Annotated in this window: 46 protein-coding genes and 1 pseudogene (2 of these 47 running past the window's edge); 6 read left to right on the plus strand and 41 right to left on the minus strand. The window is 29.1% G+C overall.

The genetic code is table 11. The features are described 5' to 3' along the window. From ARA56_RS02845 to ARA56_RS02935, 19 genes and pseudogenes are all read right to left on the minus strand, one after another. Nucleotides 1–40: the beginning of a S8 family peptidase gene (locus tag ARA56_RS02845; RefSeq protein ID WP_055263745.1), read on the minus strand. 1,736 nt of this gene lie to the left of the window's left edge; the window shows 40 of its 1,776 coding nt (coding positions 1–40); the start codon lies at nt 38–40; its stop codon lies beyond the left edge, outside the window. A 21-nt stretch (nt 41–61) separates the two neighbouring features. Then, nucleotides 62–1,849 carry a S8 family peptidase gene (locus tag ARA56_RS02850; RefSeq protein WP_172675733.1) on the minus strand — a complete coding sequence of 596 codons (1,788 nt, stop codon included), beginning with the start codon at nt 1,847–1,849 and terminating at the stop codon, nt 62–64. A 251-nt stretch (nt 1,850–2,100) separates the two neighbouring features. Continuing rightward, nucleotides 2,101–3,333 carry a cation:proton antiporter gene (locus tag ARA56_RS02855; protein WP_055263749.1) on the minus strand — a complete coding sequence of 411 codons (1,233 nt, stop codon included), beginning with the start codon at nt 3,331–3,333 and terminating at the stop codon, nt 2,101–2,103. Nucleotides 3,334–3,347: 14 nt separating this feature from the next. Further along, nucleotides 3,348–3,956 carry a TetR/AcrR family transcriptional regulator gene (locus tag ARA56_RS02860; RefSeq protein WP_055263751.1) on the minus strand — a complete coding sequence of 203 codons (609 nt, stop codon included), beginning with the start codon at nt 3,954–3,956 and terminating at the stop codon, nt 3,348–3,350. Between the two features lie 218 nt (nt 3,957–4,174). Next, on the minus strand, nt 4,175–4,834 hold the full coding sequence (locus tag ARA56_RS02865) for a flavodoxin family protein (protein WP_055263753.1): 660 nt from the start codon (nt 4,832–4,834) through the stop codon (nt 4,175–4,177). A gap of 1 nt (nt 4,835) precedes the next feature. Continuing rightward, the gene (locus ARA56_RS02870) at nt 4,836–5,405 is read right to left on the minus strand and encodes a flavodoxin family protein (RefSeq protein ID WP_055263755.1); all 570 of its coding nucleotides are present in this window, start codon (nt 5,403–5,405) and stop codon (nt 4,836–4,838) included. A 279-nt stretch (nt 5,406–5,684) separates the two neighbouring features. Next, entirely contained in the window at nt 5,685–7,112 is a 1,428-nt protein-coding gene (locus tag ARA56_RS02875; RefSeq protein ID WP_055263757.1) for a 6-phospho-beta-glucosidase, read from the minus strand. A 227-nt stretch (nt 7,113–7,339) separates the two neighbouring features. Then, nucleotides 7,340–8,065: a hypothetical protein gene (locus tag ARA56_RS02880; protein ID WP_055263759.1), complete on the minus strand. Its 726-nt coding sequence runs from the start codon at nt 8,063–8,065 to the stop codon at nt 7,340–7,342. A gap of 3 nt (nt 8,066–8,068) precedes the next feature. Continuing rightward, the gene (locus tag ARA56_RS02885; protein ID WP_055263761.1) at nt 8,069–8,836 is read right to left on the minus strand and encodes a hypothetical protein; all 768 of its coding nucleotides are present in this window, start codon (nt 8,834–8,836) and stop codon (nt 8,069–8,071) included. Then, nucleotides 8,826–9,707: an ATP-binding cassette domain-containing protein gene (locus ARA56_RS02890; RefSeq protein ID WP_055263763.1), complete on the minus strand. Its 882-nt coding sequence runs from the start codon at nt 9,705–9,707 to the stop codon at nt 8,826–8,828. The genes ARA56_RS02885 and ARA56_RS02890 overlap by 11 nt, the downstream gene beginning before the upstream one ends. Before the next feature lie 3 nt (nt 9,708–9,710). Then, nucleotides 9,711–10,073 (minus strand): GntR family transcriptional regulator, encoded by a 363-nt coding sequence (locus ARA56_RS02895; protein ID WP_055263765.1) that lies wholly within the window; start codon nt 10,071–10,073, stop codon nt 9,711–9,713. 431 nt (nt 10,074–10,504) lie between these two features. Beyond that, complete coding sequence (locus ARA56_RS02900; protein WP_055263767.1) at nt 10,505–13,846, minus strand: DEAD/DEAH box helicase family protein; 3,342 nt, start codon at nt 13,844–13,846, stop codon at nt 10,505–10,507. Between the two features lie 169 nt (nt 13,847–14,015). Further along, nucleotides 14,016–14,867 (minus strand): Rpn family recombination-promoting nuclease/putative transposase, encoded by an 852-nt coding sequence (locus ARA56_RS02905; RefSeq protein ID WP_242855850.1) that lies wholly within the window; start codon nt 14,865–14,867, stop codon nt 14,016–14,018. A gap of 74 nt (nt 14,868–14,941) precedes the next feature. Beyond that, nucleotides 14,942–15,487, minus strand: coding sequence for a super-infection exclusion protein B (locus ARA56_RS02910; RefSeq protein WP_055263769.1), 546 nt, complete (start codon nt 15,485–15,487; stop codon nt 14,942–14,944). Between the two features lie 41 nt (nt 15,488–15,528). Beyond that, the gene (locus ARA56_RS02915; RefSeq protein WP_055263771.1) at nt 15,529–16,656 is read right to left on the minus strand and encodes a restriction endonuclease subunit S; all 1,128 of its coding nucleotides are present in this window, start codon (nt 16,654–16,656) and stop codon (nt 15,529–15,531) included. 4 nt (nt 16,657–16,660) lie between these two features. Continuing rightward, nucleotides 16,661–18,121: a type I restriction-modification system subunit M gene (locus ARA56_RS02920; RefSeq protein ID WP_055263773.1), complete on the minus strand. Its 1,461-nt coding sequence runs from the start codon at nt 18,119–18,121 to the stop codon at nt 16,661–16,663. A 553-nt stretch (nt 18,122–18,674) separates the two neighbouring features. Then, nucleotides 18,675–20,585, minus strand: coding sequence for a DUF927 domain-containing protein (locus ARA56_RS02925; RefSeq protein ID WP_055263775.1), 1,911 nt, complete (start codon nt 20,583–20,585; stop codon nt 18,675–18,677). 345 nt (nt 20,586–20,930) lie between these two features. Then, a pseudogene (locus ARA56_RS17105) lies at nt 20,931–21,144 on the minus strand (CHC2 zinc finger domain-containing protein); the annotation flags it as partial. A 240-nt stretch (nt 21,145–21,384) separates the two neighbouring features. Beyond that, complete coding sequence (locus ARA56_RS02935; RefSeq protein WP_055263779.1) at nt 21,385–21,783, minus strand: MerR family transcriptional regulator; 399 nt, start codon at nt 21,781–21,783, stop codon at nt 21,385–21,387. Between the two features lie 119 nt (nt 21,784–21,902). Between ARA56_RS02935 and ARA56_RS02940 the strand changes: the two genes are divergently transcribed. The 3 genes from ARA56_RS02940 (at nt 21,903) to ARA56_RS02950 (ending at nt 24,088) form a co-directional block, all read left to right on the plus strand. After that, entirely contained in the window at nt 21,903–22,748 is an 846-nt protein-coding gene (locus ARA56_RS02940; RefSeq protein ID WP_055263781.1) for an aldo/keto reductase, read from the plus strand. Between the two features lie 12 nt (nt 22,749–22,760). Further along, the gene (locus ARA56_RS02945; protein ID WP_055263783.1) at nt 22,761–23,381 is read left to right on the plus strand and encodes a flavodoxin family protein; all 621 of its coding nucleotides are present in this window, start codon (nt 22,761–22,763) and stop codon (nt 23,379–23,381) included. 125 nt (nt 23,382–23,506) lie between these two features. Beyond that, nucleotides 23,507–24,088 (plus strand): histidine phosphatase family protein, encoded by a 582-nt coding sequence (locus ARA56_RS02950; RefSeq protein ID WP_055263785.1) that lies wholly within the window; start codon nt 23,507–23,509, stop codon nt 24,086–24,088. A gap of 110 nt (nt 24,089–24,198) precedes the next feature. Here ARA56_RS02950 and ARA56_RS02955 read toward each other — a convergent pair whose 3' ends face one another. The 3 genes from ARA56_RS02955 to ARA56_RS02965 all read right to left on the minus strand — a co-directional run bounded on the left by ARA56_RS02955 (nt 24,199) and on the right by ARA56_RS02965 (nt 27,763). Beyond that, nucleotides 24,199–24,606 (minus strand): arsenate reductase/protein-tyrosine-phosphatase family protein, encoded by a 408-nt coding sequence (locus ARA56_RS02955; protein WP_055263787.1) that lies wholly within the window; start codon nt 24,604–24,606, stop codon nt 24,199–24,201. A gap of 166 nt (nt 24,607–24,772) precedes the next feature. After that, on the minus strand, nt 24,773–26,185 hold the full coding sequence (locus ARA56_RS02960; RefSeq protein ID WP_055263789.1) for an MDR family MFS transporter: 1,413 nt from the start codon (nt 26,183–26,185) through the stop codon (nt 24,773–24,775). 159 nt (nt 26,186–26,344) lie between these two features. Next, on the minus strand, nt 26,345–27,763 hold the full coding sequence (locus tag ARA56_RS02965; protein ID WP_055263791.1) for a potassium/proton antiporter: 1,419 nt from the start codon (nt 27,761–27,763) through the stop codon (nt 26,345–26,347). A 378-nt stretch (nt 27,764–28,141) separates the two neighbouring features. Here ARA56_RS02965 and ARA56_RS02970 point away from each other — a divergent pair, with 378 nt between their 5' ends. Together ARA56_RS02970 and ARA56_RS02975 are read left to right on the plus strand one after the other, a co-directional pair. Beyond that, nucleotides 28,142–28,726 carry a YeeE/YedE thiosulfate transporter family protein gene (locus ARA56_RS02970; RefSeq protein WP_055263793.1) on the plus strand — a complete coding sequence of 195 codons (585 nt, stop codon included), beginning with the start codon at nt 28,142–28,144 and terminating at the stop codon, nt 28,724–28,726. A gap of 14 nt (nt 28,727–28,740) precedes the next feature. Beyond that, complete coding sequence (locus tag ARA56_RS02975; RefSeq protein WP_055263795.1) at nt 28,741–29,298, plus strand: hypothetical protein; 558 nt, start codon at nt 28,741–28,743, stop codon at nt 29,296–29,298. Between the two features lie 80 nt (nt 29,299–29,378). On the opposite strand, the gene ARA56_RS02980 is transcribed toward ARA56_RS02975, so the two are convergent. The 10 genes from ARA56_RS02980 to ARA56_RS03025 all read right to left on the minus strand — a co-directional run bounded on the left by ARA56_RS02980 (nt 29,379) and on the right by ARA56_RS03025 (nt 43,893). After that, nucleotides 29,379–30,779 (minus strand): flavin monoamine oxidase family protein, encoded by a 1,401-nt coding sequence (locus ARA56_RS02980; protein WP_055263797.1) that lies wholly within the window; start codon nt 30,777–30,779, stop codon nt 29,379–29,381. Nucleotides 30,780–30,905: 126 nt separating this feature from the next. Then, nucleotides 30,906–32,066, minus strand: coding sequence for an iron-containing alcohol dehydrogenase (locus ARA56_RS02985; RefSeq protein ID WP_055263799.1), 1,161 nt, complete (start codon nt 32,064–32,066; stop codon nt 30,906–30,908). Between the two features lie 261 nt (nt 32,067–32,327). Next, nucleotides 32,328–33,665, minus strand: coding sequence for an MATE family efflux transporter (locus tag ARA56_RS02990; RefSeq protein ID WP_055263801.1), 1,338 nt, complete (start codon nt 33,663–33,665; stop codon nt 32,328–32,330). 105 nt (nt 33,666–33,770) lie between these two features. Continuing rightward, nucleotides 33,771–34,595 (minus strand): MerR family transcriptional regulator, encoded by an 825-nt coding sequence (locus ARA56_RS02995; RefSeq protein ID WP_055263802.1) that lies wholly within the window; start codon nt 34,593–34,595, stop codon nt 33,771–33,773. Nucleotides 34,596–34,799: 204 nt separating this feature from the next. Beyond that, nucleotides 34,800–35,861, minus strand: coding sequence for a hypothetical protein (locus ARA56_RS03000; protein ID WP_055263804.1), 1,062 nt, complete (start codon nt 35,859–35,861; stop codon nt 34,800–34,802). A gap of 352 nt (nt 35,862–36,213) precedes the next feature. Continuing rightward, nucleotides 36,214–37,134, minus strand: coding sequence for an exonuclease domain-containing protein (locus ARA56_RS03005; RefSeq protein WP_055263806.1), 921 nt, complete (start codon nt 37,132–37,134; stop codon nt 36,214–36,216). A gap of 137 nt (nt 37,135–37,271) precedes the next feature. Further along, nucleotides 37,272–38,681 carry a glycoside hydrolase family 1 protein gene (locus tag ARA56_RS03010; RefSeq protein ID WP_055263808.1) on the minus strand — a complete coding sequence of 470 codons (1,410 nt, stop codon included), beginning with the start codon at nt 38,679–38,681 and terminating at the stop codon, nt 37,272–37,274. Nucleotides 38,682–38,786: 105 nt separating this feature from the next. Continuing rightward, on the minus strand, nt 38,787–40,649 hold the full coding sequence (locus ARA56_RS03015) for a beta-glucoside-specific PTS transporter subunit IIABC (protein WP_055263810.1): 1,863 nt from the start codon (nt 40,647–40,649) through the stop codon (nt 38,787–38,789). A gap of 545 nt (nt 40,650–41,194) precedes the next feature. Further along, a complete protein-coding gene (gene licT, locus ARA56_RS03020) occupies nt 41,195–42,025 on the minus strand; it encodes a BglG family transcription antiterminator LicT (protein ID WP_055263812.1) in 831 nt (276 codons plus the stop codon). Between the two features lie 431 nt (nt 42,026–42,456). Next, the gene (locus tag ARA56_RS03025) at nt 42,457–43,893 is read right to left on the minus strand and encodes a 6-phospho-beta-glucosidase (RefSeq protein WP_055263814.1); all 1,437 of its coding nucleotides are present in this window, start codon (nt 43,891–43,893) and stop codon (nt 42,457–42,459) included. A 380-nt stretch (nt 43,894–44,273) separates the two neighbouring features. On the opposite strand from ARA56_RS03025, the gene ARA56_RS03030 reads away from it, so the two are divergent. Then, entirely contained in the window at nt 44,274–45,164 is an 891-nt protein-coding gene (locus ARA56_RS03030) for a MurR/RpiR family transcriptional regulator (RefSeq protein WP_055263816.1), read from the plus strand. Between the two features lie 139 nt (nt 45,165–45,303). On the opposite strand, the gene ARA56_RS03035 is transcribed toward ARA56_RS03030, so the two are convergent. The 9 genes from ARA56_RS03035 to ARA56_RS03075 all read right to left on the minus strand — a co-directional run. Beyond that, complete coding sequence (locus ARA56_RS03035) at nt 45,304–46,719, minus strand: 6-phospho-beta-glucosidase (protein ID WP_055263818.1); 1,416 nt, start codon at nt 46,717–46,719, stop codon at nt 45,304–45,306. A 268-nt stretch (nt 46,720–46,987) separates the two neighbouring features. Continuing rightward, a complete protein-coding gene (locus tag ARA56_RS03040) occupies nt 46,988–48,382 on the minus strand; it encodes an MATE family efflux transporter (protein WP_055263820.1) in 1,395 nt (464 codons plus the stop codon). Nucleotides 48,383–48,597: 215 nt separating this feature from the next. Beyond that, nucleotides 48,598–51,186 carry a methyl-accepting chemotaxis protein gene (locus ARA56_RS03045; protein ID WP_055263822.1) on the minus strand — a complete coding sequence of 863 codons (2,589 nt, stop codon included), beginning with the start codon at nt 51,184–51,186 and terminating at the stop codon, nt 48,598–48,600. Further along, nucleotides 51,186–53,267, minus strand: a complete 2,082-nt coding sequence (locus tag ARA56_RS03050; RefSeq protein WP_055263824.1) for an efflux RND transporter permease subunit — start codon at nt 53,265–53,267, stop codon at nt 51,186–51,188. The genes ARA56_RS03045 and ARA56_RS03050 overlap by 1 nt, the downstream gene beginning before the upstream one ends. Nucleotides 53,268–53,576: 309 nt before the next feature. Then, entirely contained in the window at nt 53,577–54,410 is an 834-nt protein-coding gene (gene nudC / locus ARA56_RS03055) for an NAD(+) diphosphatase (RefSeq protein WP_055263826.1), read from the minus strand. 88 nt (nt 54,411–54,498) lie between these two features. Beyond that, a complete protein-coding gene (locus ARA56_RS03060) occupies nt 54,499–55,329 on the minus strand; it encodes a Cof-type HAD-IIB family hydrolase (RefSeq protein ID WP_055263828.1) in 831 nt (276 codons plus the stop codon). Nucleotides 55,330–55,520: 191 nt separating this feature from the next. Continuing rightward, nucleotides 55,521–55,844, minus strand: a complete 324-nt coding sequence (locus ARA56_RS03065; RefSeq protein WP_055263830.1) for a hypothetical protein — start codon at nt 55,842–55,844, stop codon at nt 55,521–55,523. Between the two features lie 195 nt (nt 55,845–56,039). Next, nucleotides 56,040–56,663 carry a DUF47 domain-containing protein gene (locus tag ARA56_RS03070; protein ID WP_055263832.1) on the minus strand — a complete coding sequence of 208 codons (624 nt, stop codon included), beginning with the start codon at nt 56,661–56,663 and terminating at the stop codon, nt 56,040–56,042. A 47-nt stretch (nt 56,664–56,710) separates the two neighbouring features. Further along, nucleotides 56,711–57,671: the 3' portion of an inorganic phosphate transporter gene (locus ARA56_RS03075; RefSeq protein WP_055263834.1), read on the minus strand. Its footprint extends 92 nt past the window's final position; only the last 961 of its 1,053 coding nucleotides appear in the window; its start codon lies beyond the right edge, outside the window; the stop codon is at nt 56,711–56,713.

Here is a 57,671-nt window from a genome sequence, read left to right on the forward strand (position 1 = left end):
TATATTTAGGATTATAATTATTAATTTTTAAATATTCCACTTAAGGTCCTCCAATTCAATACTATTGTTTTGGAATTCTTACAAATAAATTATTAATATGATACTCGTCGTATTCATTATCACTAATTCTATAATTTCCAGCTATTATATTAAATACCTCATCTAAATCCATATCACCATATCCATTTTCCTCATTTGGGTAAATAAAATTACCTTTTCTTTTTGCTGCATATATTAATAAACTCCTAATTTTAGTAGAATTAATAGCTAAATCATTTTTATCAGTTACTGCCCATTGAAGTAAAAGCGCACATACTCCAGCTACGATTGCTGTTGCAGCAGAACTTCCAGTTGTTGAAATGACATTGTTCCCATCTAAATCTATTGTTAATATATTTGTCCCAACCGTTGCTATATCTGGATTGATAAGATAATTTGCATTAAATCCTTTTCCTGATTCTGCTTGAATTCCACCGGTTATATTACTGTAATACGCTACTGTTACCACTCTCATAGCAGTAGATGGTATTGTTAATGTATTATATGGACTAGGTTCTAAAAATTTAGTTCCCTCCGGCATCAACATTTTATCATTTAACCATATATCATATCTTCCATTGATTATATACTCTCCTTTTAATTTCAGCTTCCATATACCAGCTTTTATACTTTTAAATTTTAGATGATAAACCTGATGTCCTGTATAGTTTTCTGGATCATATTCTTCAACCTGAATATTTGTATCTGTTAAATAAAACTTTCTATCATACTTTGCTTGTACTTTTTGTATAAAAAAGCCTATCTCCTCCCCTGCTGGAGAAATTATGCTTAAAGACATTCTATTTGGCTTCTGAACCCATATATAGAAATTGAAGACTTCGATAGTTCTAGGTATATTTATTTCAACGGTATCAATATCTCCTACATTTTTAATATACCTTGTAACATGGCCTTCACTATTCCCCAAATTTCCAGTACCTGCAACAAATATAATTCCACTTTTATCAGCTATTGAAGTAATAAATCTTGCTGTAATATTATATCCATCATGACTTCCCTGTGTACTACCAACTCCTAAGTATATAACTATCGGCCTCTCTAGTTCTTGTGCTCGTTTTTCTAGATAGGCAATAGCTGCTAATACTTCTGAATTATTATAAACAGGAACTATATGAAGATTGTTCCTCTTTAAAATTGTCTTATAATTAGGTGATTCAAAAAGTTTTACAACTAAAAAATCACAATCATTGGCTATTCCAACCATTTTTCCGTTATATCCTCTAGCACCAATTATCCCTGCCATTTTTGTGCCATGCCCTACTTCATCTTTACTATTTACAAGTGCATATGGATCTTGTCCATTTTTTTGTGCTTTAATTGCATTATTAATTTCTGCATTGGTAAATTCTCTTCCTATATATACATTCTCTTTTCTATCTGATTGTATACTTTGGTCCCATAAACTAATTATCCTCGAAGTATCATCTTCTCTAATAAACTCCTTATTCAAGTAATTAATCCCTGTATCTATTATTCCAACCAAAACTCCTCTTCCATTTAAACCTATATAAGGATTACTTTTAACTTGATATATATTATCAACATCACTTGGTGATATATCTTGAAGTGTATATACGCTTCTAGCCTCAATAAATATTATTGCCGGTACATCTTTTCTTAATCTATCAAGATTTTCTTCACTTACAGCTACTACTGCTAATGTATCTGTAATAGTATCACCACATGCATAATCTACCTTATCAATTTGTTCCTTAAAATTCCCTCTATATTCCACTACATATCCTGGAGCATTTTCATCTAAATAATAGTTACATGTACTATTACTCATCATTTCTCTCCCTACTATTACTTACACTATAAGTTTATGATTTAATAAAAAATAATACCCCAACAATTATAAAATCACCTCTATAACTTATAGCTTACTAATAATATGCATATTTTTAGATGCTCCGCTTAAAGAGCATACTATAATATTAATAAAAAATTATGGAGTTTCATTTACATAAAAAAATAAAAAGTGGATTCTAATTGAATCCACTTTTTTTTACTTCTTATTTACTTAACTTATCTAATTTATTAACTTACTACTTTTGAGTCAGGAATTTGTTTTTCTGATTTAATTTCTCCAGCCATCTTAAATGCTTGCTTTGCTAAAAATACTGCAATAATTTCATTTATTACTGCCGCTGCTGCAATTGTTCCTTGAATCATAGTTGCATACTCAGGTGCTATTGGTAATAAAGTTGTTACTGCTATTCCTGTAAATAAAAGTGATACTCCTGAATGAGGAAGTAATGAAAGCCCTAAATACTTACATACATTCTTGTCAGCCTTTGATATTTTACCACCAAGGTATGCACCTAATATTTTACCTATAGCACGAGCTATTATATATACAGCAGTAAGTGCTCCAGCTCCTAATATTAGATGATAATCTAGTGGTGCTCCTAATGCTACTATCATAAGCATTAATGCCACAGCAATAATAGGATTCATAGCTCCCATTATTTCTTTTAATCTCTCTTCTGAAACCATATTTGCAATAACAGCTGAAAATGCTATACCTACTAATAATAAATTAATTTCTAATATATTTTGGCTTACAAATCTACCAATCATAGCTGTAACAATTATAAGCAGCATATTCTTTATAATAGTTTCTTTCTTATCACAGCTCTTACGTAGAATTTTACCACTTATATATCCAGTTATTCCACCTACTACCATTGGTAAAATTACCATCATTAATATAGGAAGTATTTGGATTCTTCCACCAGTATACATACTTGAAACTCCACCAATAACTAAAAAGAATACTATTACTGCTAATATGTCATCTAACGCTGCAAGTGGTATTAAAGTTTTTGCAACTGGTCCATTTGCCTTGTACTCTCTAACTATCGATAAAGATGGTGCCGGAGCTGTTGCTAATGCAATTCCTCCAAATATTAATGCAATTGACATTGGAATATCTTCAACAAAGAAAAATGCAATTGCTACTATTATAAATGTAATCAACCCTTCAAATATAGTAATAGTTACTATCTGTTTTCCTGACTTTTTAATTTCTCTCAATATTAATTCCGTACCAATTAACATACCTGCAGTTACTTCTCCAACGTTACTTAAAATATGAAACCAATTTGAGTCTAGCAATCCTTGTGTCATCCAATTTAATGCGTGAGGTCCTATAATCATACCTGTTAATAACCATCCAAGAATAGATGGTAGTTTAACTTTAGTAACTAGCTTCCCTACAAAAAATGCTATTACAACAAATACTGTTAATAAAATAATTCCTTTTATCATTTTTACTCCTCCATTTATTTATCTATACCTTCAAAGACCATTTCTATCATTATTTTATGGTCTTTTCTAAACTCTTCTATTACTGTATCTTTATCTTTATCCCCAATATTTCTCATATGCTTTTCTTCTAACTTTTCACCTATAATCATTATTAACTCAAAGGCTTTTTCTCTATCAAATTTAGGATTTATATCTATATTTTTAATGATTTTGTATATAAGATTATTATTATACTCTTGAAATTCTTCACTTAATTTAATAGCTTCCTCAATGTTATAATAAAGTACAGAATTTACTATAAGCATTGAATAAAGGGGGTTCTCCCTAAAGAATTTGAATTTAATATCAAAATATCTGCTTATATAATCTATCCCACACTTATCTTTATCATCTATTTCAATATTTACATTTTCTTTAAATCTATCTATAGCAAACTTAAGTGCATGTAAGTAAATTTCTTCTTTTGATTTAAAATAATAATAAATTAACCCTTTTGATACTTTAGCCTTTTTACAAATACTATTTGTAGATGCTGCCTTATATCCATTTTCAGCAAATTCTTCTATAGCTGCTTTTATTATTTTATCTTTAACCTCTGCATTTTGAAGTTCTTTATCACTCATATCTAAACCCCTTTATATTATTACTTTCATCATTTTAAATAGTACCACCAACTGACCACTTGGTCAATAATCATCTTGTACCATATTACACTTTATAATTTCAATATGTCCCACATTTAATAGAATTTTCTCAAAAAAATAAAAGATGTATCAAAATAATACATCTTTAAAATATTACTACTATAATATTTAACAGTTTTTTTAATATTATAATCCAATTATTTAATTTTATATGGCTTCTTGTTAAAACTTGTTATATATACCTTGTTTTTAAATCCTGAACTTATCCATCCAAAGTTTCCTGCTTGCATATAAAGTACCTTATTCATATTCGCTTCTGCGTACAAATCCTTACCCATAGATTCTCCACTATTTATAACATCAATAAGCTTGTCTAAAACTTCCTTTATCGATGATTTAATCTTAGCCTGCCATGGAATACTAGAACTATTTCCAATAAACGGACCTGTTCCAATGCCTATTCCCCCACCATATCTTAATTTTTCTATGTGATTTGTAAAGTTTCTAAGTATCTTAAGTGCTTGCCTATTCTGTTTACCTTCATAAAAGCCGCAATTAACAATACCGTATATCCTAGAATCACATTTTATATTATTTTCTTTTGTGTATTTTTCAAATCCCTCTAAAAATTTAATTACTGTAGATGGAAGACAATCTACATAAAGAGGAAAAGCAATTACTATATTATCGCAATTAGTTAATACATGAAATTTATCTACATCTTTTATTCTTTTATCTGCTATAGAAATTTCATAAACATTATTTTCTTTATCAAAGTAACTTTTAACTACTTCCAGTAAGTATTTACTACAAGATTTTTCTCCTTTAGGACTTCCATTAATCAATACGATATTCATCTTAATTCACCCCACACAAATTATCTAATCTAGTAGTAATTTTATTTTGTATGTTATTACTATCTTCAAGGATTAAAAATTCATTTTCTTTACAATGAAAATTAATCATATTTCTATTAAACAATTCTTTAAAAGTACTAGCTTCTCCAGTATATAATTTAGTAGAATATCCTATTACAAACATCTTAAAATCCTTTTTATATCTTTTTTTATGATGCATCTCTCCATTAGCTAATTGAAAAAACGGTGAAATATTAGGTATCATTCTATCAAGAATAACTTTAAATGATGGAGAATACATTCCATACAATATTCTTGAAACTAAAACTATGTAATCACATTCTATAAACAATCTATTCTTAAGCTCATTATCATCATTTATAATACATTTACCAGGAGTTTTTACCCAACAATTAAAACATCCTACACATGGATTTAAATTCATATCGTCTAAATATAAAAAATACTTTTCAACCTTACCCTCTACATGATTATCAATTTTTTTTACTATTTCATCTCTCAATTCTTTATCTCTATCATCAGTATCTACTATTATTAAAATACTTCTCATAAACATCCTCCAAAACCTATTCTATGTTATTTTTTAACATAACTATAAGTAATTTAGGCTTTACCCCTCCTTTTAACCAAATTATTTAATACCCCATCATTTAAATAAGTATAAATTTTGCGCATTATAATAATTATATTTAATATCTACCCTATATAATTCCTATTTTAATAATATTTTTAAATACTTATTATGATTAAATTAATATTAGATTAACACTTATATAATAAAAAAGCCAGCAAAGCTGACTTTTTATTATAATAAATTTTTAATTCTTAATTATTCTAAATCTTCACCATTTGATGCTATAACCTTCTTATACCAATCAAAGCTCTTCTTTTTACTACGTTTTAATGTTCCGTTACCTTCATTATCTCTATCTACATATATAAATCCGTAACGTTTTTTCATTTCACCTGTTCCAGCACTTACTAAGTCAATTGGTCCCCATGTTGTATATCCTAGTAAATCAACACCATCTTCTACAACTGCATCTCTCATTGCTTTTATGTGTGCTCTTAAGTAATCTATTCTATAATCATCTTCTACATATCCATTTTCATCTGGAGTATCTACTGCGCCTAATCCATTTTCAACTATGAATAATGGCTTTTGGTAACGATCATATAATGTATTCATTGTTATTCTTAATCCTAGTGGATCTATTTGCCATCCCCATTCACTTGCATCTAAGTATGGGTTCTTTAATGAAGCGAAAATATTTCCTTCAGTTGTTTTATTAACTTCTGGGTCTGCACTTGCACATCTGCTTGAATAGTATGAGAATGAAATAAAGTCTACAGTATGGTTCTTAAGTAACTCTAAATCTCCTTCTTCCATTACTGGCATTGTACCCTTTCTTTCCATTTCCTTTAATGCATATGCAGGATATTGTCCTCTTGATTGAACATCTATAAAGAAATAATTTTCTCTATCTGCATTCATTCCCTTCCAAACATCATTTGGATTACAAGAATATGGATAAGTTTGTCCAGCTGCAAGCATACAACCAACCTTGTTGTTAGGGTCTACTTCATGAGCAATCTTAGTTGCAATAGCACTTGCTACTAATTCATGGTGAGCTGCTTGATACTTAATCTTTTCTTCGTCTTCTCCTTCTTCAAAGTAAAGACCAGCACCCATAAATGGAGCATGTAAAATCATATTAATTTCATTAAATGTTAACCAGTATTTTACTAGTCCTTTATATCTTCTAAAGATTACATTACATAAGTTTTCGTAGAAGCCTACTAACTTTCTGTTTCTCCATGCACCGTATTCTGTAATTAAGTGCATTGGACAATCAAAGTGAGTTATAGTAACTAATGGTTCTATTCCATACTTATGACACTCTTTAAATAATTCTTCATAGAATTTTAAACCTTCTTCATTTGGCTCAGTTTCATCTCCATTTGGGAATATTCTTGACCAAGCTATTGAACAACGATATGTTTTAAATCCCATTTCTCCAAATAATTTTATATCTTCTCTAAAACGGTGATACATGTCTATTGCTTCTTTTGCAGGATAGAAATGTTCATCATCAAAATCAAACATCTTCATTTTACCTGCTATTACCGCAAATCTATCTTTTCCTACTGGAGAAACGTCTACATTTGCAAGTCCTCTTCCACCTTCATTATATCCACCTTCACATTGGTTTGCAGCTGTTGCTCCACCCCATAAAAAATCTTTTCTAAAACCCATTTTTTCTCCTCCTAAAAGCTCCACATTCTAATATAATAAACATTTCATACCTTTACTTACTTTTTATTATATTTCTATAACAGAAAAAATAATTTCAAATTTTGAAAATATTTAAACTATTTTGCTATTATTTGTTCACTTTACGAAAACTATAGTTCATAAAAAGAAAATAAAAAATTCACTACCTAACAAGTATAAACTTACTAGGTAGTGTTCCATAAGCTTATTTATTTTACTGTAGCCTTTCTAATCATCTTAAACGAACCAAAAATACATACACCAAATACTAATATATAAATCAACAACACCAAAAATACCCTATTATCTGTAGATGGTCTAATCTTATCCAAAATAAGAAACCTATCATCTATATTAAACCATACTATCCACAATCCTACTGAAAGTACTGACCATATAAGCTGAGTCCTTTCACTAGTTTTTAAATTAATAACACCTATTATTAACCCTATAACAGAAGCTAAACTATAAATCATAAATGAAAACAACACTGATCCTATAATTGCATTCAAGCCACCATCCTGCATCCAAATAATTCTTCCTTCTACATCTGTAAACTTTTCAAAGGTTGTAAAGTAAAGATCATAAAATGTAGGTGCTTTGATAAATAAATTCATTGTTCTATTTATAGCAAAATCTATTACTGCCATAAGCGCTGATATAGGAAATATAGAAATTATAGTTCCTTTTATAAAAGTACTTCTTGATATATTATTAGCTTGTGCAAACTTAAATTTATTTTTTAATGTATCTGATGCACAAGAAAGTAAAAATATAAAAGTTAATACGTCCATTATTACCGGTAAAAGAATCTCTCCATATTGCCCTATATTTATAAAAAACATTAGTACTATTGATATTATAAGATAAAAATATATAATTCTTTTTCTCATGTCTATTATATTAAACTTTGCTACCCTTAAACTTTTATCCATAGACTATTTCCCCTTAACTTCAGCTTTTTTAATTAATAAAAATGATATTCCTGTTAATACCATTACAATTAATATTAAACTTAAAAAAGCTAGATAAACATTATTTGTTGCTATTCCAAAAACTTTTCTTATACCTTCATATACTGAAGGGAAAAAATATCTATTATTTAACTCTATAACTCCAGCTATATTTAACAATGCTATTGGAATTATTGATACTACAACCTTCATAATTGTGTTACATCTAAAATATATCATATTTATCACTACACCTAATACATAAGCAAAGCAGTATAACGCTAGCAATAAAAGAAATGTATTTATTATTGTTAAAAAACTATTACCTTGAATCCATTCATTATATATCCCTACTCTATCAGCTCCAGTTGAAGTATATAATATATCATAAATAGTAGGCATTTGAACAAAGATATTGGTAATCCTATTTATCATCACATCAATTACAGCCATCACCACAGCTATTGGAAATATTGATTCTATAACACCAATAATAAATGATTTTCTTGATATATTATTACTTTGTGCAAAATAAAAATTTTCTTTAAAAGAATTTAATCCACATACAAAAAGAAATATTACAGTTGCTAGCTCCAATCCTGAATTTACTATATGAAAGTTATCATTAAAATTAGTAATATTTTGTATTGTTGTAAAAGTTACTACAGCTATTATAATTAAATAAAATATTATTATAGGCTTTACCATATCATTTATATTCATTTTAGCTATTTTAAAGCTCTTATTCACCATGACTCTCCCCCTTATTAGTCAAGTATATGAATAACTTTTGAAGCTCTACCTTTGAAAATTCTAAACCTAGATTTTCTGCTAACTCCTTATCTTTGTTATTAATCTCACCTAAAACTGTAACTGATTTATAATTGCTTAATGATTCAATATTTACAATCTCCTTAGCTTCAATATATTTATCAACATTTTGACCTAACCCTGATACTGTATAAACCTTGTTTAATAATTCTTCTGATTCTTCTGTATTAACTATCTTTCTATCATTTAATATAACTACATTTTCTAAAAGGCTAGAAACCTCCTCAATAATGTGAGTTGATAATATTATAGTCTTCGGATTTTCAATATAATCCTTCATTAGCTCCTTATAAAATAATTCTCTATGATTTGCATCTAACCCAAGGACCGGCTCATCGTAAATTACAATCTCTGCATTTGATGCCATAGCAGTTATAATCTTAGCTATCGAACTATAACCTGTTGAAAGATTCTTTATTTTTTTACTTATATCAAGGTCAAACTTTTTAGAAAGCTCTAAGGCATATGACATATTAAAGTTTGGATAAAACTCTTTTGTATATTTAAATATATCCTTTACCTTATAGCCTTCTGGAAAAAGGTTTCTCTCTGTCATAAAGTATATTTTTTCTAAAGCTTTATCATTTTCACGAATATTTTCACCATCAACTTCTACAGTTCCATCATCTTGAAAAACTCTATTTGTAATTATATTTAAAAGAGTAGTTTTCCCAGCTCCATTTCTGCCTAACACCCCATAAATTTTATTTTCTTCAAAAGTAAGCGAAATATCATCTAGCACTAAATTATCATCATATTTTTTTCTTAAATTTTTTATTTCTATCTTTGCCATATCTTATTCCTCTCTCTCAATCATCTTTATAATATCTTCTTTAGAGATATTAAGTTTTTTTGCCTCTTCAATTAAAGCTACAATGTAATCCTTAAAAAATCTCTCTTTTCTTTTATTCATAAGTAAGTCTTTGCTACCCTCTGCTACAAACATACCTATACCTCTCTTTTTATAAATAATTCCTTCATCAACAAGAATATTAAATCCTTTTCCAACAGTTGCTGGATTAATTTTATACTTTACAGATATCTCTGTAGTTGATGGAATCATCTCATTTTCTTTAAAAATATCTTTTAATATATTATCTTCAATAGCCTGTGCAATCTGGATATATATAGGTACATCATTAGTAAACTCTAAATTCATACGTCGCCTCCTATACCTTTATAATTTAATATATTCAACTATAGTTAATTAGTTCATTGCTTATATAATTAACTATAGTACTAACTTACTTTATTGTAAATATTTTACTTATATTTCTTTTAATAAATCATATTTCATTTTTAGACATTCTTCTTAGTTCACTTTATAAAATTTAGATATTTAGTGAAGCTCTTTACACCTTGTAATAAATTCAATTATTTCTTTATTAATAACGTAGAATAAATATATAAAGTTTTTAAACAAAAAAAGACCTAGAGCTTTTTTTAGGGGATTAAGCTCTAGGTTATTTTCAATATTAAAATTTTACAAAAGGTTATTTATTTAGGGGACATAATAATTTATTAATTACTACAAGATTTATAATACTCTTTATTTATGTCAATTATGTGACGTAAATTTAAATTATTTTTTTATATAACTTCTGCATTTAATTTTATTTCATTTATAATCTTCATAATTCTTCTTGCATCATCCATGTTATCCTTAAATAACGTAGTTATACTTCCTACTGTTCTAAATGGGTCTTCCTGAAGGATTCTATTATCTTCTATAAATCCGTTAGCAACTACATAATCAACTATAAGCTTAACAAAGTGGATTTGCTTAGTATTAAGATTCTCATTATTTAAAAACTCTGAAAATGCTTCATTAGCTGCTTGCCTGTCTAATCCTAATACTTTTCTCACAAGCTTACTTACAGGCATATTACCAAATTCTTTTTCATAATCAGCATTTGAGCCTAACTCATTCCACATAATAGCTTCTAAACTTTCTAAATCTTGCTTAGTAAGCTTTTTATTATTTCTAAGATTAAATATAGCTAAATCATCTTTATGCTGATTTAAATAATGCTCAACTTTTTTTCTATAATTTTTAAGGTCATTAGCATTATACATTGCATCATTTGATTCTTCATGAACTATAAAGTCTTCAAACTTAGTATAATAAATGGTTTGACCTGTTCTTTGAATATACTTTAGTAATTCCCTTAAAGCATCTCTAACTTCTTCAATCTCGAATATGTCTGTACTTTCCCAGAATTCCTCTGTCTTTACTTTCTCGATAATATACTTCTTTTCCTGAACCTGAGGAATAGTTCCAAGCTTAGAAAGGTCTTCTGCTGTATTTATAACCATTCTAATAGGCTTAGTTGCATTACCTCCCTGTAAATAAGCAAGTTCTATTAGATACATTACTAAGTCAAATCTTTTTGCTAACTCATCATCTTTTAATGATGTTATTAAAGGAGAGATATTCTGCTTTATCTCATTTATATCCATACTTCCAAGAGCATTCCATCTTTCTCTATTCTTATATTTATGGACTGAACTTAAATTCATTCTTACCCTGAAGTTATCTTCATTTAAGCTTTCTACTGATTTTAAAACAGCATCTAATAATTCTTTTCTATAACTTTGATATTCTTCATCAGAATATCTTATATCTTGTAACTCTTTTATTATTTCAACTTTTTTATTAAAAATCTTTTCCGTTAGAGATTCGCCTAAAGCTCCATCAAAGCCTTTTGGATTAGCTCTAAAGAATTCAAAGTTATTACAGAAATCAAAGATTAAGAATTCCTCTTTATCTAGACCTACACCTAATAAATCTTCACAAAGCCTTGTACCTCTACCTATCATCTGCCAGAACTTTGATTTACTTCTTACTTTTTTAAAAAATACAAGATTTAATATTTCAGGTATATCGATTCCTGTATCAAGCATATCAACAGATACAGCTACCTGTGGTTCCTTATTCTTATCTGAAAAATCATCAATAATAGTATCAACATATTTAATGCTATAATCCACAACCTTCATAAAGTTTGCACCATACTCAGGATATATTTTATTAAATCTATCAACTATAGCCTGTGCATGTCTATGGCTCTTTGCAAAGATAATAGTCTTCCCTAACTTATCTCCACCTTCAACTCTTAAACCATTATCAATAAGCTTATTTAATACTATATCAATAGTTTTTTCATTGAATAACCAGTTATTTATAGCTGAATTTGATATCTCTTTATCTACATTATCATCATCATCAAAAGTATCTTCAAACTGTGCTTTATCTTCTTCAGATAACTCATCATATTTAATACCATCTTCCATAACCTTAGACTTAACTTCTAAAGTTTTATAATCAACAAGATATTTATCTTGAACTGCTTTCTCTAATTCATAAGCAAAGGTAGGCACACCACTTTCAAGGTCAAAAATTGAATAAGTATTTTTATCTATTTCATCCTTAGGGGTAGCCGTTAACCCTAAAAGCATAGAATCAAAGTAATCGAATATAGCTCTATACTTTTTATAAATACTTCTATGTGATTCGTCTACTATTATTAAATCAAAATGACCAGGAGTGAATAACTTCTTACCGTCCTTAGTCTTTGTATCATCTATAGCATTCATCATTGTAGGATAAGTTGAAAATATCATTCTTGATTCTTCTGGATTATCCTTATTATCTAAAAGATTACATAATGAAAGGTCTGGCAATAACTTTGAAAAGTTGTTCTTAGCCTGTTTAACTAATGCAGTTCTATCAGCTAAGAATAAAACATTCTTAATCCAGTTATGCTTTGCAAGTACATCTACTATAGAGATAGCAGTTCTTGTCTTTCCTGAACCTGTAGCCATAACTAAAAGCATTTTTCTTTGATTTGTGCTTAAAGATTCGCATACAGAAATTATTGCTTCCTTCTGATAATATCTGTTTGAAATATTGTCATTTATCTTAACATCATTAAAAGGCTTTCTAGAAACTCTTCTATCCACCATAAGCTGAAGCTCATCTTTAGTAAAGAATCCGTAAACTCTTCTTTCAGAATACTTGTTATAATCATCCCATATATAAGTTTCAAATCCATTTGTAAAGAATATTACAGGTCTTTGCCCATACTGTTTTTCTAAACAGTCAGCATAAAGTTTTGCCTGTTGTTGTCCATCTTTAGGGTCTTTACTACTTCTCTTAGCTTCAACAACAGCTATAGGCTTGCCATTAGCTCCATAAAGTACATAATCAACAAATCCCACACCAGTTTCATTTGGCATTCCATGAACTTCTAACTCTTCTTCAATATCCTTATTAAACTCCCAGCCTGCAAGCTTAAGCTCAATATCAATATATCTCTTTCTAGTTTCAAATTCACTTATTTCATCTATATTAAAATCATAATTCTTAGCTTTAGCTTCTCTCTTCTTTGAAAGCTCTTTTCTTAAATCTTCATTCTGCTTTACAATCTCTTCTAATTTTTTATCCTTAGCACTTAGCTTTTCATAAAGATCCTTAAGCTCTTCAGGTCTAGTTCTCTTCTCTTCACCTTCTAATAAAATATCCTCGTCAAATGGTTCTGCCTTATAATCTCCATAACAATAATCTATCCAAGAAACAAATTGATGAAGATTATGAAGTGCTAAAACAGCCTCTCCTCTTTTAATATTAGAATTAGTATGAACTGCAACATTTCCAAGCTTAACTATGTACTTAATAAGCGGTAGAAGTTTTGAATCTATAGTCTCAATAAAATTATTATCATAAATAAGACTTGATAAATTATCTTGATATGGAACATTTAAACTCTCATCAAAGCTATATACCCATTTAACAGCTAACTCCAAAGCTCTTCTAGTAAGAATTGCACAAGTAGCTGGACTTACTAAAATACTCTTTTCAGCTTCTACACATGCAGTATAAAAGCTCTTAAATATATCATTATCCTTTAAAAACTTAAAATTTCCGCCCATGATTATCCCCTTAATTTTTTTAACATTATCCTAAGATAAGTATTTAATTAAATTATATCATAGATTGTACTTTTTAATCGTCAAAAAAACAAAAAGGCACATTATACTGGCGCCTAATCATCAATTGGGATTTCTTTTATTTTACTTGGTGATATCCTCTCACCAAATCTTATTTACAGTTATCTTCTCTTAATTTTTTTACTTCATCAATATCTAACCCTATCTTTTCTGATATAGTTTCATCATCAAGTATATCTAATAAAGAAATAGCATTTTTTATTTTCTCTTTCATGCTACCTCTTGCTTCTGCAGTATTAATCATATTGGCTCTTTCATGAAGCGACCTCTCTCTTTCCCAATAAATACTCATAGTATCCTCATCACTACTTAAGTACTCAATTCTCTTTTCAGCCTTTTCTATAGCAGGTTCCAAATTCATCAACTCCCTCAAAGTTGTTTCTGGTATATCCTTCTCTAAAAATGCTAACCATCTTTCAATAGCATTATCTTTATAGTTCTTATTTTGCTTACGCCTAAACTTAGGTAACTCTAAAAAATGTATTTCAACCATATCAGTTAGCATATAATCTTTTTCAATATCCTCCCAAAGGTGAAATGATGATTGATAACCTTCCGTATTTAAGTAATCAAAATCTAATATGTTTATTGTAATTACTTTTTCAAGCTTAGTATAGTCATCACCTTGTTTAATATTCTCAAGATACATCTTTCCCCAATAGAATAAAGTTCTTTTATCCATATTCCCTTGGTCAGTCAACTGCACCTCTATATCAATATTTTCACCTTTAGCAGTTCGTGCTCTTACATCTATTATACCAGTTTTATCATTTATGACTTCTTTAGTTAATTGCTTATTATCTATAATTTCAATTTCTATTATCGGTTCTTTATTAGTTCTTTTTAATACTGCATTAATGAATGATATTAAGATATCTTCATTACCTTTTTCACCAAACACTTTTTTAAAAATGAAGTCATTTAGTGGTTTAATTTTTCTCATTATATTCACCTCATAGGTTTTATCTTTAGTTTAAATTGTTGACTTATCTTAAAGTTTATAAACATCACTTTTTTCTATGATAAATTATATTCTAATAAGTCATTATTTATCTTTATATTTCCATATTTTAAATTTTTATTTAGAAATTCTCTAGCATATGGTTGTAAATTATACGCAAAACTTGAACCACTCCTACTAATAGTTGATGCTAAATATATTATTTTCTTATTCTCTAAAGCAGCCTTTCTTCCATCCGAATAACTTATATATCCTGATGATTTAAATATCTTATTTGTATCATCATAAAATGTTTTAATAATTAGTTGCATCTCATCGGGGCTAATTTGATTTTTCATATATTTAATAGCTATTTTCTTTGAATTTATTAATTTACTAACCATCATCTCACTTATAAATACTATTATACTTAATATATAATATGCAGATGCTATAATAAGTCCTAAACTAATATATACTTGATACTTTTCTTTAAACTCTCCTAGATACATCAATTCTATTATATTTTTAGGTAATATAGTTATTAATAATGTTGTAAAAAATACTACTCCAACAAGCTCTTTAATTTTAAACTTATCTACTATCGTTTTTATTAATTCCATTTATCCCCCTATATATTTTTATTAAGTTAATATCTTATCAATTAAAATAACTCTCCTTTGAATGCTTTTTGCATTAATGAATTAAAGTTATCTTCTAATTCATTTAAACTCTTTTCCATTTCAAGTTTTAATTTATCGACTTGTTCAACGAAATCAGCAAATTGATTTTGAAGCTCTATTGGTGGTACAATAACTTTTTGTTCACTCAATATTTTAAGGTTTATATTCTTTTGTGCTGACTCTGGTGCTGAATCTTCCAATATTTTTTGCAAGAATGACATCCAAAATTGAATAAACATATTATTAGTTTTTTCATTTGGAATGAAAGCAACTACACTATCTGGGAAACAAGCGTCAAAAGTTAATATACTTGTTTTTGCAATGTTAGCAGCAATAGTAATACATAACGTTCCTTTATCCCACATTTTACTCTGCTTAAGTCCAAATTCTGAATAAGTCTGTGTATATTCTTTCAAATATATACCTGCATTTGCAATATCTCCTGTTTGAACTAAAGGATATGGACCACCTAATAATTCTGGAGCATTTCTTGGTCTATGTTTAGATTTCCCTCTTGCTAACTCACCTAACTCATTTAGCTTCTCTTTTTCCCATCCCTTTGAATTAGTAACTGGATCACCAAACATCTCGATAAATTGTGATTTAACTAATTCGTCTAAAGCTTCTATTTGTTCTTTTCTTTTATCTATTAATTCTTGTGCTTTATTTATAATATTTTTAATTTTTTTTTGAATTTCTAACGGTAACTTAGGTATCTCTAATTCTTCTAAAGACTCTCTCTGTATATGTGGTATAGTAGCACCTGTGCATTTCTCTCTTAAATACGCTGATTTACTTCTAAGAAATAACCCGCAAAATTCTGTATCCATTTCATTATTATCTTTAGTTAACTTAGCTAGTGTACTTCCTATAGCTCCTTCTAAACCAAATCCTATAGTCCCAGCATTAGCTCCATCCCAAGCTATAATAATATCCTCTTTATTCACTATTACATACTTTTTATCATTTTCACAATATTTTAAGTTAATATCATTTCTTAAATCATCTATTTGAATAAATCTTATGGAAGAATCCGTTCTTTCTTCTACTTGTTCTACCTTCTTTCCTTTTGTTATTTTAAAAAGGTCCTTTATTTTAATATACTCCATACCTCTACTCCCCAATCATCTCTGCTAACTCTTCAATTCCAGCAGTGATTTCCATTTCTAGTTCTCTTATTCTTAGCATTATTTCTTGTGGTGAGTCGTAGTGAACTTCTTCGTATTCTATTTCTTTGTATTTATTTATTGATAAATCATATCCGTTATCTCTTATTTCTTCTACTGGTACAAAGAAGCTTTGCTCTGTTCTTTTTCTATCTACTTCTTTATCTAGGTTGCTGAATCTTTCTACTATATCATTAATGTCATTATCTTCTATTGGATTTCTCTTATCATCTAATGAATATCCGTCAGCTTTCATATCATAGAACCATACTTTATCTGTTCCGCCTGTACCTGTCTTTGTGAATATCATAATTGCTGTAGATACTCCTGCATATGGTTTAAATACTCCTGATGGCATTGAGATAATAGCTTCTAGCTTATGGTTTTCTACTATTTCTTTTCTTATAGATTTATGTCCTCCTGTTGAACCAAATAAAACTCCATCTGGAACTATTGAAGCACATCTTCCACCTGTCTTTAAAATTCTTAAGAATAACGCTAAGAATAAAAGCTCAGTTTTCTTTGTTTTAGTTGTCTTAAGTAAATCTGCTGATACTGCTTCATAGTCTAAACTTCCCTTAAATGGAGGATTTGCAAGAACTAAAGTAAACTTATCTTTATCTGTATTTACTTCTGATAATGAATCCTTATATTCAATATTAGGATTATCAACACCATGAAGCATCATATTCATAGCACCGATTCTAAGCATAGTTCTATCCATATCAAAACCATAGAACATTCCATTATTAAAATGCTCCTTTAAACCTTGAACTAAGAAAAGTTCAGGATGATTTTCTCTTAAGTAAGCCTGAGAAGATACTAAGAACCCTGCTGAACCTGCTGCTGGATCAACTATTATATCTTCAGGAGTTGGCTTCATAAGCTTAACTATCATATCGATAATATGTCTTGGAGTTCTAAACTGCCCATTAGTACCTGCTGTGGCAACCTTTGAAAGTAAATATTCATAAAGGTCACCTTTAGTATCTTTATCATCCTCCATATCTATATTATCAATACCATCAACTATCTTACTTAGCATAAGTGGAGTTGGAATCTTAAATATTGCATCTCCCATATACTTTGCATAAGCTGAATCTGCATTATTGTGAAGATTTTTTATAAAAGGAAATACCTCTTCAGATACTACCTTATACATTTCTCCTGCTTCAAAATTCTTAAACTTGCTCCATCTTAATTGTTGTTTATCTTCTGGAAAAGTCCTATCAAAATCTATACCTAAAAGTACAGCATCATTTTCCTTAACAATTTCCTTATCATCAAGACCTTTAATAAATAAAAGATATGTAAATTGTTCTATTACCTCTAATGGGTTAGTTATACCTCCAGTCCAAAATGTTTCCCATATTTTATCAACTTTACTTCTTAATTCGCCTGTAATCATATTTTCCTCCAAATTTCTACTTTAATATTTAAATTATATCATAGGTTAAGTGAATCTAATTTATTTTATTAAAATATAGACCATCTTATATCTTTTTGAAAAATTATCTTTTCAAAGACATCATTAAGTCTTTCTCCATCACCTCTATTTGTTGTTTACTGTAAAACCAATATAAAATTGAGTAACTAATTACTCCCTATTAGCAAGTATTAATATTCGTCCCTTTATTTTAATATTTGTAAAGATAACTCTTTTATAAAATTCTCATAGCTATAACCTAGTTTTTATATCTTGACTTACATTTTTCTTACCTTTGACTTACGTAAGAAGCTGGTCTTAGCCCTTGAAATCACTAGTGACTTACATGACTTACGTAAATCCTATATACATTATCTATATATTTTTCAATAAATAAAAAAATTTTCCATAAAAATATATATCTCTAATTAGGTAAGTCATGTAAGTCATTAATAACTTTTTCTTTGTAAACCTAGTGATGATAAGTGTTTAGCTATGACTTACATACCTAAGAAGTCATGTAAGTCAACGTAAGTCAATGTAAGTCAAAAGCTATTAATGCAGATTTATTAGAAACTTCTCTCTCTTTAAAATCTCTTTTTATTTCCTCTTCATCCTCTATTGCTATATTTAATTTGATACAGTTTGTCATAGCTCCAAATATTCTTGTTTGATGTACATATCTTCCCTGTGAATTCTTGGTTATAAGCCCTACCTTGTACAACTTATCTTTAACTGCATTAAAATTAATCCTATGTGAATTTAGCATTTTCATTAATACTGTTTTATTTATAAAACATTCTTTCTTTATATTGTCTAATTTACCCCATATTTCACCACTTTCATTTTCTTTAAATTTATTAATATTCTGCCCAATCCAATCTAGTATTAGGTCATATATGTTTTTAGTAACATCTTTCTCGCTATTTTTAGGAATAAATTCTGTTATGTCACTAATTTCTAGTTTTTCATCTCCAAATATAAAGTTGCTAAGCTCATCCCCTAAAAGAATTGCTGCTGTGCTTAATACTTGTTTATCTGTAATATCTGAACTTTCTTGCACCATCTTAATAAATTCAGAGTATATTATGTTAACCTCTTTATTAGTAATTAAGTTATCTATAAAGTCTTTTCCAGCAAAACCGTAATTTTCTCTTACAAAGTTTGCCGTATAATTCCCATCTTCTATTACACTTTCTTTTGCTTCTATTTCGATAACTCTATTTTTAACACCTCCACCAGAGTTTTCTTGAACTATTGGCTCTTCACCAGAAAACATAAATATATTTTGCCAAGTCCCCTGAACATCAACGCCACCATAAGACTTACCTCTACTTCTATCTATACCTTCAGTAAGTTGCATTATTAAAGAATCAAAGCTTTCATATTTATCTTTTATAATCTGAAGCTCATCAAAGGCTATTGGTAAGCTATTCATAAAAGAAGCGTATCTTCCCATAGCTACTGCTGTGGAATTTAATGTCTTAACAAGCTTGCCTAACGAGGGGTCACCCCATATACTCATAGCTACCATTAATCCAACAGTTTTCCCTGCTCCAGTACCTCCCCAAAGATGTATAATAAAAGGTAACGTTCCTGTTATTTTAAGTAAACAGCTAGCAAAAGAAGCCGCCATAAGTATTTTTACGATTTTACTTTCACTTCGTAGCTTTATACAAAAGCTTTTCCAAGCTTCATAATCTCCTTTTTCTTTTATACTATCGTAAACTTCTTTAAAAGCAATATCTCCATCATATTTTAAATTTTCTGCATATGGTGAAAACTCTTTATCTATCCATCCTACTTTGCTTATACTTCTTGATACAGGTATCTTATCCACATTTGTATCTAATACATCTGTTATATATGTGACTAAATTGCCTGCATTGTTTGAATTTACGCCTATTCCTCTATCAGCAATGTTTATTATAATAGATTTATTTGCAATTACACTTCTTTCGATAACAACCTCCTTCCAAATATTATCCTTATAAAAAGCAATCTTAACCTTCTCCATACCAGTTTCTATATTTACAAGCCTCTCTACTGGTAATATAGGGTGGGGACAAGCTACTTCTTTTACTTGTTGAATATTCTTCAATTCTGTTTTCCATACACCACTATCATCTGCAATCCACTCTCCACATTGTAAGTCCTCTAATGGTGGATTAGAAAAATCTATAAAATTATTACTTTCCTTAGGCTTAATATCTTTCATCTGTTGCTTCTTATAAGCCTTTTCCACAGCCTTAAACTGTTTAGTAATATTTAAATCAGAAGCTCTATTAAAAAGCTTAGCTAAAATAATCTCTCGCTCAACTTCATCATCTATTGAATAAATATACTCAAAATTCTTTTTATCAATAATCTCATTTTTACCCATATTCAAGATTAAACTTTCCATAAAACCTAAATTAATTAATTCATCAGCAAAATTATTATTCAATATAATTTCCTCCCATTCTAAGCTTGTTTATTATTTTCTTATTATTTATTAAAAATTGTAGCTTGTCTCTTTCATCTCCTTCTATAAAAATATCTAGGTAATAATCTATTTGTTCTAACATCATTGCTGTCTCATCATCATTCTTTTCTGCTAGGTATCTTCTATAATCGCTTAGCAAAATAAATATTTCATTTTCTACTCTTTTGAATTCTTCTAATATAAGCATTTTTTGCTTGTACTTATTTGGGAATTTAAATTCAGATTTGCATTTATTCTTACTTAAATTAAGACCTAATGCTAAAGAATCATTTATATATTGTGCTGCTTTATATGGCTTTATATTAAGTATCTTAGATACAAGAGTTATTGAATCTCCCGTTTCTCCACATCCAAAGCATTTAAATATTTGTTTCTTTTCAGATATGCTGAAAGATGGTGTGTTTTCAGAATGAAATGGACATAAACATTTATTAGCTCTATTAAGATTTATACCTACTAATTTTGCAACATCAATTATGTTGCTTCTTGTTTTAATTTCCTTTATAAGCTCATTGACCATATTGCTCCTATGAAATTTCTAGAAATTTAAATATAAATTATTAAAGTACTCATTTAGTAAATATGATTGAATTTTTTAATTTTGCTTATATAAAATAAAAAATTTAATATTTTATAAAATTAATCTTTAAAGCATTACAGCTCTAAACATAGTATTTTACACTGTTTAGAGCTGTTTTTATCTATTATTTTTGTATATAACAAATAATTTGTATAATAAAATTTTCAAATAATCTTCTTACTAATCTTCTACATCAATTAAATTACTTTCATATTCTATTTTTCCAGTAAGTACACCGTCATAGAAAGCTTGTTTATTATCAATAAAATTAATACACTCATTAATTTCTTTAATTTGATTTAATAACGCTTCTTTTGATTTATTAAGCATCTCTTTTCTTTCTGGAATTGTAGACGGTCCTTGTAAGCAATAATTCATATATAATTTCATATCTTTAATACTCATACCACATTTCTTTAAACATTGTAGTCCCTTTAACCATGCAACATTTTTTTCATCAAAAATACGATAATTATTTTTATCTCTTTTTACATTAGGCACTAAGCCTTCTTTACAATAATACTTTAATGTTTCATATGATATCCCAACTTGCTTACTAACCTCTTTCATTGTGTACATAAAATTTTCCTCCAAAACTATAAAATATTTACAAAAAACTATTGCACGGTAGTTGCTACCGGGTGCTACACTATTAAATTGTAAGGCAAATATTGTTAAAATTCAAGGAGTGATAAATAATGAACTATGTAACTTTAAATAATGAAATTAAAATGCCATCAGTTGGTTTTGGGGTTTTTCAAATTCCTGAAAAAGAAGAATGTGTAAGAGTGGTAAAAGATGCTATTGATGTGGGCTATCGTTTAATTGATACTGCTCAAGCTTATGGTAATGAGGAAGCAGTAGGAGAAGCTATTATGGAATCATCTATACCTAGAGAAGATTTGTTTATAACAACTAAAGTATGGATTAGTAATGCTGGATATGAAAAAGCAAAGAAATCTATTGAAGAATCTTTAAATAAAATGAAATTAGACTATTTAGATTTAGTACTTATTCATCAACCCTTAAATGACTATTATGGAACATATAGAGCTATGCAAGATCTATACAAAGAAGGAAAAATAAAAGCTATAGGAGTATCGAACTTTTATCCTGACCGTTTAGTTGACTTATCCTTATTTAACGAAATAGTACCAGCCGTTAATCAAATTGAGGTCAACCCATTTCATCAACAAATAGAAGCACAAAAAGTTAATGAAAAGTATGGAGTTCAGTTGCAGGCATGGGCACCATTTGCTGAAGGAAGAAATGGAATGTTTACTAATCCAGAATTGAAAGCTATTGGAGATAAATACAATAAATCTGTAGCTCAAGTTATTCTAAGATGGTTACTTCAAAGAGGAATTGTTCCACTATCTAAAACAGTTAATAAAGAAAGAATGTTACAAAATATTGATATTTTCAATTTCGAATTAAATGAAGATGATATGAATAAAATATCTTGTTTAGATAAAAAAGAAAGCTCTTTCTTTAATCATCAAGAAGCATCATCTGTAGAAATGTTAGCAAGTCTAGTTAGATAGGAGGATATATAAATGAAAGTATTACTGATAAATGGAAGTCCAAATGCTAAAGGATGTACTTATACAGCATTAGAAGAAGTCTCTAAAACCTTAAATCAAGAAGGTATTGAAACAGATATCGTCCATGTAGGAAATAAAGATATTAGAGGTTGTATCGCATGTCGTCAATGTAGGACAAAAGGTAAATGTGTATTTAATGACATAGTTAATGAAGTCGCTCCAAAATTAAATGAATGTGATGGTATAGTAATAGGTTCGCCTGTATATTATGCTTCAGCAAATGGAACGCTTATTTCTTTTATTGACCGCCTGTTTTATAGTAGCATGTCCATTGATAAAAGAATGAAAGTAGGAGCTGCTGTAGTAAGTTGCCGTAGAGGTGGAAGTACTGCTACATTTGATGAAATTAATAAATATTTTACGATCTCAGGTATGCCAATTGCATCAAGTCAGTATTGGAATATGGTACATGGTAATTCTGCTGAAGAAGTAAAAAAAGACTTAGAAGGAATGCAAACAATGCGTACATTAGGTAAAAATATGGCATTTTTAATGAAAAGTATTCAATTAGGCAAAGAACAATTTGGATTACCAGAAAAAGAAGCTCACATATTTACAAATTTTATTAGATAGAGAATCTAGACAATTATCTAAAATTAAATGAATTACCTTATTCATTAGTATTGAATAAGGTAATTCATTTAATGGTCTTTCTAAATATAAATTAAACTATAATATATTAAAATGGGGATGAATTTATGAAAAAAATATTATACTTAATGAGACATGGGCAAACACTTTTTAATGTTAGACGAAAAGTCCAGGGATGGTGTGATTCTCCATTAACTAACCTTGGAATTAGACAAGCTACCATAGCCGGAGAATATTTCAAAGCAAATAATATAACTTTTGATCATGCCTACTCATCTACATCTGAAAGAGCTTGCGACACCTTGGAATACGTTTCTAACACTCCATATAAAAGAGTAAAAGGTCTTAAAGAATGGAATTTTGGTACATTTGAAGGAGAAAGTGAAGACTTAAATCCACCATTACCTTATGGAGATTTTTTTGTTAAATACGGTGGTGAGGATGAATTTGAATTAAGAAATAGAGTTGCTGAAACACTCTACTCTATTATGAAAAATGATGACCATAATACTGTTTTAGCTGTTTCTCACGGAGCTGCTTGCCGTCAATTTATGAGATACTGGGCTCATACTAGCGATGTTGACCAAAAAGAAAGGCTTGGCAACTGTTGTATACTAAAATTTGAATTTGAAAATGATAAATTTAAATTATTAGAAATAATTAATCATGACTTTAGCAAATTAAAATAATGCTAATTAAAAAGCCGGCAAATTGAACTATACTCTATCAAATAGACTTTGTTAGTTCATTTTTTCCGGCTTTTATTATATCATTTTTACTGTAAATACCTTTATATTATTTATAGATTATTATTTTTAATTCTTTCTGCTAAGTCTTTAACTTTAGCTTCAATAGTTTTTGCTATCTTTATAAACTCTTCATCTGATTTTCCTGTTGGGTCTTCTAATCCCCAATCTTCAGTATGTTTTGCTTTTAAGTATGGACAAACTACGTTACATCCCATTTTTATAGCTATATCAATTTCAGGAATATCACTTAATAACTTTGATTTTTGTGTTTTATTCATATTAACATTATATAAATCTTCTATTATTCTCACAGCATCTTGATTTATTTGTGGTTTTATTTCTGTTCCTGCTGAGTAGCTTTCAAAAACTTCACTTCCAAATAGCTTACCTAAAGCTTCTGCCATTTGTGATCTACAAGAATTATGTACACATATAAATGCTACCTTTGGCTTACTCATATTATCCCCCTAAGTTCTAATTACTATAAAGTCTAATATATTTTTAATATTAAACTTTACAATATCATTATTAATTATATAAGACTGTCTCAAAGCTAATTTTATCATATAATTAACCTTAAGGCAGTCTAAAGTTTTATAAGAAATTCATTAATTTATATGTCTACTAATCTGTAACTTTTACTTCTTTCTTTTTAACTACAAAAAATGCTATTATAAGTCCTAATAATGTTAATGCTGCTATTAATGTAAAAGATACATTCATACCATGAACCTGTGCTTCTAGAGGATTTGTTAATCCTGATGATGCAGCAGATTTACTCATTAATGTAACTATTATTGATGTTCCTATTGATCCTGCTACTTGTCTTAATGTATTATTGGCTGCGTTACCATGAGCATAAAGCTCTCTATTTAATGAATTTAATCCTGACGTTGTAAGCGGCATCAAAAGCATAGCTATTCCTAACATTCTTATAGCATAAACAATAATTACATAAGTTATTGATGTATCTACTTTTAAAAATGAAAATCCGAATGTTCCAAGTGTAAGTATTGCTAGACCTCCTAATGCAAGGTATCTAGCACCATATTTATCAAAAAGAGTACCTGTTACAGGATTCATTATAACCATTACTATAGCTCCGGGCATAAGTGTTAAACCGCTTCTAAGAGCACTTTCTGCTTTAACATTTTCTAAGAACATAGGAATTATAAGTTCTGATGAAATCATTGCTGCATAAACAATCATTACTATTATTGTTGAGAATGTAAATATACTACTTTTAAATACACTTAAATCTAGCATAGGTTCTTTCATTGTTAATTGTCTCCAAACAAATATTATAAGAAAAACTATCCCTATAATAAGTGGAATATATACATTTTTATCGCTCCAAGCATAATTTCCAGCATTACTAAATCCAAATAACAATGCTCCAAAACCTACAGCAGCCCCTATAAATGAAATAATATCAAATGATACCTTTCTAGTTGGCGTTACATTCTTAAGAAGGAAAATTCCAATCACTAAATCTATTACTGCAAAAGGTAATGTTACATAAAATAAGTATCTCCAAGGATAGCTATTTATTATCCATCCTGATAACGTTGGCCCTATAGCAGGTGCAAATCCTATTACAACTCCTACTATTCCCATTGCAAATCCTCTTTTTTCTATTGGAAACATATTCAAAAATACCGTTTGCATTAATGGAACTATTATTCCACTAGCTACACCTTGTATAAGCCTTGCTGTAAGAAGCATTGGAAAGTTAGTCGCAAAAGCTCCTACAACAGTTCCTACAGTAAATAAACCTATAGATACAAAAAATAAAGTTCTATTTGTAAATCTATCTATAAGGAATGCTGTAAAAGGAATTATGATACCAGTTGCAAGCATATAACCTGTACTTAACCACTGTGCTGTAGATACACTTATATTTAAATCTTTCATAATATCAGAAAGAGCAACATTCATAAATGTACTATTTAAGAAACATACAAATGCACCTAAAAGGAATACGCTCGCAATCGCAACTACATTGTACTTTTTATCATTAGTTGATTTTTCATTCATAAGCTCTTACCTCTCTATAATTTTTATACTTCAAGATTATATTTCCATTCTCTAAGGTAACTTATTCAAAAAAATACATATTTAAATATATCAATAAAAAAAGCCTTAGGATAATATTTTTCCTAAGACCTTTTTTAATTTATTTTAAATTAGCTAAGTTTATACAACTTCTAAATTTTCTATTCCTTCTCCACTTAAAACTAGAATATCTCCTTCTTTTATAATGCTAGCTCCCTTTGGAATTATAATCTCATCATTTCTTTTAATCATTACTATAAGTATTTCATTTGGTATATCGGCATCCATAATAATTTTATTAACCCACTTACTTTCCTTAGTTATATTCAATTCTATTAACTTACTACTCATCTCTCCTGTATAATCATTAAATGTTTTTAAAACTGGACTACTGTTATCTACTAAATCAAGTTTTTTTGCTAACTTAGGTATTAATGTTCCTTGAATTGCTACTGAAAATAGTGCAACGAAAAATATTATATGAAATATGTCATTTTCTATTTTTACACCATAAGTCATTGCATATATAGCGAAAACTAATGACGCTGCTCCTCTTAGTCCTACCCATGATACAAATAATTTTTCCCTTGTTGAATATCCAAACGGCTTCAATATTAAAAATGTAGCTGCAGGTCTTGCAATAAATATTAAAAATATTGATATAGCTATAGAAATACCTATAACTTGTGGAAATTTTGATGGAAATGCCAATAAACCTAGCAAGAAAAATAATGCTATTTGCATTATCCATGATACTCCATCAAAATAATAAAATAGATTCTTTTTATGTGGAATCTTACTATTACCAATTATTACTCCTGCTAAATATACACTTAAATATCCATTACCACCTAACCATTCACTCACCGCATATGCAAGTATAGCTATAGCTGTTATAAATATGCTATCAAATCCCCTTATTTCAAAGTCAACATTTCTAAGTACAAAAACTGCAATTTTAGCTAATATAACTCCAATTAAAACTCCAAATATTATTTGTTTAATTATAATTAAAATTATTCCATTTACTGCTCCACTACTCATTATAGTTAGAATTGATATAGTAATCATATATGCTGTAGGGTCATTACTTCCACTTTCAACTTCTAACAACGATGCTAAAGACCCTTCTAAATTTAACTTTTGTGATCTCAATATTGCAAAAACAGATGCTGCATCTGTAGATGATACTACTGCTCCAATAAGCAATCCTTCCAATATACTAACCTTTAAAATAAAGTATGCAAATGTACCTGTAAGTAGTGTGGTTATTATTACTCCTCCTGTAGACATCAAAAGAGCAGGCTTTAATGACGGTTTAGCAACCTTCCAATTAGTTCCAAACCCTCCATAGAACATTATCAATACAAGAGCTATTGAACAAATCTCATTTGTTAAATTGTAATTTGCAAAATATATTCCTACAATGCCATCAGAGCCAAATAACATACCTAGCACTATAAAAATTAATAATATAGGCACACCAAATTTATATAAAACCTTACTAGTTGTTATAGAAATAAGTAAAACCAATCCACATATCATCAAGGTGTTCATCATAAGCATTCCCCCTATCCCTTTAATTTTTGCTTTTATAATATATAACTTCTATAACACATAATATGTGTAGAAACTTTTTCAAGTTACAATTCTATCTTCTATATCACTTTTTTGATAATAAATTTTAAAATTCTTTAGTGTATTTTCAAAAATAAAAATAACCTCCTAGAACTTCTCATATTAAAATAAGATAATCCTAAGAGGTGACTTACTACTTAAGTTACTTTTTTTGCAATCAATTTTTTGAATAATAATTTATCTATAAATTACCCAAAATATATAATAACTAGTATCATCTGTGATTATATCACAGAAAATACTCTCAATTCTGTATATACTTTTAAACAGTTATTAAATAAATGTCTAGTAGGAAAAAATATGAGTAAAAATAATTGGATAAAAGGCGCTTTAATATTAGGCTTTTCATTTTTCATAGCAATATTTTTAGTTAAACCAATAGGTGTATCTACTCAATTCTCAGTATTATCTGGAATCATTCATAGTTCAATTGATAAAAATGTTATAGTAGAAGACCCATTAAGAGAATCTGGTTATAGTAGTGCAAATGCCTATTACGATAAAAACGATGGGAAACTGGCAAAAGCTATAAAACATCCTTTAAATTATGACTTTATATTTGTTTTAGCTATTCCAGTTGGCGGTTATATAGGATATGAGTTATTAAAAAGAAGAAAGAAATCTGAAGCACTTGATACAAGCTCTAATTTGAAAGTATGCGAATTGGGAGATGATACAAGTTTTATTAAAAATTATGCTCCAAGCTTTATTGGAGGATTCTTATTACTATATGGAGCTAGAATGGCAGATGGATGCACAAGTGGTCATATGATGAGTGGAATGATGCAAGGAAGTGTTAGTGGTTATGTGTTCGCTGCTTCTGTTTTTGCCACAGCAATACCATCCTCACTAATAGTAAAACATCTTAAGAATAAATCTAAGTAGGGAGGTTATTTAAAATGAAAATATTATTAGCAATATTACTTGGTGGTTTCTTTGGTTTTGCACTTGCATATGTAGGAGCTACTGGTTTTAAAAATATATTAAAAATGTTAAGACTTGAAGATTTATCTTTAGCCAAAATAATTTTATTTGCTATAGGTTTTTCTAGTGCTTTACTTTCACTGACAGCAATGTTAGGAATATTTGATGTATCACATTTATCTATTAAAACTATGAATTTAGGAGTTATTATAGGTGGATTAATATTTGGTATTGCCTTTGGCTCTATAGGTACTTGTCCTGGTACATGTATTGGTTCTATAGGTAGCAAAGGAGTTAAAAAAGCAATTTCTGCTGTTATCGGAGGATTAGTTGGTGCATTTGCATTTACTATGTCCTATGGTCCACTAAAAAATATAGGATTATTTGATATGTTAAATCTAGGAAAGCTAACTCTATTTAATATATCTGATAAATATCCTTCAGTTTTTAATACTGGATATTTAGGTTTACTATTAGTAGGTATAATTTTTATGATTGGAGCTTACTTACTACCAAAACATATTTTAAAATAAACTATATAAAAAGAAAAGCATCTTGAATTATACATTTGTATATTTAAGCATGCTTTTTCTTTAATTACTTATATATCGCTCTATCTTATTCTTTCTAAGATCTCTTTACATACTCTCTCTCCGCTTTCAACTGCTCCATTCATATATCCTTGATAATATATAGAGGTTTGATCACCTGCAAAAAAGCAATTACCTTCACTTTCACCTTCTACTCCTGCAAATTTTGTATATTGTCCTAACTTATAATACGGATATGACCCTAATGTCCAACGATTACCAGTCCAATAATCTAATATGGCTTTTCCATTCCATTTAGCATTACGCCTTGGTATAACTCTATCTAATCTATTAATAAACGTTTCTACATATTGTTTTATATACTCTTGATTATTATAAGAAGCACCAATTTTTCCTCCTGTATTATTAACAAGTATCCCCTTAGTTCCTAACTGTCCACAACTTCCCTCCCTTGTAACTTGATATCCAATATTACAATAAGTAGTACCGTTATTATTAACTCTTCTCCAATATCTGCTTGTAAACTGTACATTTAATTTTGTATTAGTTCCCATGGCCAGTTCATCTATAGCCTGTTTTTTCAATTCACTAAAACCAGCTTTATCATAGTTAACGCTGAGCTTAAGAACACTAAAAGGAATAGCTAAAACCACTATATCTGCAAGCACACTTGCTACCTTACACGCACTTTGAAATACTAATTTGTATTTATCATATTTCACCTTCGATATAGATAAAAGTTGCGTCTTAAATTTAACAGTTCCTTTCGGGAGTGCCCTATATAATCTTCCTGGGAGCTGATCATTTCCCCCTTTAATATGATACATTCTATCAGAACTACCAAATATATTAAAAGCATTTTCTTCTCCTGAACCAAGTAATCTTACTATATTAAGAGCACTTTGAGTATTAGTTTCTGCTCCATACTCCACTGAATATGCTACATCTAATAGCCTTCCTAAATTAGAATTAACACCCTCTGGAATGATTTGATTAATCCACTGCCTAACAGATATATTATCTAATTCATATCCTCTATTTGTATATTTATTATAAAGTGTTGGAAATTTTACATCTTCATAATCTTTTCTAACTCTGGGATAAACACTTAGCCAATCTTTACTTGCTTCATCATAAGAATATGGTTGTCCATTAAAAAAATAAAAAGGCTTGTTTTCTTTCTTATCGATATCAATAAGATTTTCCAACTTTAAGCCTATCTCTTTAGCCAACTCTTTAATTTCATTATGTTCAGAATCTATTAGTTCTCCTCCATGCTCAGCAATTTGATTATCTAAAAAGTAGTTCCTTATACTAAAACATCTTCCTCCTACTCTTTCAGATGCTTCAAATACCTTGCACTTTATTCCAGATTTAAATAACCTATATGCACAGGTCAATCCGGCAAGTCCTGCCCCTACAATAACAATTTTAGGTTTCTCTTTCTTATGATCTCCCTCCATCTATTCACCACCAATAAAATCCTTATCCTAATATTATATGAAATAAAGTTTATTTTGTTTATCGTTATTAAAAAAATAATAGACGTAAGTTTATAAAACTTATGTCTATTATCCAATTCTTAATTATTATAAACACATACCAAAAATCTTATAAACATCTTCTTGGTCTAAAGGTACATAAGCATATTGTAAATTTCCATGCTTAACTGCTGCAGCAGCCATTTCTTTAAATTTTGAATCATCAATTCCAACTTCTCTTAAAGTCATTGGAATACCACATTCCTTAAAGAAATTTTCTGTTGCATCTATTGCTTCATTAGCAAGAGCAAATTTATCTTCATTGTAAGGTAAATGCCATACATTTATTGCATAATCTACAAACTTATCAACAGTTTCATCATTTAATATATATCTCATCCAACTTGGTGTTAATATTGCAAGTCCTACACCGTGAGTTATATCATAATGAGCACTTAATTCATGCTCCATTGGATGACAACTCCATGCTCCAACTTTCCCGCTTCCAGTAAGTCCATTTAATGCCATAGAACTAGCCCACATTAAGTTTGCTCTAGCTTCGTAATTTGTTGGGTCTTTTAAAGCAATAGGACAATATTTTATGCAAGTCTCTAGTAATCCTTCTGACATCTTATCTTGAACATAAGCATCTTTAGTCTTCTTAAAATAATTTTCAAATACATGAGACATAATATCTGCTGTACCTGCTGCTGTTTGAATTGCAGGTAAAGTATATAAATATTCTGGGTCTAATATTGAAGTTTTAGGAGCCATACAGATTGCACCTGTTCCTAATTTCTCATTAGTATCCATCTTTGAAATAACTGCTCCCTTATTCATTTCTGAACCAGTTGCTGCTAATGTTAAAACTGTTACTATAGGTAGTGCATTTGTTATCTTTGATGAATCAAGAACTATGTCCCAAGTATCTCCTTCATAGTAATATCCAGCAGCTACTACCTTTGAACAATCTATAGTGCTACCTCCCCCTACAGCTAAAATAACATCTATATTATTTTCTCTACAAAGGTCTATACCTCTTCTTACAGTTTCAATTCTTGGATTTGGTTCGATACCACTTAATTCAACTATGTTAAAATCCTTTAATAATTCTTGAACCTTATCATATATACCATTCTTCTTTATGCTTCCTCCACCATAAGCAAGTAATACATTTCTACCATATCTTTTTAAAACTTCCGGTAGATTAGATATTTGTCCTTTCCCAAATAGCATCTCTGTTGGAGCGCCAAATCTAAAATTATCCATTTTTATTCCTCCTGTAATATTCACTAAACTTATTATTTTGCTTTGTCTAAGTTTTTACTCATATTTAATTAAATACGTATTTATATTCCTTGCTTAAACAACATCATGATATCTAATTTTTCTATTTTAATTCCATTATAAGGGTTATACTTAACTATAAGTCAATACTTTTATAAATTTTCCTAAATTTACTCAATAAAAAATAATGCAATTATCTTTTATTAAAATAATTGCATTATCTAATCTACTTACTATATTTTATTAACTCTCATACATTAAAGTTAATTTTCTATTTGATTTTCTTATATACCTAAATGCTACAACTACTGTAAATACCTCACTAAAAGGTACTGTTAGCCATATTCCAACATCTCCAAAAATCATAGGAAGTAATACTATAAATATTACTATTAATATAGCGCCTCTTAAAGCTGATATAATAGCAGAAGTTTTTGCATCTTCTATAGCAGTAAAATATGCTGACGATAAAATATTTAATCCATTTACTATAAACGCTATAGAGTAAACTCTAGTTGCTTCTACCGTTAAGCTAACTAAAGAATCATCACCTTCTGTAAACATAGCAATAAGTGTTTCTCCTCCAAATGCCATAAGTATAGTACTTAATACACCTATTATAGAAATAGTTATAACTGAAATCTTCATTAATTTTTGTATACGGTCTTTGTTTTTAGCACCATGGTTAAAACTTATAATAGGACTTATCCCATTACATATACCTGAAAATACAGCTGTTACTAATGAAGATATATAAAGTATTATCGAGAAAGCTGAAACTCCCATTTCTCCTATTTTTATCATTAACACAATATTAAAAATATAATTTGAAAAAGCTACAGCAAACTGAGTTATTCCCTCGGAAGAACCGTTATAAAATATCTTTATTACCTTCTTTATATCAAAGCTAGTTTTAACAAACTTAAGTATTGAATCTTTCCTTAAATATTGAACTAAAGAAAATATAAATCCTATTGTAAAAGCAAGTCCTGATGCAACTCCGGCACCTGCTAATCCCCATCCAAATTTCACTATAAATATATAATCTAATACTATATTAAGAGCCGCTCCAATTATATCTGCTACCATAGCATGATTTGGCTTTCCCATTACCCTTAAGTTTGCACTTAAATAAGAACTCCCTACAAACGTTGCTAGAAATAAGCATAGAGCTCTTAAATACTCAATAACTAATGGCATAAGCTCCTCACTTGAACCTAATATTCTAGCAATAGTAGGTGTAAATGCCAAAGTAAACACAGATAAAGCTAAAGTTATAGCTGTAAGTATATAAAATGCTAAACTAAAACTCCTTCTTGCTTCTTCTTTATCTCCTCTTCCTAAATCTATACTTGTTATAGTTCCTCCACCTATTGCGACCATAGTTCCAAGTGCCATTGCAACTCCAAAGAAAGGCATAGCTAAATTTACTGCCGAAAGTCCAGCAGCTCCAACTACATTACCTACAAATATCCCATCTATCACTATATAAAGTGAAAACACTATCATCGCAATTACTGAAGGAATTGAATACTTAACAAACAATTTTCCTATTGACTCTTTTCCTAATGTTAAATCCATACAACCACTCCTCCATAAAAGATAATAAGGTATAGTGTAACACTATAGTCAACTTATTTTTATCTTTAATTTATAGGATATGACTATATAGAAATTTAGTTGTTTTTATATCTTTACTTTTATTGATATCTTAATTAAATATTCATCATATCCCGAAACCGACAATTCATCTAAAAGTACATCTTCATAAAAATAACCTTCAAGCTCTAAATTGTTATCCTTAACGAATTTAAGTATTCTCTCATAGCTTTGATCTATGGTATAAAAACCTTTATTATGATATGCAATTAAATATAATCCTGCTTCTTTCTTATATAGCTTTATATTTTCATTTCCTTCATAAATTCGTGTATAGAAATAATCATAATTTTCATACATACCTTTTTTTATATTTTCTAAATGTATCATTTCTCCCATACTATGTGGACTATATATTTCATTTTTATCACAATATTTAACATGATTAGCTATCGCCTTTGCAAGACTCTTTTCATTTGTTACATTACAACATTCCGTTAAAACTAATAATTCTTCTTCACATCTTTCAATAGAAATTTTATTTGTATCTATATTAAAGATATCTTTTGTTATAGAAAGCTTTCCCTCTATTACTTTCTTCATTTTAATCAAAGAATTAATTTTTTCATCTATTATATTCTTCTCCTTTTCAAGAAGAGAAATAAGTTCCTTTGGACTTCTTTTATCCAAATATGATTTTATATCTTTTAACGACATATCAAGTTCTTTTAAAGTAGATATAACATAAAATACTTCGATTTGAAAAACAGAATAATATCTATAATCATTATCTAGTTTTATTTCTGGAGAAAATATTCCTATCTTATCATAATAAAATAACGTATGCTTAGTAACACCTACAAGCTTTGCAAACTCACCGGTAGTAAAATAATTTTGTTTATTTTTATTCATATTTAAAGCACCTCAATAAATAAATTATACTTTTACACATTTAATTACACAATAAATCTCACATTCTACATATTATATATTATCTTAATTTCCTTATAGAAGTTATTTTACATATGCACAAAAATTATATTATTTATAAAAAAAGAAGAGTAATTTCTTTATGGTTTTTACCATTTAGAAATTACTCTTTACATTTACTCTATACTATTTTGCAGCTTTTGCAGCTTCGATTACAGCAGTAATATATCCTGTTGTATCAGCTAAAGTACATCCACTTACAGCATCAATAACTTCTTCTGCAGTCTTTCCAGTTACTTCTTCTAATTCAGATATTTTCTTTCCTTCAACGAATTCTTGAATAGCATCAAAATTAGCATCTATAGCAACAGTTGAACCTGCTTTTTCTGCCATATTCTTTGAATAGCTTTCTGCATTAGCACGTTTTGAACCTAACACTTTTCCTTCAGCATAGTTTTCAGCTAAATCAGCATCACTGTTTGCTACTCCTGTAGTAGTATCAGCAGCCATATATTGTAACTCATCAATATATGCTAAAACTACTTCATCACCATTAACTAATACAGAAGTTATAGTAAAGCTCTTTGTTCCGTGAGCAGCAGAATAAGTTTGTGCTAAAGTTAAATCTTCAACATTACCATCAAATTCTACTCCTGTAGTTGAATCTGCTTGTTTTGCAGCTTCTAAAACAGCTTGAATATATCCTGTAGTATCAGCTAAAGTTGCACCTGTTACAGCATCTACAACTTCTTCTGCGCTCTTTCCTACTAGCTCTTCTAATTCAGATATTTTCTTACCTTTTACAAAGTCTTGTATAACATCAAAGTTTGTAGCAATTTCTACAGTTGAACCTGCTTTTTCTGCCATATTCTTTGAATATGTTTCATTATTTTCTCTCTTAGAACCTAATACCTTACCTTCAATTACATTATCAGCCATTCCTTCACTATTTGGAACACCTGTTGAAGTATCAGCGCTCATGTATTGGAATTCATCAATATATGCTGAAACTATTTCATCACCACTAACTACAGTAGTTACAACAGCAAAAGCTTTTGTACCATGTGCAGCAAAGTTAGCTTGACCAATTTTTAAAGTTACTTTCTCAGCTGGTGTTTCTGCTGGAGTTTCAGTTTGAGTATCATTTCCGCTTTGAGCAGTTTCATCGTTTCCTTTACTTTGACAACCAACCATTCCTATAATTACAGCAGCTGCTAAACATAAGCTTAAAATTTTTTTTGCTTTCATTTTTTCTCCCCCTAAAATATAATACATTTTTGCTTAAATATAGTTGTATTTACTTATATTTCTATTTAATTATATTTGCCATTTACTATTAAGTCAATATTTTTTGTTATATTTTTAACTCTATATTTTTCAGTTATTATTTTAGTAAACTTTTTCTTTTTATATTTATAGTGGTTTATTTTTTTATATAACTATTTTTTTAAATTCTATTTTGACATTTTTTTATCATTTATTTCGATAAAAAAACTCCTCATTTTACAAAAAACACAATTACTTTTAAGTTAAAATGAGGAGCAATAATAAATATTTATTATCTAAAAACTTTAAATATATTAACCGAAGAGCAATATAATTATTTACATTTAAGTAAAAACTCATCTTCATTCATAATTATTATATTTTGTCCTTTAGCCCTTAAATCAACTGCTTTTCTAAGCTTGATACTCATTTCTTCTCTCTGCAGACTTTCTATATCTTTAGTATTAGTTATTAATATTGTTGTTTTTTTAGTTACTGAACTACCAATAGAGCCCCCAAGCTTTCTAACTAATCTACTTGCTTCTTCTCTACTCATTGATCCAAGTCCTCCAGTAAACACAATTACTTCATCCTTGAAAGCATCAAAATTGTAGTTATCATTTTTTATTTCTCTAGAAAATATTTTACCTGATGTTCTAAGCACTCTTCCCTTTGTAAATGATGGTGTATATCCATCTTTATTTACTGTACCTAAAGTAACTCCTATGAACTTTGATATTTCCATTATATCTTTTGTCTCTAACTCCTCTGATATATTAAGTAGTATATTACTACAAGCAAGAGCATCAGCTAAAGCATCATGGTGATTAAACTCATATCCTAAAAACTTATTTACTGTATTAAGTTTTGCATTATCTAGTTGTTTATAAAAGTTTCTTGCAAGCTTCATAGTGCATATATAATTAAATTTTGGTGCTTCTATATTATAAAGTTCTAATGTATTTCTTAATACCGACACATCAAAAGATGCATTATGTGCGATTATTAAATTGTCTTCATTAAAATAATGCTTAATTTTATCCCATATCTCATTAAACTCAGGCTCATCTTTTACCATAGCTGGCCTTATCCCATGAATCCCTATATTTATTGGCATAAATCTCATTTCTTTTGGTTTAATAAGATAGTGTATTTTTTCTACTACCTGTCCACCTTTAACAATAACAATCCCTATAGAACAAGGACTATTTCTTTTCTCATTAGCTGTTTCAAAATCTATAGCTACAAAATCCATCTATTTTCTCCTATAATAACTCAATAATTTAACATGTTTATTATACTAGTTTAATCATTATAAAAATATAGTCTTCTAAAAAATAAAAAACTGCCAAGCTGGCAGTTTTTCTTCAAATTCTAATTATTAACTCTTAACTATTTTAAGCTTCCACCGTTAGTTGCAATAACTTCTTTATACCAATCAAAGCTTTTCTTTTTATATCTTTCTAATGTACCAGTTCCATCATCATTTCTATCAACGTATATGAAACCATATCTCTTTCTTAATTCAGCTGTTGATGCAGATACTAAATCAATACATCCCCAAGTAGTATATCCCATAAGTTCAACACCATCTTCAATAGCTTCAGCTACTTGAACTAAGTGATCATTTAAATATTGAATTCTGTAATCATCATTAACTGTCTTATTTCCATTTTCATCAGTGATTAATTCATCCTTAGCTCCAAGCCCATTTTCAACGATGAATAATGGTTTTTGATATCTATCATAGTAGTAGTTTAATATATATCTTAACCCTTGAGGATCAATTTGCCATCCCCAATCTGAAGCTTCTAGGTATTGATTTGGTACACCTGCTATTAAGTTTCCTGCACCCTTTTTGTTTAACTCTGGATCTGCAGTAGCACATGAACTCATGTAGTAGCTGAATGAAATAAAGTCTACTGTATTCTTAAGTATTTCTGCATCTCCTTCTTCAAATTTAATTTCTATATTATTTTCTTTGAAGTATCTATTCATATATCTTGGATATTCTCCTCTAGCATGGATATCTCCAAAGAATAATGTTCCTCTATCTTCTTGCATTGCTTTTATTATGTCGCTTGGATTTGGAGTTAATGGATAATTTGGTATTCCAAGAATCATACATCCAATTTTAAATTCTGGATTTATTTCATGACCTATTTTAACAGCTAATGCACTTGCAACAAGTTCATGATGCATTGCTTGGTAAAGGTCTTGCTTACTTAATTCCTCTTTTGGTGTTAAAATTCCAGCACTCATGATTGGGAAATGTAATGCTGAGTTAATTTCATTAAACGTTAACCAATATTTTACTTTATCCTTATATCTTGTAAATACTGTTCTTACATATCTTTCAAAGAATCCTATAAGCCTTCTATCTGTCCATCCATTATACTCTCTTGCAAGGTGTAATGGTGTTTCATAATGAGATAAAGTAACAAGTGGCTCTATTCCGTACTTAGCTAATTCATCAAATACATTGTCATAGAATTCTAATCCTTTTTCATTTGGCTCTAAATCATCACCATTAGGGAATATTCTTGACCACGCTATTGACATTCTAAATGTCTTAAATCCCATTTCAGCAAATAATTTTATATCTTCCTTATATCTATGATAAAAATCTATCCCTATAAGTTTCATATTATCTTCTGTTGGCTCTTCTGTCATTGGTCCTGTTATACCCTTTGGCAGTAAATCCTGGATTGATAATCCTTTACCATCTTCATTATATGCACCTTCAAATTGGTTTGCAGCAGTAGCTCCACCCCATAAAAAACCTTCTGGAAATCTATACATTTTAAAATCCTCCATCTATTACTTTTATATAAAACTATCATTTTTAAAGGTCTAAGAATTTTTTCTTAGACCTCTAAACTATTATAAATTTACTTTATTTATCCATTAAATCATAACTGTTAATAAGTCTTCTTCTCTATTTATATCTTTCTTATCTGTTCCTATTATATCTAAGTAATTATCAGAGTTAGAAACTATTACCGGTGTAGTTACAGGGTATCCTGCTTCTTTTATTCCCTTTATATCAAACTCTAATAAAACTTGTCCTGCTTTAACTCTTTCTCCTTGTTTTACTTTAGGAGTAAAGCATTTTCCTTCTAACTGAACTGTATCCATACCAACATGTATTAAAATTTCTGCTCCCTTATCACTTGTAATACCTAATGCATGATGTGTTGGGAATAATGTTGTTAATGTACCATCTACTGGAGCAACAACTTTACCTTCTTTTGGTTCTATAGCAACACCTTTTCCTAATAACCCTTGTGAAAATACTTCATCTTTAACTTCGCTTAAAGGTAAAACATCTCCTTTAATCGGACTAACTATAACTTCTTGTTTAACTAATGCATCTTTATTATCCTTATTTTCTACCTTTTCAACTTTACCATCTGTCATATCTTCTGGGCTTAATTTTGTAAAGTACATTAATAGAAATCCTACAATTAAACCTGCTATACTAGCTACAATAATACCTAAGAATGATTTATCTATACCTGATGGTCCTATAAATGTTGGAATTGCAAATATCCCCATTCCACCAACCATGAAAATTTTTGAACCAAATATACCTAATATTCCACCTGTTACCGCACCACCAATACAGCTTAGTATAAATGGTTTCTTTCTTGGTAATGTAATACCGTAAATAGCTGGCTCTGTAACACCAAAGAATCCTGAAATAATTGATGGAATACATAATGATTTTAATTTTTTATTTTTAGTTTTTGCCGCTATTGCCATAACTACACCTGTTTGTGCAAAGCAAACTGCAATTGAAGCTGCTAATATTGGATCGTATCCTAAAACTGCTAAGTTATTCATTGCAAGAGGTACTAATCCCCAATGTAAACCGAACATAACGAATACTTGCCAGAATCCACCAATAAATAAACCTGCTAATACTGGACTAAAGTTATAAACTGCTAAAGTTATATCACCTAACCAATTTGAAGCTATTGTAGCTACTGGCCCAATTACCATAAATGTTACTGGAACTACTAATAATAAAGTAAGGAATGGTACTATAAAAGTTTTAATAACATCTGGAACAATTTTCTTAAATAACTTTTCTACTTTTGATGCAAGGAATATGGCTAATATTATTGGAATAACTGTTGATTGATAGCTACTTGATGGCATTACTACTGGAATTCCAAGGAAGGTTACAGTTGTACCTGCAAGAGCTGTAATTGATGGATAAACCATCGCAGCACCAATTGCCATACCAGTAAATTGATTTAACTTAAACTTCTTAGCTGCTGTAAATCCTAAGAATATTGGGAAAAAGTTAAATAAACAATCACCTATTGAATTTAGTATTATATAAGTAGAATCTGTTTCTGCTAATAATCCTGTTGCAATTAATATGGCATTTAATCCTTTAATCATACCTGTAGCACATAATACCCCAAGTACCGGTTGAAAAACACCTGAAATTATATCTATAAACCTATCGAAAGGCTTCATCTTTTCTTCTGATTCTTCAGAACTTTCTGTTGCAAGTCCTGCTACCTTTACTACATCTGCATAAACGTCTGGTACATGATTACCTATAACCACTTGATATTGTCCACCACTTTTAACTACTGTAACAACACCATCCATAGATTTTAATACATCTGTATTTGCTTTATTTTCATCCTTTAATTTGAATCTTAATCTTGTAACACAATGTGTTAGACTGTTAATGTTACCCTTACCGCCAACATTTTCGATAATATCTTTAGCTAACTTTTCATACTTCATTATTTACATCCCCTTTTCAAAATTATTTTTTTATTTGATTTTCATTAATTTATTTATTAAATTTCCCTAAGTCTAGTAAACGATAACATAATTATTGCTATACTATCTCTTACTTAACTTGATTTTGTATATAAAAAGGCAAGACCAAATAAATAGAATAAATTGATATAAAATCTAACTATTCTACTAAATTTGGTCTCGCCTGCTTTACCAGTAACAATCCGTATTAAATTTTCTTTATTTTATCTTAACTTGTTTTACTTTAGTTAAACTTACATTTAAATATAAAAAAACCTCAATTAATCAAAATAGATCAAATACAAATCTATTCTCATTAATTAAGGTCTCGCCTGGTCGAACCAGTAACAATCACATATTCATCTGTGAACATTTAACTTACCTTTATTTTATATGATTCTGTAAAGCTTGTCAATACTTTTATAAAATATTTTTATTTTACAGTTTATCTTTTATTTAAAACAAACTCCTATAAAACTCTATAAGGAGCTTGTTTTAAACTTTCTTTAGTTACTCTAACTAAAAAACTATTTGCTAGTAATTCTTTGTACATGCAGCGTTAAATATAATTTTTCTTCATCATCTAATTCTACATTCAAGTATTTTTCAATCTTAAGCATACAGTTATATGCATCTTCATATTTCATCTTAACTTGTTTTAATAAAAAATCATCATTTTTAGGTTCAATCTTATCTTTTCGATTTAACCTTTGAAAGAAAAATCTCAAGTGGGTTACAAATCTTTCATAGCTTAATGACTTCTCATCAAGGCTTATATTATACGTATATCTTACTATGTTTAATATATCTTGAACCATCTTAGCCTGTTTTGCAACATCCTGAACCTTGTCACTATTTTTATTAACTTGTGCATTTATTAGATGAAGAGCAATATTCCCTGCTTCATCTTCAGGTAGTTCAACTTCTAGTTCATCTTTTATAAATTCAAGAGCTTTTTGTCCAACAGCATACTCCTTAGGATAAAACTTTTTAATCTCCCATATTATTACGTTAGGTCTATTGAAACCTTCCTTTTGAAGTTTTAAAACATTATATATATGGTCTGTTAATGTAACATATATATAATCATTTAGTGATCCATTTAATATATTTTTAGCATATTCAATAATATCATAGCAAAGTGATACTACATCTGGTTCAACATCCTCTAGTAAAAGCTTAAATCTTTCAGATGCTTCCTTTTCTTTTAATATAAATGTCTTTTCTACTTTAGATTGGTCTAAAATCTCACCAACACTCATTTTAAATGCAATTCCACATCCCATAGCAACAACTTCGCGGTTAGCCGAATCCTTAGCTACTACAGCGTTGTTATTAAATATTTTCTTTATTATCATGCTAATCCTCTCCATCTTACTTGCCGAATTTAAATTACCATTAACTTACTCTTCTGTTATATATAATATTATCATGTTTTAAGCTTATATTTCAATCCAACTTCCATTAAATAACATATATATTATTGTAAAATTAAAAAAAGACCTCAACTAATCAATAGAGAAAGACTAATTCTCTACTCATTAACTAAGGTCTCGCCTGATCGAACCAGTAACAATCACATATTGACTTATAAACTTTTAATTCGTTTACATTGTAATATTTTTTCTTACAGCTTGTCAATACTTTTTTAACTAGTTTTAGTTATATTTTAACCAAAATATTTCCTTTAAAAATTTATATAATATACGGTATTTACTAAGGTACATTATATATAGAATCTATTATTTCTAATAAACCTGTACCTATGTAAATACCTCTTAAAAGAATATTATTCTAAATCATCTCCATTAGAAGCTATAACCTTTTTAAACCAATCAAACGAGTCCTTTTTACTTCTTTCTAAAGTCCCTTTGCCTTCATTATCTCTATCTACGTATATAAATCCGTAACGTTTCTTCATTTCTCCTGTAGTAAATGATACACAGTCAATACATCCCCATGGAGTATATCCCATTAAATCTACACCATCTTCTTCTACTGCAATTTTCATTTGCTCAATATGAGCTTTTAAATAATCTATTCTATATTGATCATGACATGAACCATCTTCTTCCTTCACATCAATAGCTCCAAATCCATTTTCAACTATAAATAATGGTAACTCATATCTTTCATAGAACATATTTAAAGCATAACGTAATCCTTCTGGATCAATTGCCCATCCCCAATCAGATACTTTTATAAATGGATTATCTACAGAGTGCTCTCTTGAACCATCTGTAATAGTAGAAGTATCTCTATGAGCAGTTGAATCAACAGTATTACTCATATAATAACTAAAACCAATATAATCAACAGTTCCTTCTTTTAATGCCTTCTTATCATCTTCAGTTATCTCTACATTGAATCCTTTTCTTTCAAACATCTTTAATGCATAAGCTGGATAATGTCCTCTTACTTGTACATCACAGAAGAAAAATCTATCATGCATAGCTTGCTGAGCTAAAACCATATCAGCTGGTCTGCAGCTAAATGGATATATTGGAACCATAGCTATCATATTTCCTATTTTAAATTCAGGGTTAATTTCATGTCCAACTTTTACAGCTAAGGCACTTGCTACTAATGTATGATGTCCACATATATACATTGCTTCTTCTGGGTTTTCATAATTTCCAAAATGTGCTCCTGAGTTAGTCCATCCAAATATATCATTTTTATAGTTCATTTGGTTATTTATCTCATTAAAAGTCATCCAATACTTAACTTTATCTTTATATCTTTCAAAACAAACCTTTGCAAATTTAACAAATAAGTCAATTGTTTCACGACTCATAAATCCGCCATATTCCTTAGCAATATGATATGGCATTTCAAAATGACTTAATGTAATAACTGGTTCTATACCGTACTTTAATAATTCATCGAAAACATTATCATAGAACTTTAATCCTTCTTCATTTGGCTCATTTTCAATCCCTAATGGAAATATACGAGTCCAAGCTATAGAAGTTCTAAAACATTTAAATCCAAGCTCTGCAAATAATGCTATATCCTCTTTATATCTTCCATAAAAATCTATTCCAACATGATTAGGATAGTAATTTCCTTCAACTACACCATCAGTAATTACTCTTGGTACTCCATGAGCTCCTGCTGTCATAACATCAGCTACTGATAAACCTTTAGATGTATTTAATACTCCACCTTCAAATTGATGTGCAGCTAAAGCTCCACCCCATAAAAAATCTTTACCTAATGACATATACTCTCCTCCAAATCTATAAAAACATCTCTAAATAAAACCTTAGAAATATTTTATCGCCTCTTGTAGTTTCATTATATAAAATATCTACATACTATCAATAATTCTGATTATTATTGAAATATCGTTCGAAATTTTTTCAATAAATCCTTAAAAATCTTCAAACATCATTTTTAAATTTATCTAATACCAATTATTTATTTACATATTTCCAATAATATTCAAGCACTAAATATCTTTTCATAATACTAAATATCGTGAATTAGGGTATAGTATCATATTATAAAATATGTTACTTATATCTTTTATTTTATTAGTTTATATATTAGACTTAATTAATACACTGGATTAAAATATCTAATTTTATAAGGAGCATAATTATGTTAATTATCGAAAGACTTGAACAATGTGATTTTTCAGCTTCTGAAAAAACATTAATAGATTATATACTTAAAGCTAAGGAGTCTATTAAAGATAAAACCACTAAAGAAATAGCAAAAGAAACCTTTACTTCTGCTTCTACTCTAGTGCGAATAGCTCAAAAACTTGGTTTTTCTGGTTGGAATGAACTTAAAGAAAGTTATTTAAAAGAATTAGAATATTTAAATAGCCACTTTGATTCTATAGATGCCAATATTCCTTTTAATAAAAATGATAGTATTCTTTCGATTGCAAATAAAATAGCAAATTTACAAAAGGAAGCTATACAGGATACACTTTCCTTAATCACCTATAAAGATTTAGAAAAAGCTATTAAAATAATAACAAATTCAAGCTATATAAACTTATTTGCTGTTAGTAATAATGCATTGATAAGCCAAGAATTTAAGCATAATATGTCTAGAATAGGTAAAAGAGTAGAAATGTGTACATTACAAGGAGAACAGACCTTTGCTGCTTATCTTGCAGAAAAATCCTCCTGTGCCATGATTATTTCTTATTCTGGTGAAACACCTTCTTTAAAAAATGTTGTCAGTGCCCTAAAGCATAAAAATATACCTATTATAGCTATTACAAGTATAGGTGGTAATTCATTATCTGAAGATGCTGACTGCGTTCTTAGAATATGTACTCGAGAAAAACTATACTCAAAAATAGCTACATTTACTACAAGTACTTCTATTGAGTATGTTTTAAATGTAATATATTCCTGTATTTTTTCTTTAAATTATGACCAAAACTTAAATTCACGTATTAAAGCTTCTCATTATATAGAATCAGGTAGATATTCTACAGTCGATATAATAAAAGAAGATTTTAAGGATAAATAGCCTTAAAATCTTCTTTTTATATATCAGAAATGCAATAAGTATTTTTAGTTAATCAAAATACACTTACATCCTGATACTATTACTTTATAAAATAAATGCTTTAATTTATTATAATTTATATTTTATCTATTTCTATTAACTAAACAAGTTCCACAACTTTGTTTTCTCTTTCCATTATTTCCATAACAACAGGGTCGTTGCTTCTAATACCTTGTTCTTTTAACTCAGCAATCTTTTCTGCAAATTGTGGCAAATATTTAGCATGAGCTACTAGCATTTCATCTAGAACTGTTTTAGCAATTGCTCCGCCTTTAACTTGTGGATTTAGTAAGAATGCTTGTAAAGCTAGTCCGTAATCACCGTTTATAGCAGCTTCTATAACACATTCTTCCATAGCCTTCATAACTTGAATCCATCCTTTTTCTGCTGAATTTAATTTACCCCAAGCAACTGGCATAGCTCCTGCAGCAGTAATATATGAAGTAACTTCAACTATGCTGTCTGGTGCTAAATCAGGAATTGCACCATTATTTTGTGTACTTACTACCATAGGTATTTTCTTATCATTATAAATAGCATTTATACATTCACAAGCTGCATCACTATAGTGTGTTCCACCTCTCTTTGTTAATTGCTCTGGCTTATAGTTAAGGTTTGGATCTTTATATAGTTCAAATAATTCAGCTTCAGTTTTCTTAACTTGCTCTCCTCTTGTACCTTCTCCATTAAACTCTTCAAGTCCATGTTCTAACATCTCATCTTGTAAGTAGTAATATCTATGATATCCACAAGGAATAATATTCATTTGTTCTAATTGTTCTCTTAAGAATTTAATATTATGAATATTAGCAGGAGTTCCATCATCCTCTTTTCTATCATACATATTCTTAATTATTTCAGCAGTTACATCATTTCCTTGTTTATCAGACACTTTATGCCAATGGAAGTGATTTAATCCAGCAAATTGGAATATTAACTCATCTTCTTTTTTATCTATTAACTTAGGTTCTCCCATCATTGCACCTACTGGTACATTACAAAGACCTATACATTTCTTCCATCCACCATGCTTAATAACAGCTTCAGTAACCATTCCTGATGGGTTAGTAAAGTTTATTAACCATGCGTTTGGACATAATTCTTTCATGTCTTCCACTATATCTAATATCACTGGAATAGTTCTAAAAGCTTTAAACATTCCTCCAGCACCATTTGTTTCTTGTCCTAACATACCATGACTAAATGGAATTCTTTCATCCTTTATTCTTGCATCTAAAAGACCAACTCTAAATTGAGTAGTAACAAAATCGGCATCCTTTAAAGCTTCTCTTCTATCTAATGTCAAATGTACTTTTACATCATGTCCTGAAGCATCCCACATACGTTGAGCCATCGCTCCAACTATTTCTAACTTTTCTCTTCCAGCTTCAACGTCTACTAACCAAAATTCTCTTATTGGTAGTTCGTGATATCTATTTATAAATCCTTCCATTAATTCTGGAGTGTAACTACTTCCTCCACCTATTGTAACTATCTTTATTGGTCTTTTTTCCATAATTAATTTTCCTCCCATTCCCTTTTTAAAAAATATTTTCAACTTGTCGTTAAAACCTTTTCTTTACACTTATTATAGAATTAATTATCCAGTAACTATTTTCATTTTTTGAAATTATTGTTTCATTATATACATTTTCATTTTTTGAAAATAATACCTTTCTGTAGTAATCATATATAAAAATTCAACTATTAAACTAAAGCTAACTATGTATCTCCATAAATCACTACCTTTAATCTAACTCTCTTACTTTTTAATCTCTTAGTTCTTAATTTGCATTATCCACTATTAACTCACCATATGCTTTATCATTACTTTTGCTTGAAGTAGGCAGTTTTACTTTAATAAACCTTCTAAAATACATCCCATTAGTTACTGTTGTTAATAAATCTGAAATTGGCTCTGCAAGTACAACTGCCATAAGCTTATTTGGTAACAACATAGGTAAAACATAAATTAAAGGTATTAATAATATTATTTTTCTATAAAATGCAAAGAAAAATGATCTCTTGCCTTCACCTAGCGAATTATACGTTTGCTGGAATGTTGAGTTTGCACCCATTATCATACAACCAAAAATATATATTCTAAGCATACTCGCAGCTTGATTTAGCAATATCTCATCATTAGTAAATATTGATATAAACATCTTTGGAAATAATTCCATTAACATCGTTCCTAAGAACGAATATATTAAACATACTACAATAGCTAATTTTATTGTTTTTCTAACCCTATCATAATTCTTAGCTCCATAGTTAAAGCTTATAATCGGCTGAGAACCTTGTGCTATACCTTCTATAGGCAATAATATAAATTGGAACATAGATATCATTATTGTCATTGAACTAACTGCTATATCTCCTCCATATTTTAATAACTGACTGTTAAAACATATTATCAAAAGCCCTTCTGTTGAGCTCATAAAAAATGGAGCTGAACCTAAAGTAACTATTTGCTTCATTATATTTCTGTTAAACATTAAGTATTTTCTACGTATTCTAAGTAATGTTCTCTTACCAAACAAAAAGCTTAATACCCATAAAAATGATACAAATTGAGATATTACTGTAGCTAATGCTGCTCCTTTAGTTCCCATATTGAATCCAAAGATGAAAATTGGGTCTAATATTATATTTAATATTCCACCAATTATTATTGTCATCATTCCAAACTTAGCAAATCCCTGAGTATTTATATAAAAGTTCATACCAACTGTTAATTGAACAAAAGCTGTTCCTAAAGCATATATTTCCATATACTCTAAGGCATAAGGTAAACTATTTTGACTAGCTCCAAAAAGTATTAATATTTCTTTGTTAAATAATAAAATTAATATTGTTATTATTACTGATGAAATAATTAATGCCATAAAACTATTAGATATTATATTATCTGCCTCATCTGTATTATTTTCTCCCATCTTTATAGCTGCTAATGGTGCTCCCCCTCTCCCAAATAACCCTGTAAATGCAGTAATTATAGATATAATTGGTACACATACACCTATTCCAGCAATAGCCATTATTCCATTATCCATTCTTCCTATATACATTCTATCTATCATGTTATAAAGCAAAGTTACCACCTGTGCGCAAATAGCTGGTATTGCTAAAGATGTTAAAAGTTTTGGTATTTTTTCATGTTCTAATTTATTCCCCATATATACTCACTTCCTAAAACGTATTTTAAAATCTAAATATATGGTATTATAATGTCTTCATAAAATAAACGTATTACACCAATCTTTGAACGACATTTTAAAATTTTGCTAATTTTTATTTACTAATTCTAAACGCCATTTTAATAAAACAAAAAAACTTTAAGCCAAAATATCAGCTTAAAGCTTTTTTAAATATAATATTTAATTTATTAATTTTAGTGGAATAGATTTTTTATTCTTGAAATTATTCCATCTTTTTTAGTTTCATTTTCTGTTGTTTCAGTAGTTTTATCATTATTTTTTTCGTCAGTTACTTCCTTATCATTACATTTTACCGAATTACTTCTCATAATGAACTTAACTGCCCCATCCATATGCTCAGATAAACCTGAGTATACTCCATACTCTTTTGACATTTGAACTAATTCATCTTTAACTTCTACAAATCCATCTATAGAATCAAGAACTGTACTTCCTTTATCAGTTATTTTATCTAAACCTTCCTCTTTAAGCTTAGAAACACCATCATAAAGCTCAGATGTACCATTTTCTAATTGGCTAGTTCCTTCTAATATTTGAGAAGATGCTGTTCTTAAATCATTAGCTCCTGTAGCTAAACTATTTCCTCCATCAGCTAATTGTGAAACACCTTCACTTAAGCTTGTTCCACCTTTAGCTAATGCGGTAGTTCCATTATATAAAGTTCCTACTGCATCATTAATCTTCTTAGAATTGTCATTTAGCTCTTTAGCTCCATTTACAAGCTGATTACTACCAGCTTGTAACGCTGTTGTTCCCTCTTGCAACTGAGTTGTTCCTGCTGATAGCTGAGTACTTCCTGCATATAATTGACCTACTGCATCATTTATCTTACTTGAGTTTGAATTTAATTCATTAGTTCCAGCTAATAAATCACCACTACCTTTTGTCAATTTTGAAATACCAGTTTCCAAGGCATCAGTAGCATTTGCTAATTGTTGGCTTCCTGCATAAGCTAGACCTACACCATCTGACATATTTGCCGCTCCTGATTTCAAATTTTCTCCATTACTAATTAACTCTTCAAAATTTCCATTTAAATATTGAGAAGTTTGTAAAGCTGTATTTAATCCTTCAGCTAATTCATTAGCTGAAGTAGCTGCTGTACTCAAACTACTACCTAAAGTAGCTAATCCACTCTTTTGACCTTCTGATACCTGTGATATTCCTCCACTAATTTGTTGAAGTGATTCAGTTAATTCTGGGTTAGTGTCTCCTAGCGCTTCTATTATTTGATTTAAGTTACCTGCAAGTCCATCTAAAGTCTCTGTACTTCTAACTAATTCTCCCAATCCTTCACTACCGCCTGAAAGTCCATTACTTAGAGCCGCTGCCCCTTCTGAAGCTGTGGTTATTCCATCATTTAGTTTAGAATATCCACTTTGAAGTTTTACAGAGTTATCTACATAATCAGTTACCCCATTTGCAAGAGTTTCTCTACTTTGGTCTAGCTGAGCAAGTCCACTATTTAAATCTGTTATTCCTTTAATTAATGTTGGTGCTTGTTCTCCTAAACTACTTATTCCATCATTTAAATCACTTGCACCTTTTGCTATACTAGATACACCTTCATTAAATGTCTCATAATTACTTTTAACTTGACTCAATCCATCTTCTAATTGTTTTGAGCCATCTACTAAAGCTGGGACACTATTGTTCAATGCATTTACTCCACTATCTAAAGCAGTTGCTCCATTTGATAATGTTGCTACACCTTCATTAAATAATGCATAATTATCTTTTATTTGTCCAGCACCATTCATTAATGCATTTGCTCCTGTAATCAATTCTGGGACCTTACCATTTAATTCAGCTATTCCACTATTTAATTGAGTAGCTCCATCTGCTAAAGTGCTTACTCCATTATCAAAAGTTTTATAATTACTAGCTAGTTCTTTTTGTCCTTCTAATAACTCTTTACTTCCAGCTAAAAGTTCTTCACCTCCATCCTTAAGATCATTCAATGAATTTCTTAAATCATTTATAGTTTCTGAACCCTTAATTTCCTCTAACTCCTCACTTGAAGTAGTTACAAGCATCATAACTGCTGGAATTTCAAAATTCGTTGTCTCACCTGTTATTTCTATTGAATCTTTTAAGTCTAAATCCATATTAATATCTTCATTATCATCAAATAAATTATCTAAATCTAGAGATTCTTTAAGACCTGGTAGAGAAATAAATGTTATAAATGAATTATTACCATCATTTAATATTTTCCCTGTATTTACTTTAACATTTGAAAAATTATCATTAGATAAAGTTAATTCTGTGGCACTTAAAAATGGTGTATATAAAGTCCTAGTTTTTCCACTTATCACCTTTGTTTTACTTTCATTATTTGTTAGAGTTAAAGTAATCTTAAATTTTCCTGACTCCCCTAATACATCCTTAGGATTTACTTCTTTTCCATTCAACTCATATTTAATTGATAATGATACCGGTAATTTATTATTTGTTTCTCCCTGGTAATAAAGATCTGTTGTATCAATATCCCACTTTAAAGTATCTCCATTTAAAACTGGTTCTTCATCACCTTTAACATTTTTAACATTTTTCAAGTTTGATTTATCTGTAAAATTTCCTAAAGTTTCATCACTACTTATCCAATCACTCACTATTTGCTTTGTTGGATTTCCGTTTTCATCCAATAATACATAAACAGTTTCATCTTTTTTAATATCTTGTGCAAATGCCATTGTTGATGTTGTAGTTGCTATCAAAGTTGCTAAACATATAATCTTTTTTGATAATCCTTTATTCATTACTCTTCTCCTCCTTCAACACATTCAACAAAGTTTTTACTTGTTTTAACTATTATTTTTTCACAAAGTAATAAGATGCCTGGAAGTATGAACAATATAACAAACATACTTATTATTGCTCCTCTTGCCATCAATGTGCATAATGAGCTAATCATCTCCATATCTGATATAATTCCAACTCCTGCTGTTGCCCCAAAAAATGTTAAAGCGCTAGTTACAATTGATCTTGTTGAGCCTTGAAGCGCTATTCTCATAGCCTCTTTCTTATCTTTATTCTTTGCAAGTTCTTCTTTAAATCTTGATGTTAACAATATTGCATAGTCAACAGTTGCACCTAACTGGATAGTTCCAATTACTATGGATGCTATAAAAGGAATGCTTGTATTCATGTAATATGGAATACCAAGGTTTATATATATTGCAAGTTCTATTGCTAAAACTAAAATTATAGGTATTATTGGTGATTTAAATATAATTAATATAATTATGAATATTGCTATTATTGATACAAAGCTAACCATCTTAAAATCAGTATCTGCTATATCTATCAAGTCATTTGTCAATGGAGCTTCTCCACCTACTAACCCCTCTGGGTCATATTTTTTAACAATATTATTTATTTCTTCAAGTTGAGCTGTTACTTCTTCTGATGCTGCTTTATATTCTGAGTTAAGCATTATTTCTTCATATCCACCATTTTTTATCTGATCCAATAACTCTTCTGGAATAAAGCTTTCAGGAATTCTTGGCCCTAATATATCTTCAAGTCCAATTACTGAAGTAACCCCATCAACAGATTTCAACTCCTTAATCATTTGATTAACTTTATAACCATCTAAATCTTCGTCTACAAGAATAATATTAGTAGACATCATATTGTACTCTGTTTTTAACTTGCTATTAGCAACTATTGATGGTAAATCTTTTGGAAGAGATTCATCTAAATTATAATATACCTTTGTATTTCTATACCCTATTAATGCTGGTATTAAAATTAAAGCCCCAATCAATACTAAAACCTTATTATGATTTATAACCCAAGCTGATGATTTTTCAAACTTAGGTAAAACTGTTTTATGTTTAAATTTATGAATAGCTTTATCAAATACCAGTATAAGTGATGGTAGTACTGTAACCGTACATATTAATCCAAATACTACACCTTTAACCATTACTAGCCCTATATCTTTACCTAGAGCTAACTTCATAACACATAAAGCTAAGAATCCAGCAATAGTAGTAAGTGAACTTCCTGCTATTGATCCTATGGTTTTTTCTATAGCTGATGCCATAGCACTTGTATTATCTTTTTGAATCAATCGTTCTTCATCATATCTGTGTAATAAGAATATTGAATAATCCATTGTCACACCTAGTTGTAATACAGCTGATAAAGCTTTTGTAATATATGAAATTTCTCCAAACCATATATTAGTTCCCATATTATATATAATTGCAATTCCTATACTAAGTAAAAATATTATAGGTGTTAGAAAAGATTCCATAGTTAACGCTAAAATTACTAGTGAAATAATAACTGCTATTAATATATATATTGGTGCTTCCTTATCAGCTAAATCCTTAGTATCTTTAATAACTCCAGCTACCCCACTTAAAAAAGCTTGTTTACCTGTAATATCTCTTATCTCTTGAACTGCCTCTTGTGTATCTATATCTGCATCTGTTTCACTTAATTTAACAATCATAAGAGTTGAATTATCCGAGAAAAGCATGTCCTTAACACTAGAAGGTAAAATCTCTATTGGTACTGAAATATCTAAAGCATCATTTATCCATATAACTTCATTTACTCCCTTTACCTCTTCAACCTTTTCCTTTAATTTCTCAACATCTTTATTCTCCATGCCTTCTACTATCAGCATGGCTAAGGAACCACAGCCAAATTGTTCTTTTAGAATCGATTGCGCTTGCCTTGTTTCTAAATCACTTGGCAAATAGCTTAAGATATCATAATTTACTTTCGTACTAAAATAACCAAAAGCTGATGGTATTATCAAAATAAATGCTAATACTAGTATAACTACTCTATTTTTAGCTATTATCTGTGATAGTTTTCTCATAAAAGTTTACCCCTTTCTTTTACTTCCAACTGATTTTATAACAATTGTTATTTTTTTACAATTTTAATTTCCAACTTTCTCACTTTCACTTTTGGTTTATTTTTTCATTTAATCCTTTATATAATGCTCATCCTTTACTTTGCTCTTTTTTTCTCTTCTTTTCTTCTGCTAAATTTCTAAGTTAGCTATTTTGCTATATTCTGCATTTCAACATTTCTGTCTATACATTCAAAGTTAATAATTTATTCAATCATTATGTTGTAAAAATTAATTATCGCAAATTAAAAGAGCCGTTATAAAACGACTCTATCATATTTTACCCACTCTAAAGAACTCTATCATTTCTTTTGTTAAGCTAATATTTAATTCTGGTTTAGGTATATCCTCTCTCTTAATCCATATTGCTTCAGCTAACTCATTTTTATCTAACGTTATTGTGGAATCTCCATCTAAATCCACAAAAAATCCTGATAAAACTGATCCAGAAAGTCCCCAAGGCTGACTTTTATAGTATCTAATATTTTTAACCTTAAGACCTACTTCTTCCATAACTTCTCTTCTTACAGTTTCCTCTAAAGATTCTCCTATCTCATTATATCCCGCTACTAAAGCATAGTTTTTATAAGGCCCTTTAGCATATCTAGTTAAAAGCATCTTATCACCATCTATTATCCCTACTATTACACCTGGTGATATTCTTGGATATCTAATATTATTGCAATTATTACATACTAATGACCTTTCCTTATCACTATGTGCCATTATACTTCCACATCTTCCACAATATCTATTAGTATCGTACCACATATAAAGATGATATGAAGTAAATCCAGCAAAAGCCATCCATTGAGGCTTCATAGTTCTAAATACTTGTATACTCTCCCTTACAAAAATTTCATTTTCTTTAACATCTGCCTTTAGCGCCAAGAAAAACCTTTTTTCATCTATAGTAAACATATATATTAAATGCTCTAAACCATCTAATACTCCCATTACTTCTTTATACTTAGGTATTCTTTTTTCATTACCATCTTTTATTAATATAGCCTTGTTTTCTTTAAAAGCTACTATATAATCATTACTTCTAACTTCAAACTTTCCATAAGTACTATTATACTTATGTGGTTCTATATCCTGTATCATAAGCTTCCCACCCTTTCCTCAGTGTTATTTCTGCTACTAAAAAAATAGCCCTATTATACTTAATAGTATAACAGAGCTTCTTTTATTTTTAATCTATACTTTTTTCTAAGATAAACTTTTCAATAAGTTCTGCAACTACGCCTTCATTATTAGTAGCCTTTGTTACATAATCACAGGTCTTCTTTACATCATCTACTGCATTTTGAGCAGCTACTGAAAGTCCAGCAACCTTAAGCATAGCCATATCATTATAGTTATCTCCTACTGCAATAGTATCCTTAATATCTATATTTAATAGATTTGCTAAATCTATCAATCCTTGTCCCTTATCAACACCTAGAGTATTAAATTCCATATATCTATTAGATGAATAACTTACTGAGCATTGTCCTTCTATTATACTCTTCATATCTTCTTCTAGTGACATTAAATAATCAACATCAACATTTTGATAAATAACTTTAGAAATTTCTTCATTTTCTAAAAAATCTACTGTATTACTGTCCATTCTAATATGATTTATTCTACTTAATCTTTCCTCTTCACTATCAGAAATATTAAAAACATATAAATCTCTTTGAGTATAAATATGAATACATAAATCTTTTTTTAAACCATACTCAAAAAGTTCTTTCATCTTACTAAAGCTTAATCCTTTAAACTGTAATATTCTATTGCCAATATTCTCTGTTAAAGCACCACCATTAAATGAAAGTACATATTCACCCTCCTTATTATGAAGTTCTAATGTTTTAAGCTCCTTTTGAATTAATTCATATCCCCGCCCTGTAGCAGGTACAAACTTAACTCCATACTCTTCTCTTGCTTTTTTTATTAAATCAATATTTCTTTGACATATTTCATGATTGTCATTTAATAATGTTTCATCCATATCACATGCTATTAGTTTATAACCCATAATTCATCCCCTAATTTTATTATTATAAGTTTCACTTTAAAACTTAATTACTTTAATTATAATTCCCACCTGCTATAATTCATTTTCATATTTTGAAATTATATAAGTTAATGTGATAATAACTTACTTATTAAAAATTAAAGGATACCTACATCAGGTATCCTTCTATTAATATACAAATCTAATTTTCTCTAGTATTCAAAAGTTAGAGCTACTTCCCCTTCTCCTATAATACAAATAATTCTATTTGGCTCTATATTTCTCAATGTAAACTTTTCTTTTACTGGCAATATTGAAAAATATTGCAATCCTAAATTCTCGTCAAAAATCATCATTTTAGTCAGTGTATCAGTTGTTAATGTTACATTAATATTCACAGTTTTTGTATTATCAAATCTATAAAATCCCTCTGTATAAGTGTTAGAAATAGCAGGTATTAAATCTTCAGAACAATATACCTTAGTGCTAAACATACTTAATACAATTATAAGTGCTATTAAAAGCTTTTTTAACATATATAATCTCCTTATCCTTTAAAAATTTATATTTTTTTCACTTTAAATTCTAAACCTTCCTATTATTTATTATGGATTATTTTATTTTATATATTCTTTCAAAAACTATATAAAATAATCTAAAACTAACAAAAGTTTAGGCTTTAGATAAAAAGACTTTTATACGAAATAGCTTTCTCCTTTACGCAGTAAATTCTAAGTATTTCTCATTATTACACTTTCGATTCCATCAGCTACATGTTCACAAGCATCACAACACTTCTCAAAATACTCAAAAGTTTCCTTCCAGGTTATAAATTTAATAGGTTCCATTATAGATGAATAAAAACCTCTTATACTTCTAGTATAAATCCTATCACCTTCTTCTTCTAAATCACTAATATTAATTATTAGCTTTCTTATTTCAGATGATTTTTTAAAGTTTCGGAACTCTTTAATCAAAGCACTAGTTTCATTACATATCTTCACTATTAACTTGCTAAATTCAACTGCTTCTTCCCTCATAACACTAATATTAAACATATAAATTCTAACTAAAACATCTTCTATAGCATCAGTTACATTATCTATCTCATTGGCAAGTTCTATAATATCGCCTCTCTCAATAGGAGTTATAAATTCTTTTGATAGCTTATTAATCATCTCATGTTTTTTTATATCTGCATTATGTTCAATTTTATGCATATCTTTTATCCTACTATCTATTTGGCTCATTCTAAAATTACTTATGGTATTATCTAATAACGAAGCAGCTTCACATGAATATCCTATCAAATCTACCAGCATTTCAAAATAGTCGTTATTTTTCTTAACTGCCATTTAATCAATACTCCCTTCAACCTTTTTAAGTTTCAAATTATACATTGTTAGAAAATCTGAATAAATAACTTAGCCATTAAAAATCCTATAACTCCGCAACCTGGAAATGTAAGAACCCATGTTAATACCATTTCTTTAACTACACCCCAATTTACAGAACTTAATCTCTTAGCTGCACCAACACCCATTATTGCTGTAGTCTTAGTATGAGTAGTACTTACAGGCATACCTACTACTGAAGAAATCAAAAGACATCCTGCACCAGCTAAATCTGCTGAAAAACCTTGATACTTTTCAAGTTTAACCATGTCCATACCAACAGCTTTTATAATCTTATATCCACCAATAGAAGTTCCAAGAGCCATAACAGCTGAACTTAATACCATAAGCCATACCGGAATGACGAAATTACTAACATCAGATTTCCCTTTTGCTAAAAACATTCCTAGCATAAATACCCCCATAAATTTTTGTCCATCTTGAGCTCCATGCATAAACGCCATAGCTGCTCCCCCTACTACCTGAGCATCTTGGAAAAACTCACTAGTTTTTCGTCTATCAAAGCCCTTAAATAGAAACTCTACTATCTTTACTGTAATCCACCCTAAGAGAAAACCTAATATTGTAGATAATATCAAGCCATAAATAACCTTAATCCACTCGCCTCCATTAATCCCTTTAAGTCCACCTTGAAGTGCTATCGCTGCTCCTGATATCCCAGCTATTAAAGCATGACTTTCACTTGTAGGAATTCCAAAATACCATGCAGCTGTAGCCCATAACACAATTGCAAATAAAGCAGCACATAATGCAACTAATGATTCTGCTGGATCCCCACCAAAATCAACCATATTATATATAGTTTCAGCTACATTTGCATTTATAATGGTCATTATAAATACCCCTAAGAAGTTAAATACAGCAGCCATCATTATAGCTGCTCTCGGTGTAATAGCCCTTGTTGATACACATGTTGCAATAGCATTAGGTGCATCTGTCCACCCATTT

Source organism: Clostridium disporicum (assembly GCF_001405015.1).
Taxonomy (GTDB): domain Bacteria; phylum Bacillota; class Clostridia; order Clostridiales; family Clostridiaceae; genus Clostridium; species Clostridium disporicum_B.

Excerpts from the sequence above, each read along its gene's own strand:
- ARA56_RS02850 (WP_172675733.1), bottom strand. The coding sequence starts at position 1,849 with ATGAGTAATAGTACATGTAACTATTATTTAGATGAAAATGCTCCAGGA.
- ARA56_RS02855 (WP_055263749.1), bottom strand. The coding sequence starts at position 3,333 with ATGATAAAAGGAATTATTTTATTAACAGTATTTGTTGTAATAGCATTT.
- ARA56_RS02860 (WP_055263751.1), bottom strand. The coding sequence starts at position 3,956 with ATGAGTGATAAAGAACTTCAAAATGCAGAGGTTAAAGATAAAATAATA.
- ARA56_RS02865 (WP_055263753.1), bottom strand. The coding sequence starts at position 4,834 with ATGAATATCGTATTGATTAATGGAAGTCCTAAAGGAGAAAAATCTTGT.
- ARA56_RS02870 (WP_055263755.1), bottom strand. The coding sequence starts at position 5,405 with ATGAGAAGTATTTTAATAATAGTAGATACTGATGATAGAGATAAAGAA.
- ARA56_RS02875 (WP_055263757.1), bottom strand. The coding sequence starts at position 7,112 with ATGGGTTTTAGAAAAGATTTTTTATGGGGTGGAGCAACAGCTGCAAAC.
- ARA56_RS02880 (WP_055263759.1), bottom strand. The coding sequence starts at position 8,065 with ATGGATAAAAGTTTAAGGGTAGCAAAGTTTAATATAATAGACATGAGA.
- ARA56_RS02885 (WP_055263761.1), bottom strand. The coding sequence starts at position 8,836 with ATGGTGAATAAGAGCTTTAAAATAGCTAAAATGAATATAAATGATATG.
- ARA56_RS02890 (WP_055263763.1), bottom strand. The coding sequence starts at position 9,707 with ATGGCAAAGATAGAAATAAAAAATTTAAGAAAAAAATATGATGATAAT.
- ARA56_RS02895 (WP_055263765.1), bottom strand. The coding sequence starts at position 10,073 with ATGAATTTAGAGTTTACTAATGATGTACCTATATATATCCAGATTGCA.
- ARA56_RS02900 (WP_055263767.1), bottom strand. The coding sequence starts at position 13,846 with ATGGGCGGAAATTTTAAGTTTTTAAAGGATAATGATATATTTAAGAGC.
- ARA56_RS02905 (WP_242855850.1), bottom strand. The coding sequence starts at position 14,867 with ATGAGAAAAATTAAACCACTAAATGACTTCATTTTTAAAAAAGTGTTT.
- ARA56_RS02910 (WP_055263769.1), bottom strand. The coding sequence starts at position 15,487 with ATGGAATTAATAAAAACGATAGTAGATAAGTTTAAAATTAAAGAGCTT.
- ARA56_RS02915 (WP_055263771.1), bottom strand. The coding sequence starts at position 16,656 with ATGGAGTATATTAAAATAAAGGACCTTTTTAAAATAACAAAAGGAAAG.
- ARA56_RS02920 (WP_055263773.1), bottom strand. The coding sequence starts at position 18,121 with ATGATTACAGGCGAATTAAGAAGTAAAGTTGATAAAATATGGGAAACA.
- ARA56_RS02935 (WP_055263779.1), bottom strand. The coding sequence starts at position 21,783 with ATGTACACAATGAAAGAGGTTAGTAAGCAAGTTGGGATATCATATGAA.
- ARA56_RS02940 (WP_055263781.1), top strand. The coding sequence starts at position 21,903 with ATGAACTATGTAACTTTAAATAATGAAATTAAAATGCCATCAGTTGGT.
- ARA56_RS02945 (WP_055263783.1), top strand. The coding sequence starts at position 22,761 with ATGAAAGTATTACTGATAAATGGAAGTCCAAATGCTAAAGGATGTACT.
- ARA56_RS02950 (WP_055263785.1), top strand. The coding sequence starts at position 23,507 with ATGAAAAAAATATTATACTTAATGAGACATGGGCAAACACTTTTTAAT.
- ARA56_RS02955 (WP_055263787.1), bottom strand. The coding sequence starts at position 24,606 with ATGAGTAAGCCAAAGGTAGCATTTATATGTGTACATAATTCTTGTAGA.
- ARA56_RS02960 (WP_055263789.1), bottom strand. The coding sequence starts at position 26,185 with ATGAATGAAAAATCAACTAATGATAAAAAGTACAATGTAGTTGCGATT.
- ARA56_RS02965 (WP_055263791.1), bottom strand. The coding sequence starts at position 27,763 with ATGATGAACACCTTGATGATATGTGGATTGGTTTTACTTATTTCTATA.
- ARA56_RS02970 (WP_055263793.1), top strand. The coding sequence starts at position 28,142 with ATGAGTAAAAATAATTGGATAAAAGGCGCTTTAATATTAGGCTTTTCA.
- ARA56_RS02975 (WP_055263795.1), top strand. The coding sequence starts at position 28,741 with ATGAAAATATTATTAGCAATATTACTTGGTGGTTTCTTTGGTTTTGCA.
- ARA56_RS02980 (WP_055263797.1), bottom strand. The coding sequence starts at position 30,779 with ATGGAGGGAGATCATAAGAAAGAGAAACCTAAAATTGTTATTGTAGGG.
- ARA56_RS02985 (WP_055263799.1), bottom strand. The coding sequence starts at position 32,066 with ATGGATAATTTTAGATTTGGCGCTCCAACAGAGATGCTATTTGGGAAA.
- ARA56_RS02990 (WP_055263801.1), bottom strand. The coding sequence starts at position 33,665 with ATGGATTTAACATTAGGAAAAGAGTCAATAGGAAAATTGTTTGTTAAG.
- ARA56_RS02995 (WP_055263802.1), bottom strand. The coding sequence starts at position 34,595 with ATGAATAAAAATAAACAAAATTATTTTACTACCGGTGAGTTTGCAAAG.
- ARA56_RS03000 (WP_055263804.1), bottom strand. The coding sequence starts at position 35,861 with ATGAAAGCAAAAAAAATTTTAAGCTTATGTTTAGCAGCTGCTGTAATT.
- ARA56_RS03005 (WP_055263806.1), bottom strand. The coding sequence starts at position 37,134 with ATGGATTTTGTAGCTATAGATTTTGAAACAGCTAATGAGAAAAGAAAT.
- ARA56_RS03010 (WP_055263808.1), bottom strand. The coding sequence starts at position 38,681 with ATGTATAGATTTCCAGAAGGTTTTTTATGGGGTGGAGCTACTGCTGCA.
- ARA56_RS03015 (WP_055263810.1), bottom strand. The coding sequence starts at position 40,649 with ATGAAGTATGAAAAGTTAGCTAAAGATATTATCGAAAATGTTGGCGGT.
- licT (WP_055263812.1), bottom strand. The coding sequence starts at position 42,025 with ATGATAATAAAGAAAATATTTAATAACAACGCTGTAGTAGCTAAGGAT.
- ARA56_RS03025 (WP_055263814.1), bottom strand. The coding sequence starts at position 43,893 with ATGTCATTAGGTAAAGATTTTTTATGGGGTGGAGCTTTAGCTGCACAT.
- ARA56_RS03030 (WP_055263816.1), top strand. The coding sequence starts at position 44,274 with ATGTTAATTATCGAAAGACTTGAACAATGTGATTTTTCAGCTTCTGAA.
- ARA56_RS03035 (WP_055263818.1), bottom strand. The coding sequence starts at position 46,719 with ATGGAAAAAAGACCAATAAAGATAGTTACAATAGGTGGAGGAAGTAGT.
- ARA56_RS03040 (WP_055263820.1), bottom strand. The coding sequence starts at position 48,382 with ATGGGGAATAAATTAGAACATGAAAAAATACCAAAACTTTTAACATCT.
- ARA56_RS03045 (WP_055263822.1), bottom strand. The coding sequence starts at position 51,186 with ATGAATAAAGGATTATCAAAAAAGATTATATGTTTAGCAACTTTGATA.
- ARA56_RS03050 (WP_055263824.1), bottom strand. The coding sequence starts at position 53,267 with ATGAGAAAACTATCACAGATAATAGCTAAAAATAGAGTAGTTATACTA.
- nudC (WP_055263826.1), bottom strand. The coding sequence starts at position 54,410 with ATGATACAGGATATAGAACCACATAAGTATAATAGTACTTATGGAAAG.
- ARA56_RS03060 (WP_055263828.1), bottom strand. The coding sequence starts at position 55,329 with ATGGGTTATAAACTAATAGCATGTGATATGGATGAAACATTATTAAAT.
- ARA56_RS03065 (WP_055263830.1), bottom strand. The coding sequence starts at position 55,844 with ATGTTAAAAAAGCTTTTAATAGCACTTATAATTGTATTAAGTATGTTT.
- ARA56_RS03070 (WP_055263832.1), bottom strand. The coding sequence starts at position 56,663 with ATGGCAGTTAAGAAAAATAACGACTATTTTGAAATGCTGGTAGATTTG.